At 46.5% G+C, this 57,671-nt stretch carries 55 protein-coding genes, 1 other RNA gene and 1 riboswitch (2 of these 57 only partly in view); of the genes, 45 read left to right on the forward strand and 11 right to left on the reverse strand.

Annotation, left to right across the window (positions count from 1 at the left end; all coding sequences use genetic code 11):
* From P22_RS06400 to P22_RS06440, 10 genes are all read left to right on the forward strand, one after another.
* Positions 1 to 11, forward strand: the end of a protein-coding gene (locus P22_RS06400; RefSeq protein ID WP_054259404.1) for a MerR family transcriptional regulator. 373 nt of this gene lie to the left of the window's left edge; only the last 11 of its 384 coding nucleotides appear in the window; its start codon lies off the left edge, out of view; the stop codon is at positions 9 to 11.
* 31 nt (positions 12 to 42) lie between these two features.
* A complete protein-coding gene (locus tag P22_RS06405; protein ID WP_054259405.1) occupies positions 43 to 1,182 on the forward strand; it encodes an aldo/keto reductase in 1,140 nt (379 codons plus the stop codon).
* A 357-nt stretch (positions 1,183 to 1,539) separates the two neighbouring features.
* Positions 1,540 to 4,305: a sensor histidine kinase gene (locus P22_RS06410; RefSeq protein ID WP_235814568.1), complete on the forward strand. Its 2,766-nt coding sequence runs from the start codon at positions 1,540 to 1,542 to the stop codon at positions 4,303 to 4,305.
* A complete protein-coding gene (locus P22_RS06415) occupies positions 4,268 to 4,957 on the forward strand; it encodes a response regulator (RefSeq protein ID WP_054259407.1) in 690 nt (229 codons plus the stop codon). The genes P22_RS06410 and P22_RS06415 overlap by 38 nt, the downstream gene beginning before the upstream one ends.
* Positions 4,958 to 5,171: 214 nt before the next feature.
* Complete coding sequence (kdpF, locus tag P22_RS21545) at positions 5,172 to 5,258, forward strand: K(+)-transporting ATPase subunit F (protein ID WP_069972771.1); 87 nt, start codon at positions 5,172 to 5,174, stop codon at positions 5,256 to 5,258.
* A gap of 1 nt (position 5,259) precedes the next feature.
* Positions 5,260 to 6,966 carry a potassium-transporting ATPase subunit KdpA gene (kdpA, locus tag P22_RS06420; RefSeq protein ID WP_054259408.1) on the forward strand — a complete coding sequence of 569 codons (1,707 nt, stop codon included), beginning with the start codon at positions 5,260 to 5,262 and terminating at the stop codon, positions 6,964 to 6,966.
* Positions 6,967 to 6,981: 15 nt separating this feature from the next.
* The gene (gene kdpB / locus P22_RS06425; protein ID WP_156318876.1) at positions 6,982 to 9,027 is read left to right on the forward strand and encodes a potassium-transporting ATPase subunit KdpB; all 2,046 of its coding nucleotides are present in this window, start codon (positions 6,982 to 6,984) and stop codon (positions 9,025 to 9,027) included.
* Between the two features lie 62 nt (positions 9,028 to 9,089).
* Entirely contained in the window at positions 9,090 to 9,404 is a 315-nt protein-coding gene (locus P22_RS06430) for a helix-turn-helix domain-containing protein (protein ID WP_054259410.1), read from the forward strand.
* Positions 9,405 to 9,409: 5 nt separating this feature from the next.
* Positions 9,410 to 9,985, forward strand: a complete 576-nt coding sequence (gene kdpC, locus P22_RS06435) for a potassium-transporting ATPase subunit KdpC (protein WP_054259411.1) — start codon at positions 9,410 to 9,412, stop codon at positions 9,983 to 9,985.
* A gap of 152 nt (positions 9,986 to 10,137) precedes the next feature.
* On the forward strand, positions 10,138 to 10,719 hold the full coding sequence (locus tag P22_RS06440; RefSeq protein WP_054259412.1) for an HD domain-containing protein: 582 nt from the start codon (positions 10,138 to 10,140) through the stop codon (positions 10,717 to 10,719).
* A 121-nt stretch (positions 10,720 to 10,840) separates the two neighbouring features.
* Here P22_RS06440 and P22_RS06445 read toward each other — a convergent pair whose 3' ends face one another.
* From P22_RS06445 to P22_RS21125, 3 genes are all read right to left on the reverse strand, one after another.
* Entirely contained in the window at positions 10,841 to 11,116 is a 276-nt protein-coding gene (locus tag P22_RS06445; protein WP_054259413.1) for a hypothetical protein, read from the reverse strand.
* Positions 11,117 to 11,198: 82 nt separating this feature from the next.
* A non-coding RNA gene (gene ssrS, locus P22_RS19905) (6S RNA) lies at positions 11,199 to 11,371 on the reverse strand.
* Between the two features lie 241 nt (positions 11,372 to 11,612).
* Positions 11,613 to 11,825, reverse strand: a complete 213-nt coding sequence (locus tag P22_RS21125; RefSeq protein ID WP_235814569.1) for a hypothetical protein — start codon at positions 11,823 to 11,825, stop codon at positions 11,613 to 11,615.
* 367 nt (positions 11,826 to 12,192) lie between these two features.
* Here P22_RS21125 and P22_RS06450 point away from each other — a divergent pair, with 367 nt between their 5' ends.
* Positions 12,193 to 13,869: a methyl-accepting chemotaxis protein gene (locus tag P22_RS06450; protein ID WP_054259414.1), complete on the forward strand. Its 1,677-nt coding sequence runs from the start codon at positions 12,193 to 12,195 to the stop codon at positions 13,867 to 13,869.
* A gap of 214 nt (positions 13,870 to 14,083) precedes the next feature.
* Here the strand turns inward: P22_RS06450 and P22_RS06455 are convergent, their stop codons facing one another.
* The 3 genes from P22_RS06455 to P22_RS06465 form a co-directional block, all read right to left on the reverse strand.
* On the reverse strand, positions 14,084 to 15,829 hold the full coding sequence (locus tag P22_RS06455) for a B12-binding domain-containing radical SAM protein (protein ID WP_054259415.1): 1,746 nt from the start codon (positions 15,827 to 15,829) through the stop codon (positions 14,084 to 14,086).
* Positions 15,829 to 16,956, reverse strand: coding sequence for a cyclic nucleotide-binding domain-containing protein (locus tag P22_RS06460; RefSeq protein WP_054259416.1), 1,128 nt, complete (start codon positions 16,954 to 16,956; stop codon positions 15,829 to 15,831). The genes P22_RS06455 and P22_RS06460 overlap by 1 nt, the downstream gene beginning before the upstream one ends.
* Positions 16,957 to 17,142: 186 nt before the next feature.
* Complete coding sequence (locus tag P22_RS06465) at positions 17,143 to 18,789, reverse strand: ATP-binding protein (protein WP_069972772.1); 1,647 nt, start codon at positions 18,787 to 18,789, stop codon at positions 17,143 to 17,145.
* Positions 18,790 to 19,103: 314 nt separating this feature from the next.
* Here P22_RS06465 and queC point away from each other — a divergent pair, with 314 nt between their 5' ends.
* The 5 genes from queC (at position 19,104) to P22_RS06495 (ending at position 21,933) form a co-directional block, all read left to right on the forward strand.
* A complete protein-coding gene (gene queC, locus P22_RS06470; RefSeq protein WP_054259417.1) occupies positions 19,104 to 19,763 on the forward strand; it encodes a 7-cyano-7-deazaguanine synthase QueC in 660 nt (219 codons plus the stop codon).
* Position 19,764: 1 nt separating this feature from the next.
* Positions 19,765 to 20,157: a 6-carboxytetrahydropterin synthase QueD gene (gene queD / locus P22_RS06475; RefSeq protein ID WP_054259418.1), complete on the forward strand. Its 393-nt coding sequence runs from the start codon at positions 19,765 to 19,767 to the stop codon at positions 20,155 to 20,157.
* Complete coding sequence (locus tag P22_RS06480) at positions 20,154 to 20,747, forward strand: 7-carboxy-7-deazaguanine synthase QueE (protein ID WP_054259419.1); 594 nt, start codon at positions 20,154 to 20,156, stop codon at positions 20,745 to 20,747. The genes queD and P22_RS06480 overlap by 4 nt, the downstream gene beginning before the upstream one ends.
* Positions 20,748 to 20,987: 240 nt before the next feature.
* On the forward strand, positions 20,988 to 21,143 hold the full coding sequence (locus tag P22_RS20420) for a hypothetical protein (protein ID WP_156318877.1): 156 nt from the start codon (positions 20,988 to 20,990) through the stop codon (positions 21,141 to 21,143).
* 322 nt (positions 21,144 to 21,465) lie between these two features.
* The gene (locus P22_RS06495; protein WP_054259422.1) at positions 21,466 to 21,933 is read left to right on the forward strand and encodes a hypothetical protein; all 468 of its coding nucleotides are present in this window, start codon (positions 21,466 to 21,468) and stop codon (positions 21,931 to 21,933) included.
* A 57-nt stretch (positions 21,934 to 21,990) separates the two neighbouring features.
* Here the strand turns inward: P22_RS06495 and zupT are convergent, their stop codons facing one another.
* Both zupT and P22_RS06505 read right to left on the reverse strand, forming a co-directional pair.
* Positions 21,991 to 22,794, reverse strand: a complete 804-nt coding sequence (gene zupT / locus P22_RS06500; RefSeq protein WP_054259423.1) for a zinc transporter ZupT — start codon at positions 22,792 to 22,794, stop codon at positions 21,991 to 21,993.
* Between the two features lie 294 nt (positions 22,795 to 23,088).
* The gene (locus P22_RS06505; RefSeq protein WP_054259424.1) at positions 23,089 to 23,682 is read right to left on the reverse strand and encodes a DedA family protein; all 594 of its coding nucleotides are present in this window, start codon (positions 23,680 to 23,682) and stop codon (positions 23,089 to 23,091) included.
* Between the two features lie 177 nt (positions 23,683 to 23,859).
* Here P22_RS06505 and P22_RS06510 point away from each other — a divergent pair, with 177 nt between their 5' ends.
* From P22_RS06510 to lpdA, 9 genes are all read left to right on the forward strand, one after another.
* The gene (locus tag P22_RS06510) at positions 23,860 to 25,638 is read left to right on the forward strand and encodes a methyltransferase domain-containing protein (RefSeq protein WP_054259425.1); all 1,779 of its coding nucleotides are present in this window, start codon (positions 23,860 to 23,862) and stop codon (positions 25,636 to 25,638) included.
* Between the two features lie 191 nt (positions 25,639 to 25,829).
* Positions 25,830 to 25,919, forward strand: a riboswitch (glycine riboswitch).
* A gap of 334 nt (positions 25,920 to 26,253) precedes the next feature.
* On the forward strand, positions 26,254 to 27,354 hold the full coding sequence (gcvT, locus tag P22_RS06515) for a glycine cleavage system aminomethyltransferase GcvT (RefSeq protein WP_054259426.1): 1,101 nt from the start codon (positions 26,254 to 26,256) through the stop codon (positions 27,352 to 27,354).
* 2 nt (positions 27,355 to 27,356) lie between these two features.
* Entirely contained in the window at positions 27,357 to 27,746 is a 390-nt protein-coding gene (gcvH, locus tag P22_RS06520; protein ID WP_054259427.1) for a glycine cleavage system protein GcvH, read from the forward strand.
* Positions 27,747 to 27,748: 2 nt separating this feature from the next.
* Positions 27,749 to 29,095, forward strand: a complete 1,347-nt coding sequence (gene gcvPA / locus P22_RS06525) for an aminomethyl-transferring glycine dehydrogenase subunit GcvPA (protein ID WP_054259428.1) — start codon at positions 27,749 to 27,751, stop codon at positions 29,093 to 29,095.
* Complete coding sequence (gene gcvPB, locus P22_RS06530) at positions 29,092 to 30,537, forward strand: aminomethyl-transferring glycine dehydrogenase subunit GcvPB (protein WP_054259429.1); 1,446 nt, start codon at positions 29,092 to 29,094, stop codon at positions 30,535 to 30,537. Before gcvPA ends, gcvPB begins: the two co-directional genes overlap by 4 nt.
* Positions 30,525 to 31,385 (forward strand): radical SAM protein, encoded by an 861-nt coding sequence (locus tag P22_RS06535; RefSeq protein ID WP_054259430.1) that lies wholly within the window; start codon positions 30,525 to 30,527, stop codon positions 31,383 to 31,385. Before gcvPB ends, P22_RS06535 begins: the two co-directional genes overlap by 13 nt.
* On the forward strand, positions 31,382 to 32,356 hold the full coding sequence (locus P22_RS06540) for a radical SAM protein (RefSeq protein ID WP_054259431.1): 975 nt from the start codon (positions 31,382 to 31,384) through the stop codon (positions 32,354 to 32,356). Before P22_RS06535 ends, P22_RS06540 begins: the two co-directional genes overlap by 4 nt.
* Positions 32,337 to 33,164 carry a lipoate--protein ligase family protein gene (locus P22_RS06545; RefSeq protein WP_054259432.1) on the forward strand — a complete coding sequence of 276 codons (828 nt, stop codon included), beginning with the start codon at positions 32,337 to 32,339 and terminating at the stop codon, positions 33,162 to 33,164. The genes P22_RS06540 and P22_RS06545 overlap by 20 nt, the downstream gene beginning before the upstream one ends.
* Before the next feature lie 15 nt (positions 33,165 to 33,179).
* Entirely contained in the window at positions 33,180 to 34,592 is a 1,413-nt protein-coding gene (gene lpdA, locus P22_RS06550) for a dihydrolipoyl dehydrogenase (protein ID WP_054259433.1), read from the forward strand.
* Between the two features lie 42 nt (positions 34,593 to 34,634).
* Here lpdA and P22_RS06555 read toward each other — a convergent pair whose 3' ends face one another.
* A complete protein-coding gene (locus P22_RS06555; protein WP_054259434.1) occupies positions 34,635 to 35,147 on the reverse strand; it encodes a GNAT family N-acetyltransferase in 513 nt (170 codons plus the stop codon).
* A gap of 229 nt (positions 35,148 to 35,376) precedes the next feature.
* On the opposite strand from P22_RS06555, the gene P22_RS06560 reads away from it, so the two are divergent.
* The 6 genes from P22_RS06560 (at position 35,377) to P22_RS06585 (ending at position 41,829) form a co-directional block, all read left to right on the forward strand.
* Positions 35,377 to 36,159 carry a MurR/RpiR family transcriptional regulator gene (locus tag P22_RS06560; RefSeq protein ID WP_054259435.1) on the forward strand — a complete coding sequence of 261 codons (783 nt, stop codon included), beginning with the start codon at positions 35,377 to 35,379 and terminating at the stop codon, positions 36,157 to 36,159.
* Positions 36,160 to 36,352: 193 nt separating this feature from the next.
* The gene (locus tag P22_RS06565; protein WP_054259436.1) at positions 36,353 to 37,678 is read left to right on the forward strand and encodes a 6-phospho-alpha-glucosidase; all 1,326 of its coding nucleotides are present in this window, start codon (positions 36,353 to 36,355) and stop codon (positions 37,676 to 37,678) included.
* Between the two features lie 221 nt (positions 37,679 to 37,899).
* Positions 37,900 to 39,984 carry an alpha-glucoside-specific PTS transporter subunit IIBC gene (locus P22_RS06570; protein ID WP_054259437.1) on the forward strand — a complete coding sequence of 695 codons (2,085 nt, stop codon included), beginning with the start codon at positions 37,900 to 37,902 and terminating at the stop codon, positions 39,982 to 39,984.
* Between the two features lie 45 nt (positions 39,985 to 40,029).
* Complete coding sequence (locus P22_RS06575) at positions 40,030 to 40,299, forward strand: hypothetical protein (RefSeq protein WP_054259438.1); 270 nt, start codon at positions 40,030 to 40,032, stop codon at positions 40,297 to 40,299.
* Between the two features lie 443 nt (positions 40,300 to 40,742).
* Positions 40,743 to 41,333, forward strand: a complete 591-nt coding sequence (locus P22_RS06580; RefSeq protein ID WP_054259439.1) for a TetR/AcrR family transcriptional regulator — start codon at positions 40,743 to 40,745, stop codon at positions 41,331 to 41,333.
* Between the two features lie 157 nt (positions 41,334 to 41,490).
* The gene (locus P22_RS06585; protein WP_054259440.1) at positions 41,491 to 41,829 is read left to right on the forward strand and encodes a hypothetical protein; all 339 of its coding nucleotides are present in this window, start codon (positions 41,491 to 41,493) and stop codon (positions 41,827 to 41,829) included.
* Here the strand turns inward: P22_RS06585 and P22_RS06590 are convergent.
* Positions 41,807 to 42,049 (reverse strand): hypothetical protein, encoded by a 243-nt coding sequence (locus tag P22_RS06590; protein ID WP_054259441.1) that lies wholly within the window; start codon positions 42,047 to 42,049, stop codon positions 41,807 to 41,809. The genes P22_RS06585 and P22_RS06590 overlap by 23 nt on opposite strands.
* Before the next feature lie 131 nt (positions 42,050 to 42,180).
* Between P22_RS06590 and P22_RS06595 the strand changes: the two genes are divergently transcribed.
* Positions 42,181 to 42,540 carry an MmcQ/YjbR family DNA-binding protein gene (locus tag P22_RS06595; RefSeq protein WP_255351786.1) on the forward strand — a complete coding sequence of 120 codons (360 nt, stop codon included), beginning with the start codon at positions 42,181 to 42,183 and terminating at the stop codon, positions 42,538 to 42,540.
* 165 nt (positions 42,541 to 42,705) lie between these two features.
* On the opposite strand, the gene P22_RS06600 is transcribed toward P22_RS06595, so the two are convergent.
* Positions 42,706 to 42,945 (reverse strand): hypothetical protein, encoded by a 240-nt coding sequence (locus P22_RS06600; RefSeq protein ID WP_054259443.1) that lies wholly within the window; start codon positions 42,943 to 42,945, stop codon positions 42,706 to 42,708.
* Positions 42,946 to 43,245: 300 nt separating this feature from the next.
* On the opposite strand from P22_RS06600, the gene guaD reads away from it, so the two are divergent.
* The 13 genes from guaD to P22_RS06665 form a co-directional block, all read left to right on the forward strand.
* Positions 43,246 to 44,511 carry a guanine deaminase gene (guaD, locus tag P22_RS06605; RefSeq protein WP_054259444.1) on the forward strand — a complete coding sequence of 422 codons (1,266 nt, stop codon included), beginning with the start codon at positions 43,246 to 43,248 and terminating at the stop codon, positions 44,509 to 44,511.
* A gap of 188 nt (positions 44,512 to 44,699) precedes the next feature.
* On the forward strand, positions 44,700 to 45,533 hold the full coding sequence (dapB, locus tag P22_RS06610; protein WP_054259445.1) for a 4-hydroxy-tetrahydrodipicolinate reductase: 834 nt from the start codon (positions 44,700 to 44,702) through the stop codon (positions 45,531 to 45,533).
* A 306-nt stretch (positions 45,534 to 45,839) separates the two neighbouring features.
* On the forward strand, positions 45,840 to 47,015 hold the full coding sequence (locus tag P22_RS06615; protein ID WP_054259446.1) for a Gfo/Idh/MocA family protein: 1,176 nt from the start codon (positions 45,840 to 45,842) through the stop codon (positions 47,013 to 47,015).
* A gap of 88 nt (positions 47,016 to 47,103) precedes the next feature.
* A complete protein-coding gene (locus P22_RS06620; protein WP_069972773.1) occupies positions 47,104 to 48,048 on the forward strand; it encodes a helix-turn-helix domain-containing protein in 945 nt (314 codons plus the stop codon).
* A 126-nt stretch (positions 48,049 to 48,174) separates the two neighbouring features.
* Positions 48,175 to 49,116 carry a sugar phosphate isomerase/epimerase family protein gene (locus tag P22_RS06625; protein ID WP_054259447.1) on the forward strand — a complete coding sequence of 314 codons (942 nt, stop codon included), beginning with the start codon at positions 48,175 to 48,177 and terminating at the stop codon, positions 49,114 to 49,116.
* 131 nt (positions 49,117 to 49,247) lie between these two features.
* Positions 49,248 to 50,681, forward strand: coding sequence for a sugar porter family MFS transporter (locus P22_RS06630; protein WP_054259448.1), 1,434 nt, complete (start codon positions 49,248 to 49,250; stop codon positions 50,679 to 50,681).
* A 128-nt stretch (positions 50,682 to 50,809) separates the two neighbouring features.
* Positions 50,810 to 51,112, forward strand: coding sequence for a PTS sugar transporter subunit IIA (locus P22_RS06635; protein WP_054259449.1), 303 nt, complete (start codon positions 50,810 to 50,812; stop codon positions 51,110 to 51,112).
* 253 nt (positions 51,113 to 51,365) lie between these two features.
* The gene (locus P22_RS06640; RefSeq protein ID WP_054259450.1) at positions 51,366 to 52,163 is read left to right on the forward strand and encodes a TrmB family transcriptional regulator; all 798 of its coding nucleotides are present in this window, start codon (positions 51,366 to 51,368) and stop codon (positions 52,161 to 52,163) included.
* A gap of 11 nt (positions 52,164 to 52,174) precedes the next feature.
* Positions 52,175 to 52,999: a pyrroline-5-carboxylate reductase family protein gene (locus P22_RS06645; RefSeq protein ID WP_054259451.1), complete on the forward strand. Its 825-nt coding sequence runs from the start codon at positions 52,175 to 52,177 to the stop codon at positions 52,997 to 52,999.
* Positions 53,000 to 53,073: 74 nt separating this feature from the next.
* Positions 53,074 to 53,391: a pyrimidine/purine nucleoside phosphorylase gene (locus P22_RS06650; RefSeq protein ID WP_054259452.1), complete on the forward strand. Its 318-nt coding sequence runs from the start codon at positions 53,074 to 53,076 to the stop codon at positions 53,389 to 53,391.
* Positions 53,392 to 53,767: 376 nt separating this feature from the next.
* Positions 53,768 to 55,696 (forward strand): PrkA family serine protein kinase, encoded by a 1,929-nt coding sequence (locus P22_RS06655; RefSeq protein WP_054259453.1) that lies wholly within the window; start codon positions 53,768 to 53,770, stop codon positions 55,694 to 55,696.
* Positions 55,697 to 55,735: 39 nt separating this feature from the next.
* Positions 55,736 to 56,911, forward strand: a complete 1,176-nt coding sequence (gene yhbH / locus P22_RS06660; protein ID WP_054259454.1) for a sporulation protein YhbH — start codon at positions 55,736 to 55,738, stop codon at positions 56,909 to 56,911.
* Positions 56,911 to 57,671 carry the 5' portion of a SpoVR family protein gene (locus P22_RS06665; RefSeq protein ID WP_054259455.1) on the forward strand. It continues 526 nt past the right edge of the window, so the window shows 761 of its 1,287 coding nt (coding positions 1-761); the start codon lies at positions 56,911 to 56,913; the stop codon falls past the right edge of the window. The genes yhbH and P22_RS06665 overlap by 1 nt, the downstream gene beginning before the upstream one ends.

Here is a 57,671-nt window from a genome sequence, read left to right on the forward strand (position 1 = left end):
GGCCGGATTAGTGGATAAAATGCAAAAAGGGGGCATTAAGGTATGGAAAAGAAAAAACTAGGCTTTGGATTTATGCGCTTACCGCTAAAAAATCAAAATGATCCGGAAAGTATTGATATGGATACGCTAAATCAAATGGTGGATGCTTTTTTGGACAGAGGATTTACTTATTTTGATACCGCTTATATGTATCATGCGGGCAAGAGTGAGATTGCTATCAGAGAGGCTTTGGTAAAGCGCCATAAAAGAGATAGTTTTACTTTAGCAACAAAATTACCAACCATGTTTTTAAAGGCAAGGGAAGATCAGGAAAGAATTTTTAACGAACAGCTAGATAAATGTGGTGTGGATTACTTCGATTACTATCTGATTCATAACCTTGGTGTAGCCCATTATGAGATAGCCCAAAGATTAGATAGTTTTGCCTTTGTTCAAGAAAAGAAAAAAGCAGGAAAGGTTAGACAGATTGGATTTTCTTATCACGACAATGCCGATTTACTGAATGAAATCCTGACAGTACATCCGGAAGTGGATTTTGTGCAGTTACAGATCAACTATCTGGATTGGGACAATGAAAGCATTCAGTCAAGAAGATGCTACGAAGTAGCAAGAAAACATAATAAGCCGATTATTGTTATGGAGCCTGTCAAAGGTGGTACACTTGCGAACGTGCCTGAAAAGGCAGGGCAATTATTTAAAGAATACCATCCTGATATGTCCGTATCATCATGGGCTATCCGTTATGCTGCCAGCCTTGATGGAATTATGATGGTATTAAGCGGGATGTCCGACATGGAGCAGTTACTGGATAATATGGGATATATGCAGGAGTTTAAGCCGTTTACACAGGAAGAGTATGGTATTGTAAAAAAAGCTGTAACGATTATTAATGAAGCCATTGCGATCCCCTGTACAGCCTGCCAGTATTGTGTGGAGGAGTGTCCGAAAAACATAGCCATTCCCAAGTATTTTGCATTGTACAATACGGAAAAGCAATCGATAAAAACAGCCTTTTCGATACAAAAGGTATATTATAATAACTATACAAAAACACATGGGAAAGCGTCCGATTGTATCGAATGTAAACAGTGTGAAAGACATTGTCCGCAGCATATTGAGATTACAAAGGGGTTAAAGGATGTAGCGGATACTTTTGAAGCAGAACCTTCTTTCCGCAGATAGTTACGGGGGGCAGCGAATGCGGGAACTGTATGAAAAACTGTCCCTTCGATGTGGCTGTTAGTAATAAAATGAAACAGGCTGTTATCCTTTTTGGCAATTAAACAACTATGCAGACTAAAAGGAAACTATCCCCAAAATTGTACAAGCCTCCAGGAGGGTGTAAGATAGAAGCACCGAGCTTGGAGGTTTTATTTATGACCATCTAGCATCTTTATATTTTTTTTACACATCCGCAAAGTTTATTGATAGCGTTTTTATAGTTGATGGGAGTACAATGAAAATATATGTTTATTACATACGGTTAAGGAAAATATAAGGGAGTAAAAGGTAAAGGGTATCCGCTTTACGGGGGTGTACATGATGGTACAAGAAGCCGACAAACGGCCGGATCCGGAAGAACTGCTGCAAAAAATTCATAAAGAAAATCGGGGGAAACTGACTGTTTTTCTAGGCGCGGCCGCCGGAGTCGGGAAAACATATACCATGCTGGAAGCGGCTCATGACCGTCTGGCCGAAGGTGTCCGCGTGGTCATTGGCTGGGTGGAGACTCACGGCCGGGCGGAAACGGAAAAAATGGTGGCCGGTCTACCCCGGATAGCCCCGAAAATGCTGGAATACCGGGGCCGGCAACTACCCGAAATGGATATTGACGCCATTATGAATAAAAAGCCGGAACTGGTGCTGGTGGATGAACTGGCTCATACCAATATCAACGGTTCCCGCCATGTACGGCGCTTTCAGGATGTGGAGGAACTCTTAAACGCCGGTATTCATGTGTATACTACGCTCAATATTCAACATATTGAAAGCCTGAATGATGTAGTTGTGCAAATAACTGGGGTGTTTGTGCGGGAAACCGTACCGGATTTATTTATAGAGCAGGCCGACAATATCCAATTGATCGATATACCGCCGGAAGAGCTAATTAAACGGTTAAAAGACGGAAAGGTATATGTTCCCGGGCAGGCTGAACAGGCCTTGAAAAAATTTTTCCGCCCGGGTAATATCAATGCCTTGCGGGAACTGGCCTTGCGGTTTACTGCCAGCCGGGTTGATCAGGATATGGCGGAATATATGCGGGAACACCGGATCGACGGACCGTGGCCGGCTGCCGGACGGGTCATGGTCTGTGTCAGTGCCAGTCCGTTTTCAGCACAGCTCATCCGGGCGGCTCACCGGCTGGCAAGCGGACTGCGTGCTGATTTCTTGGCCGTTTATGTGGATACGCCGGTGCGCCGGTTTCCGATGGGGGAAAGGGAAAAGGACAGAGTTTGGCGGAATTTGCGGCTTGCGGAAGAACTCGGGGGTAAAATTGTAACCGTTATCGGAAGCGATATTGTTCAGGAAATGCTGACGGTTGCCCGTGGTGAAAATGTAACAGCCATTGTTATCGGCAAACCGCGCCATAGCCGCTGGCGGGAATTTTGGCATGGCTCGCTGGTGGATAAATTAATCCGGCACAGTGAGGGCATCAATGTATATGTGATTCAAAGCAATGCAGAGGCGGAAGTGCGCTCGCCTATCAGTACGGCTCTGCCTGCCTCGGCTGCGGTGCCCTGGATGTTTATTGCCGGAGGATGCCTGATGACGGCGGCGGTAACGGCGGCGAGCTGGCTGGGACGGCGGCAATTAGAGTTAGTTGATATCGCTTTGTTGTATTTGCTGCCGGTGCTGTTCAGTGCCCTTTGGTGGGGGCGGTGGCCGTCCTATATAACCGCTATGGTGTGCATTCTGGCTTTTGATTTTTTATTCATAGCGCCGGTAATGACTTTTGCAGTAAGTGACATCCGGTATCTCTGGAGTTTTATTATTTTTCTTATCATTTCCTTTGTGATTGGCGGACAGACGGAAATGTTGCGCAGAGAGGTCAGGCTGACACGTCAGCGGGAAACCAGTGTGCGCACTTTGTATAATTTTAGCCGCCAGATTGCCGCTGTTATTGATGTAAAGCAGATTGCCTGGAAGTTTGTCAGCCACACCGGTATGGCCTTTGACCGTAATGTCGTTATGCTGCTGCCGGCTGAGAATGGGAAACTGGCCGTAGCGGGTACATATACTGCCGGCCTGCCGGACGGACAGGCTGGTCGAGCCCAGCTGCCGGCGGCAGAATATGCGGTGGCCAGTTGGGCATTTGTCAATGGACAGGTAGCAGGGCGGTCAACGGAGACGCTTCCCGGTGCCGATTATCTATTTGTGCCGTTGCTTGCCGACGGACGTACGGTGGGTGTGTTTGGCATTGAACTGGGACAGCAAAAAATAACCCAGGAAGAACGTCAGCTTATCTATGCCTGGGTTGGGTTGGCAGCCGTTGCCGTGGAACGGGTAAAGCTATCCGAAGTTGCCCGGCAGGCGGCCCTGCTGAAAGAATCAGACCAGTTGCGGACTGCCTTATTCAACTCCGTTTCCCATGAACTCAGGACCCCTCTGGCGGCCATTGTTGCAGCAGTGTCCACCCTGCTCGATGCAGGCGTGAAATATAGTGCTGAGCTGCAGCGTGAGCTGCTGGAGACGGTCCAGGACAGCGCCAGCCGCATGGAACGGGTGGTGGCCAATCTGTTGGACACCGCCCGCCTGGAAAGCGGGATGCTTCATTTAAAGACCGACTGGTGCGACATTGAGGACATTGTTGGCGTTTCTATCCGCCGGATGGGGGATACGGTAAAGAAACATTTTCTGAAAACCCGCTTATCACCCAAACTAGGGCTTTTACGGGCCGACTGCGTATTATTAGAGCATGTATTAGTCAATCTGCTGGATAATGCAGTTAAATATTCGCCGCCCGGCAGTGAAATCATCATTGCTGCGGAGCCATACGGCAGGGAAATCATCGTGTCGGTGCAGGATAACGGGCCCGGCATACCGGTGCAGGATATAAAGAAGATTTTTGAAAAATTTTACCGGGTTCAGCACCAGACGGTAAAAATTGCCGGAACGGGATTGGGCCTGTCCATATGTAAAAGTATTATTGAGGCCCATGGTGGACGGATCTGGGCCCAAAACGCTCCTGCCGGAGGAGCGATTATTTCGTTTGCGGTTCCGGTACCGGATGAGAATAGCCGGACTTTAGTAAAGGCAGGTGAAAGCAATGACGGAACAGGGACTGCGTATTCTGATCATAGATGACGAGCCGCAAATCCAAAAATTACTAAAAGTGTCGTTACAGGCTTATGGCTATCACTTATACGGAGCAGTCAGCGGACAGGAGGGAATTCAGCAGGCTGCTGCCTGTAAACCCGATCTGGCTATTGTGGATTTGGGACTACCGGATATGGACGGAAAAACGGTTGTTCGTCAAATTCGTGAGTGGTCGACTATGCCGGTGATTATTTTAACGGCCCGTGATCAGGAACAGGAGAAAATTGAGGCGCTGGACGCCGGGGCAGATGACTATGTTACAAAACCTTTCAGCATGGGAGAGTTAATGGCCAGGATGCGGGTCTGCCTGCGCCGGACGGTAGTTAATGAAACGGAGCCTGTGCTGCATTGCGGTGGTTTAACGATTGATTTGTTACAACGGAAGGTAGCTGTGGATGACCGGGAGATTAAGCTCACGCCGACCGAGTATGAATTGATCAAGTATATGATGCAGCATGCCGGACGGGTATTGACGCACAAGCAACTGTTAAAAGCGGTCTGGGGCAGTTCCTACAATGAAGACAGCCACTATATCCGTATCTATGTCAGTCAATTACGGCGAAAGATAGAGGAAGATCCGGCACAACCCCGCTATATTATCACGGAATCAGGAATTGGGTACCGGCTAATGGGCCGCTGAATAAAGCGGTTTTCGTAGCTTAACATGTATGGAAGGCGAATAATAAAACAGCCATGTCAATTTTAACCCGGACATGACCGTTTTGTTTTTTTGAGGATAAGTATATCCGGTTTTTACGGATTTTTTACAGGTTACCGCAGGTTTTTGGCAGCATCTTTACTCCGGTCAGGGGTACAATAAATTTGTAATCCAAGAAGGCAAGGGGGAGAAAAATATGGCTGACTTTTGGTTGGCTGGCGTGATTACAGGTTTGTTGCTGGTATATTTACTTTATGTTTTATTGAAACCGGAGGAATTTTAGAATGATGACCGATTTGATGATGTATGCATTGTACCTGGTGATATTGCTTCTCCTGGCCTGGCCGTTAGGCAGATATATGGCGAACGTATTTACCATGGAAAAGACAATATTCGATCCTGTATTCCAACCGCTGGAACGATTCATTTACCGGTTGACGGGGGTGAATCCCGAACAGGAGATGAATTGGCGGCAGTATGCTGCAGCTCTCGTTTGGTTCAATGTGGCGGGGGCAGCCGCAGTCTTTTTGCTTGAAATGAGTCAGGGACTACTGGCTTGGAATCCGGCCGGCATGCCTGGAGTGTATCCCTGGCATCTGGCTTTCAATACGGCAATCAGTTTTATGACCAACACCAACTGGCAAGCCTACGGCGGAGAAGCCACCATGAGCTATTTCACACAGATGACGGCTCTTACCGTTCAAAATTTCGCTTCAGCTGCCGTGGGGATGGCTGTGGCGGTGGCGCTGATCCGGGGGCTTACCCGCAAGAAAGCCGCAGCAATCGGCAACTTTTGGGTTGATCTGGTGCGTGGCACGTTTAGAATTTTGCTACCTTTGTCTATAGTATTTACCTTGATTCTGGTTCAGCAAGGTTCCATACAAAATTTGTCGCCCTATTTGACGGTACACACGCTGGAAGGTGCTGAACAAACTTTGGCCATGGGACCGACGGCTTCCCAGGAAGCCATCAAGATACTGGGAACCAACGGCGGGGGCTTCTTTAACGCCAACTCGGCTCACCCCTTTGAGAATCCCACACCGTTAACCAACTTTCTGCAAGTGATAAGCATCTTTCTCATTCCTGCAGGACTGGTGTTTGCCTTCGGGCATATGGCCCGCGAGCGGCGGCAGGGATATGCCATACTGGCAACCATGATGCTGTTGTTCTGCCTCATGTTGGCAGGAACGTATCTAAGTGAGATGAATGGTAACCCGATCCTGGCAGGGTTGGGGATAGACCAGCCTACCTCCATGGAAGGCAAAGAAGTCCGCTTTGGCATTGCCGGTTCGGCCCTGTTTGCCACAGTAACGACAGCAGCTTCCTGCGGTGCGGTCAACGCTATGCATGACAGCTTTACGCCGTTAGGCGGCTTCTTTCCGTTATTGCAGATGAAACTGGGCGAAGTGATTTTCGGCGGTGTTGGCGCCGGCTTTTACGGCATCCTGTTATTTGTTGTACTGACCGTGTTTATTGTTGGTTTGATGGTGGGCCGGACGCCGGAATATCTGGGAAAGAAAATAGAAGCGCAAGAGACGAAGATGGCTACCCTTGGAATCTTAATTCCTGCGGTTACCATTCTGATCGGCAGCGCAATTGCCGTAGTTACCGGACCGGGAACCTCCGCTATTCTCAATCCCGGACCGCATGGTCTGAGCGAGATTGTATATGCGTTTGCCTCGGCTGCCGGCAACAACGGCAGTGCCTTTGCCGGTCTGAGTGCCAACAGTCCCTTCTATAATTTGCTGCTGGCAGCGGCTATGCTGTTTGGCCGGTTTGGTGTGATCATTCCGGCGCTGGCTATTGCCGGCAGTATGGCGGAAAAGAAAGTTTCCCCTCCCGGCCCGGGCACATTTCCTACCACCGGCTGGCTGTTTGTTTTGCTGTTGGCCGGTGTTATTATCATTGTCGGTGCGTTGACTTTTCTGCCGGTATTAACTTTGGGACCTGTTGTCGAGCATCTGCTGATGCTGCAGGGAACTATGTTTTAAAAGGAGCGAATGGGCATGAATACTCGAAGCAGTTTTAATAAAGACATATGGAAAGCGGCCGTGCGCGATTCCTTCCGGAAACTGAATCCACGAACCCAGTGGCGTAATCCGGTCATGTTTATCGTATACATCGGGGCCATATTGACAACCGTGTTTACGATACGTGATCTTGTGCTGGGCGGGGCGCAGCCGACATTTTTTACTTTGCAGATCACCCTATGGTTATGGTTTACCGTACTGTTTGCTAACTTCGCGGAAGCGGTGGCCGAAGGACGGGGAAAGGCTCAGGCGAATGCACTGCGCAGCACACGCAGTCAAACCAAGGCCAAAAAGGTCTCCGGTACGGAGACGGCACTAGTGGATGCCACTGCCTTGCGCAAGGGGGATATCGTTCTGGTTGAAGCCGGGGATTTGATTCCCGGCGACGGCGAAATCACCGAAGGCATGGCATCGGTGGATGAGAGTGCCGTCACCGGCGAGTCGGCGCCGGTCATCCGGGAAGCTGGCGGGGATAAGTCCTCGGTCACCGGCGGTACACGGGTATTGTCCGACTGGATTAAAATTCGCATTACCGCCAATCCCGGGGAGACCTTTCTGGATAAGATGATATCGCTGGTGGAAGGGGCTAAACGTCAAAAGACGCCAAACGAAATTGCCTTGACCATTCTATTGGTTGGCCTGACCATCATCTTTTTAGTTGCGGTGGCTACGCTGGCACCCTATGCTGTGTATTCCGGGATTGAGTTACCGGTGGCCGTTTTGATTGCCCTATTGGTTTGTCTGATTCCAACGACCATTGGCGGACTGTTAAGCGCCATCGGTATCGCCGGCATGGACCGGCTGCTAAAAAAGAATGTGCTGGCCATGTCCGGCCGGGCAGTGGAAGCTGCCGGTGACGTAGATGCGCTGCTGCTGGATAAAACCGGTACCATTACCCTGGGGAACCGGATGGCGACCGAATTCATTCCGGCTCCCGGCGTCAGCCCGGAACAACTGGCCGATGCGGCACAACTTTCTTCCCTGGCGGATGAGACGCCAGAAGGCCGCAGCATTGTCGTTTTAGCCAAAGAAAAATATAACTTACGCGAACGGAATTTAGCTTCGCTGGAAGCCGAATTTGTCCCGTTTACGGCACAGACTCGTATGAGTGGGATCAATATTAAAGGAAGGAGTGTCAGGGGGCAGGAAATCCGTAAGGGTGCCGTGGATGCTATTAAAAAGTACACGCAAAGCCGGGGAGGGGTATTCCCGGATTCGGTGGATAAGGTTTGTCAGACGATCGCTAAAAGCGGGGGCACACCGCTCGTGGTGGCGGAAGGGGAGCGGGTGCTTGGCACCATCCAGCTGAAAGATATCGTAAAGGGCGGCATTAAGGAACGGTTCCGGGATCTCAGACAGATGGGGATTAAAACGGTTATGATTACCGGTGACAATCCGTTAACGGCGGCGGCCATTGCTGCTGAAGCTGGAGTAGACGATTTTCTGGCTGAGGCCACACCGGAAGACAAGCTGCGTTTAATTCGCGATTATCAGGAAAAAGGGATGCTGGTCGCCATGACCGGTGATGGAACCAATGATGCGCCGGCACTGGCACAGGCGGATGTGGGCGTGGCCATGAACAGCGGCACCCAGGCTGCCAAAGAGGCGGGCAATATGGTCGATCTGGACAGCAATCCGACCAAGCTGATCGAAGTGGTGGAAATCGGCAAACAGCTCTTAATTACCCGCGGTTCGCTGACTACCTTTAGTGTAGCCAACGATGTAGCCAAATACTTTGCCATCATCCCGGCCATGTTTGCCGGGGCCTTCCCGGTGTTGAACGTATTTAACATTATGGGTCTGGCCACACCGGAAAGCGCTATTTTGAGTGCCGTCATCTTTAACGCTCTGATTATTATTGCGCTGGTGCCGTTGGCCTTACAGGGAGTACAGTACCGGCCGGTAGGAGCCGCCGTACTGCTCAGGCGTAACATCCTGATTTATGGAGTGGGGGGAATTGTTGCCCCATTTGTCGGGATTAAATTGATTGATCTTGTGATTGTGGCTCTAGGGCTGGTGTAAGATTTTGCTTCGGAAAAAAGCAGTATGGGGAAAACCATGCCGGGAGAAGTGGGGAGATAACTATGATTGGCGATACCATTCGGATGTTGCGGGACGCGCGGGGGATGACGCCTGAACAATTGGCTGAAGCCGTCGGGATTTCCCTGCAGGCTGTTGAGAACTATGAAGGCAATATATGGCGTCCTGGGGCGAAAATTATAGAGAAAATGGCAAAATATTTGTGCGTTACCACCCAGGAAATTATGAATGGCTACAGTCTTCTCTATGATGATGAGCGTTGTGAAATACTAGTGGTACGTAATATGGGTGGAAATCGAATCAGAATGATTGGCCGGATAACAGACAACGGTTTCAAAATGAAACAGAAGGGATGTTGAACAATATGCTCCGACAAATTGCCAGTGCGGCGGCGATGATTGCCACACTGACCGTTATAACCGGTTTTATCTATCCGCTGACGATGACCGGCTTAACGCAAATGGTATTTCCCGGTCAGGCGAATGGGTCGATTATCATCCGGGACGGAGTGCCGGTAGGTTCTAAATTAATTGGCCAGAGCTTTACCAGCCCCGGTTATTTTCACGGCCGGCCTTCGGCAGCCGGCCAGGATGGCTATGATGCCGCCGGTTCATCAGGATCGAATCTGGGGCCGACTAACCGGAAATTGATGGATACTGTGTCCGGCAATATAAAAAAAGTGCGTGAAGAAAATGGCTTGCCTGAAGCTGCTGCTGTGCCGTCAGATTTGGCCCTATCGTCGGGGAGCGGCTTAGATCCACATATTTCGCCTGCAGCCGCCTATGTCCAGGTGGAACGGGTTGCCAGGGAGCGTGGATTAGCCGTTAATGAAATCCGGCACTTGGTGGGCCGCCACGTGGAAGGCCGGCAATGGGGAATTTTCGGTGAACCACGCGTCAATGTGCTGAAACTGAATCTGGCTCTGGATGCGTTGCCATAATACCGCCCTAAAACAATGTTAATACTTATTTTGCAGGAAAGCTGCTGTTTATTGACACATCCGCTGAAAACTACTAAAATAAAAAACTAAATAAAACAATATAAGCAGGACGGTATCATGCATTGCGAACTGCTTAGAAAGAAGGCAAAGGAATGGAGAATAAACAATATGACAGAGAGGCGGCTCTGGCTCTTCTGAGGAAGTATGTCAAAAGTGAAAGTTTGCTGAAGCATGCGTTAACAGTTGAGGCTGTCATGCGCCATTTTGCCGCATTATATCATGAAGAGCAGGATAAGTGGGGTCTTATTGGTTTGTTACATGATATTGATTTCGAGATGTATCCAGAGCAGCATTGTTTTAAAACCCGTTCTATTTTGGCGGCGGAAAATTGGCCGGAAGAATATATCCGGGCAATCGAAAGCCATGGGTACAAACTGGTTAACGATGTAGAACCAATAACCAATTTAGAAAAGGTTTTGTATACGGTTGATGAACTTACCGGGCTGATTGCTGCGACTGCTCTGCTTCGGCCAAGTAAAAGCATATTGGATTTGTCGGTCAAATCGGTAAAGAAGAAATGGAAACAAAGCAGCTTTGCCGCCGGTGTTAACCGCAGTGTCATTGAGGATGGAGCCGCTATGCTGGGAATGAGTCTGGATGACGTGATTGCAGAAACTATCCGGGGCATGCAAAAAGTGGCTGATGAAATTGGTCTGCGTGGTATAGTGGCATAGGCCGCTAAACTATGTTGCTCGCAGAAGTTTAGAGGGGAGTTTCGCAGTTTTGAACGAATAAAACCACCTATGACGACAAGATAATCGTTGTAGGTGGTTTTATAGCAAGATGTAATGGTGTTCATTCTGTTTCATTGCTTTCCTGCAGTGCACTGATTTTGATATCGATCATCGGACCGGGTTCCCGGCTCATAGCCTGTAAAATGCCCTGCCAGTCTTCGGCATTGAGGAAAACCTGACCTTCTTTTAACACATAGGCCGGTAAACGATAACTGGTTCGGTGCGTGAAGCTGGTTATCAGCAAAATTCCATTGCCGGCGGTTATAGAAACACCGGAGTCGCGGGGAATATTTTCTGTCAATGTTAGAAACTCATCTCTGTGTATTGCCGTGTGCATACCGATCTCCTTGGTTCATATTCATTTTTATTATGTAATTTGGCAGGGAAAAACGACTTACCGCAGGCAAGCCGTTCAAAAATATAAGCCCGAAATGCCGGCACTTACTATGTCCGAACCCGCTCCTCGCAGGTGGGTTTCATAAGGTGCGTTTTTGCCATCCGCTCAAAGGCGGCCCGACAGCTGCGTACCATCAGAATCCCTAATATACATGTAGGTCGGACATAGTGAAATTTACGTGCATTTCAGGCTGGTCACTTACAGTGTAGATATAATATCATAAGATAAATCACGATGCAAAGCCGGTTAACCAGAAAGAAACACATCTAAAATACAGCAAAACATACTATACTGGTATATGCTTTCAAATGCGTATTATGTTAACGTAAAGAGCCCGTAATAATCTACGCTACAGCCCATGCTGATCATTACATACCTATACGCAATCTTTCGACTACCCACAGGCATTACACAACCAACACAGACCTTTGCTCGACTACCAAGGATACCTACCGAACCGGTCGCAATCTCCCGACAACGGCCGACCCTTATTTTCAGAACCCTTGGCAGTCTTAGCTCGACCGCCATACATCCCTTTTAACCATACGACAACAGTTGGGCTGCCGCACAGCTTGACAAGACATATGACGATCTGCCCGCCGACTACTACCGAGCCTTTCGACCCGATAATAATCTTTGGCCGACTCATACCGAACCTTACGATCCGATACAAGTCTTGGCTCGACTATTACGAACCCTTTACATGAAATAGTATGGTCGTGGATACAAGATTAGATACCTGGAAATTTATAGAAACATAAGATGTGCGTGTGTGTAATAAACAACAATGAACCATACAGATTTCCTGCTCCCGGGGCAGTTATCCGGAAAAATAAATTAGCACAAGATGGACAATTAATAAAGAGCGTATGGCGACGATAAAAACTATGGAAAGCAAGTGATCATGGTGATAGAATAATATAAGCTGGCAAATAGCGTTGGCGGACAGTGATAGCCGTTGGTGTCAATCTTGATGAGCACATATTTGCAGCATGATATAAATAAGGAGTTTTATAATGACAATCAAAACAAAACTGCTGGCAGGATACCTTGTAATTTCGCTGCTTATTGTCGCTGTGGCCGGTGTGGCTGTGTATGGCTTTACCAAAACTCAGTCGGAATATGATACAATCCTGTCACAAAATACTCCGGTTATGGTGGCTTTACGGGAAATTCAGTATTATTTTACCGGACAGGCCAATGACGAGCGGGGTTTTTTGCTGACCGGCGGCGATGAATTTAAAGGCGAAATTACCCAAAAAGCCGATCAAATTACGAAACGTTTACAATTTATACAACCCTTAGTTGCTACCGATGAGGAAAAACAGCTATTGCAGGACATAACCCTTTCACACCAGCGGTTTACCCAAATCAACTACCAGGTTATTTCCCTTTACAAAGAGGGAAAATTTGATGAGGCGAAAGCCTTGTCTTTTGGCGAAGGGCGGACAACAAGGAAGGCGCTGGAAACGAGCTTTAACAGTCTGGTAAAAATCAGCCAGGAAAAATCAAAAAATACGGCAGCCCATGTACAGACTTTGGTTATGCGTATGGAAACTGTTATTGTTGGTGCGGGGACAGTTGCGGTTCTACTGGGAATCGGCATAGGATTGTTTATGGCTGTTTACATTACGAAGCCCATCAAAAGAATCACTGCCCATATTGTCAGTGGTGATTTAAACTTTCAGGAGGTTATGGGTAATTCTCAGGACGAGATTGGTCAGCTTGTTGGCGGGTTCGCCCAAATGGTAAATGATCTAAAACAAATGGTACTGACTATTAAAGCGAATGCGGAGCAAATTGCTGCCGCCTCTGAAGAATTGACCGGCAGCGCAGAACAGACGGCTCATGTTTCAGGGCAAATTGCGGCTTCTGTCACCAATGTCGCATATGGTACGGAACAACAGCTCTCCGCTGTTAACGAAAGTACGGCAATAACAGGACAAGTTAGCTGTACCATTGAGGAAATGAAACAAAATTCACAAGTGGTTAGCGAAATGTCGGGACGGATGCTGACTGCCGCCAAGCGGGGAGACCGGGAAATTATCTCGGCAGTGGAGCAAATGAAAAGTATTGAAGAAAAAGTGATGGATACCGTCGCCGTTGTTGGTAAGCTCAGTGAGCGGGCGCAGGATATCGGCAGTTTTGTCGCTACTATTGCCGCTATTGCCGGTCAGACTAATCTTCTTGCTTTAAATGCGGCGATTGAGGCGGCGAGAGCCGGCGAGCATGGCAGGGGATTTGCCGTAGTAGCTGATGAAGTGCGTAAACTGGCCGAAGAAAGCCGGGAAGCAACGCAGGAAATTACTGTGCTGATTAACGAGATTAGGGGAGAAACAGAGCAAGCTGTGGCTGTTATGGGGCAGGGCCGTCTTGAGACACAAAAGGGATCGGAGTCTATCCGAGTTGCCGGACAGACATTCCATAATATGCTGGAGCTGATTAACCAAGTAACGGTCCAGATTCAGAAAGTGGACACCTCCATTGGACAGGTAGCCGTCAACAGTCAAAATATTACCGGAAGTATTAACAACATTGGCAGGATTAGTCAGGAAACTGCAGCGGAAGCACAGACGGTATCGGCAGCGACCCAGGAACAGTCGGCGGCGATGGAGGAAATCGTATCGGCCAGTCATTCCCTGGCTGATATGGCCCAGAATTTACAAATGGCGGTGGCAAAGTTTCAAATGTAAATTACAGTATGAAAAATGGCCTTAGGTAGTTGGGAAACCCTAAAAGTAACACCGAGGATGGAGAGAATTTTAAACGCTCCAGGGTACCTTATCGCCAATTAAGCAACACGTGCTTAATGATTAAAGACAAAAACGCACTTTAAGCAAAGCGTAAAGTGCGTTTTTATCTTTAATCGCAGGCAGTTACCTTTACGGTACTGCCTGCTAAGGCGTCTCATTTGTTTATTTTGGCATTGGCTGCTGCCAACCGGCGGCTGGCGGCGTTAATGAGCGCAGTAATTTCTCGGGTATAATCCGTGCTGCCGCTAATAATGTCAAGCAAAGTATTGTGTTTAAACCGGACAAGATCCGTCATGGAGCGGAGGCCAATGGCTTCCGTCATCATCAGGTATTCGTCCGAAATATCGGTGGGAATACCAATGCTTGCCGCATATGCCCGTAGTTTGCCGGTTTCTTTTAATACCGCTTTGCTTTCCATCTTGTGAAGCGAAGATCCGAGATCCTCCCAGAATTCAACCGGTTTATAAATGGAATATTCGTATTCCATTAAGCGCTGGGCAAATGTGGCAGCCCCTTCGGCGAACTGAAAACCATATTTGTCTGCAGACTTGTACCAGTTTGTTTCAGGAAAGGGGGCGGGAGGATTTACAATAACCGTATCCGGCAAGGCTTCATCAATTAAGGCTATATTCGCCTGAAAAACTTCCTCCAAAGCCACTCCCGGCGGCAACGGGCAGGGATAAATCAGTGAAAGCCCGACACGGCAGGGCAAACCGGCTGCGTCTGAGGCCAGGCGGATAGCAGCAATTGTGTCAATGATTTCTTTTCTTTTTACCCCTTTGTTCATAATATCGCGGTTAACCTCATCATGGCCGGTTTCGCCACCCATAAACACGGCCCTGAGGCCGGCCTGAATCATGATGCGATAGGCTGCCAGTGTCTCCTCGGTAACTTTAGTGGCACGGACGAACATGGAATAACGGATGGTAAGACCATGAGCTAAAATGGCTTCGGCTATTTTCCGTCCGTGAGCTATCGGCGTTTCGGAACTGCTAAAACGAAAAAATGCGATTCCGTGCCGGAGCATGGTTTTAATCTCAGTGATAATATCGGCCACAGGGCGGGGGGTGAAGGGAACGGAGCAGCGGGTATGGGAGCAGAAGCTGCAGCTGTTCCAACTGCAGCCCACACCGTCGACAATGGTATGAAAAAGAATTTTACCGTCAAGGTCGCCGCTTTGGTAGTGAGGAATTGTCTGGGAGGCTAACTCTCGGACAACGCCTTCCCGGTCACCGCTAAACCCTCCTGTTTTCAGTAAACGTCCGCCCAGTTTCTCCCGGACTTGGGTAAGAAAGCTGCCTCTTGGCCAGGTTTGCCGGCGCAGCATAACCAGTTTTTCCAGAATTTCTTCACCAGGACCCATAATCGCAAGATCAAAATCGGAATGACAAAACACCAGGTCTCCATAAACTTTGACCTGCGGTCCACCGACGACAATGACCGTTTCAGGACAATGCCGCCTGATTTCTGCTGCCAGTTCACGGCCCCATGTATAAGCTTCCCCGTACCATAGTTTAAGGCCGGCTATGGGAATGCGTCTGACCTTCAGATCGGCAACAATATAATGAATCCGGCTGCGCATGTATTGGCGCCGGCAATAGAGGGCGTAAGCATGCACCGGCCAGGTGGCAAGCAGCAGAACGGCGGCGATGGGTTTGATCCGGAATGTCCTCATTAACAGCCGTGTCATGATTTTCAAAAGCTGGAGGCACCAATGGGGTACGCCATTTTCCAGGTTAGTCACCCTTTGATCATCGACAATTTCAGCCTGAATTCCCTTACCTTCCAGATAAGTACGGAGAATAACCAAGCTGTTTTCCAGAGCAGCATCCGAGACTACCCGCTGCCGCGAAGCATAGCAGTTCACCAGAAGTATGTCAGGCGTGGTTTTGGTCTGCATTATTGGCCCTCCTTATTCTGAGGAAGATGTAGTTTTGTACCGATCTCCGGCCGGGAACGCTGAAGCTTTTCAAAAGAAAACCGGGATACCGTCAATATTTCACAATCGGTAACCGCGCTGATGTCCGCTTGATGATATGCCTGCTCAAACAAGCCTACTGCACCGAGCACATCACCGGCCTTAGCCTGAAAAATACGGCCGGTTTGATCGGCAATACGCATTTTTCCGGCAAGCAGCAGGTTGAGCTCATTGCACACATCGCCCCGGCGGATGAAGTCATTCCCTTGTTTGCATTCGACTGGAACGGCAATATGCAGCAAGCTTTTGGCTTCGGCTTCGTTTAAGCCGTTTAGAACCGCCAGATCGGATAACGGATAACCTGCCCGCCGGCTAACGAAATTCCACCACTCCTGTTCACCGGTCAACAGGCTTACAGGATAGCGGGAAGCTTCCGGAAAGTTAGCCAGATACCATTCCCTGGCTGCCGTGGAATTGGTATATTTTTTGGCGATGCGCAAGTAAGGTGAGCGGATGGTCATAAAGTGTTCGATATCTTGCGGCATAAGTAAAATAGGAACAACAAACCCGTAGCCCGGGTCCTGAAAGCCACTGGTAAACCGCCGGTACCCTAGCTGTTCATACATGGGGAGCAGATAGGGATTGCAGCCGCCAAAACTAAACTGAATATTGTGTTCTCTATAATATTCATACCCCCTTACCATAAGCTTAAAAAATACCGGTGTTCCATGAAAAAGAGGATCGACCATCACCTTGGTTCCCAAGCAAATAATTTTCTTATTAGGATTGAATTCTTGAAAACGTGTTAATTGGAAAATACGTACCAGGTCATCCGGGAAGTCTTCAGCCTTGCCCAAAGTCACCCGCACAGTGCCGATTATCCGGCCGTTTTCCAGGGCGGCATAGCCTAAATTACTCCACGGATCGAGCGCATCGGTAATTCTTTGCCGGGAGTGATCAATACCCGGAATGCTGCGGCTCATTTCGCTTATATGGACCTGATAACGGAAGCGGTAAATAGCCTCTTTTTCTGCCTGCGAAAAAGCCTCGAAAATTTTGAACCTTTCCGAACCGGAAACAGTTTCAGTTCTGGATGGACGATTTAACATGTTGGGTCATCCTTTCTTTTTATAAATGGAAATCTACGACTTGTGCCTTCTTTCAAGTTAATGGACTCATAAAATCACCTCCTTATTTACTGTTTACCTCCTGCTCTGCCACGACATGTCCTTCTTAAAATGCTGACAGGGCGTAAAAAAAAAGAAGGCCTTTACGGCCTTCCCCTTTCTGGTAGACTAGCTGCGTTGAAATCTTATGTAAATTTTTGTCCCGGCCGGGCCTGTATCAATGTCCAGTTGAGCATTGTGCCTGTGAGCAATGCGATAACAGATGGCCATACCCAGGCCGGTACCGGTTGCTTTGGTAGTGAGGAACGGTTTACCCAGGTTGTCGAGAATCTGCTGGGGGATGCCTGGCCCCTGATCGGTGACGGTCAGTACAATTTCATCAGCAGCGGTATCTGTTCTAATATGGAGCCTGCCCCCTGACGACATAGCTTCGATGGCGTTGCGGGTCAGATTCAGCAGGAGTTGTTTGATTTCCTTGGCATCAAGATACAGGTCGGGAATTTTACCAAGTTCGAGGCTGGTCTCAATATTGGAGGAAACAGCATCCGCCTGAATCAAAGGATGTATGGATAATATAATTTCGTTAAGGCTGCATTGCTTCATGTTGATGCTTTTATCCTTACTTAGCGCAAGGTATTCGGTAATAATATGGTTGGTCCGGTCAAGTTCGTCCAGTATTAGATTAAACTGTTCATTGTAGTGTTGAAACTCCTGCTTGTTGCGGAACAACTGCAGATAGCCGCGTACCGTGGTAAGGGGATTGCGGACTTCATGCGCGAGGTTGGCGGCCATCTGCCCAACAATGTTCAAGCGGTCAAGACGTGCCACATCCTGTTCCAGCAGAACGCGCTTGGTAACATCGCGTATAATTCCCTCAACCGCAACCGGTTTGCCGTCGGAAGCGCTAACAATGGTTTGTTTCGGTTCTACCCATACCATGTCGCCGTTTTTATGTTCCATCCGGAGTATCGCAGATTCATTAAAGCCAGGCGGCGACTTAAGCAGCTTTTTGAATTTTGTCCGGTCATCGCGATGAATAATGCGCATGACCGCACGAAACGTTTTTAAATCAGCCGCCTCATAGCCGGTAAGCTGTTTCACAGCCGGGCTGATATATTCGAATCCGGCAGGAGCAAGCAATTGATAGCGGTAAATGACATCGGTGGCGTTCTCGGCCAGCAAACGATAATACTTTTCCTTAGTGGCAAGTTCGTTTCGCATTTTTTCAAAATAAATAAAAACCGTGCCAATTGCGACGATAGACCTCAGTAATCCATCAATCAAATAGCCCCAGGGTACAAACCAACTAACTGACAACAGAAACGGCATATCCAAGGTATGCAGGCCAAGCAGGATAAAGGCCCAGGTCGTCAGCCGCTTGCCTAAGCCGCGAATGTTGACTTCCCGGACAACAATGCCAGTACCAATATAGGTAAGTCCGATATATACAATACCGGGAACAATATATACTTCTGTAGGCATTTCCATTAGCATTGCTGAAGTACTAACTAGAAGGATTATTATACTTGAAATTATCCAAAGTCTGGGGACACGTTTGCCGACTAGTTTTAACGTTCCCATTGTCATAAGCAAATTGTAAGAATAACAAAGTAATAAAAATATGATAATCAAAGGTACAGATGATCGTTCAATAAAAGAGATTTCGAAAAAAACAATTCTGATTTCATGCAAAATCCATGCAATCATCCACATCGCCAGATAGGTATGCTTATATTGAAAGTAAAGATATGTATAAGTTAAAACCATTAAAAAGGTGGCAATAATGTTTGCCGTAACAGCGGTCTCCATCGACATGAAATCAACTCCTAGAGGTAGTCCGTGATTAAGTTTATATTGGTTATAAGAACTTTTATAATATTAATCCGGTAATTTGAGCTATAAAAAATTTGATATATCCTAATTTTCTAGATAAACATCCAAATCCCTCCTACATATTTCCATATATTCCAATACTAACCGACAATTCTTTCTGCTTTTCGATAAAATTAACATAAATTTTTGTCGGCCCCAGTGAACTGCGGGACAGGCTGACTGCTGAAATTAGGTTTTTTGTTGTGATATAATAAACGAAGCGACAAATAAAGAGTTAGGTACAGGGGGACAAAAGCATGTTGAAATCTCAGGGGGCAATGGTTGTGTTCAGTGGCGGACAAGACAGCACGACCTGCCTGTTTTGGGCCAGAGAACAATTTGGGCAGGTGGAAGCCATCACATTTAACTACAACCAACGTCATAAAGATGAAATTAAATTCGCTCAAAAAATATGTACGGATTTGTCTATTCCCCACAGTGTATTGGATATGAGCTTGCTGAATCAGCTGACAGCCAATGCGTTAACACGTGACGATATTGCCATTGCCTATGGCGAGAATGGAAATCCCCCCTCGACTTTTGTTGACGGGCGGAATTTACTGTTCCTGTCGTTTGCAGCCATTGCCGCAAAACAGAAGGGCTTCCGGCATATTGTAACCGGAGTATGCGAAACCGACTTCAGCGGTTATCCGGATTGCCGTGATGTTTTCGTAAAATCGCTGAATGTTACCTTGAATCTGGCAATGGATTACCAGTTTGTACTGCATACACCGCTGATGTGGATTGACAAAGCGGCCACCTGGGAAATGGCGGATAAAATGGGTAAACTGGAATATATAAGGGATAATACGCTCACCTGTTACAACGGTGTAATCGGCAGCGGCTGCGGTGATTGTCCGGCCTGCAAGCTCCGCAATGAAGGCTTGCGCAAGTATTTGGAGCGAAGGGGAAGATGACATGACTGGATTTACCATTAAAGCAACCAAGATTTTTACCTTTGATGCCGCCCATTTTCTGGTTGGGCACAAGGGAAAGTGTGCATCGACACACGGCCATACTTACCGGCTGGAGGTTACGGTATCACGGAAAAAGCAGGCAGCCATAGCCGGCGGTTCCAGCGATAGTATGGTGATTGATTTTACAGATTTGAAAAAGATCGTCCATGAAGAGATTATCGATCAGGTTGACCATAAAATGCTCAATGATGTGTATGATTTCCGGACCACCTCGGAGAACCTTGCCGTTCATTTTTTCCGCGTGCTCACCGGCCGTTTAGACCTCCTGGACATTCAGGTGGAACGGATAAAACTTTGGGAATCGGCTTCCTCCTATGTTGAGGTGGAAACATGAGCGGGTCATACCCTGTCATTGAGCTGTTTGAAAGCATACAGGGCGAAGGATATTTTCAAGGGCTCGGGGCCGGCTTCATTCGTCTGGCCGGCTGCAATCTGCGCTGTTCCTGGTGTGACACCAGACAGGCTTTGACGCTGGAAAAGGCAGCCCTGATGACCATTGATGAAATCCTGCGGGCCGGAAGGTTTACACAGCCCCGTGTTATTATTACAGGTGGCGAACCTACCCTGCACGATTTGGGGCCTCTGGTAAAAGCGCTTAAATCTGTGGGGAAATATGTATGCCTCGAAACCAATGGGACGAATCCTGTTCCGGCGGAGTGGGGCATCGACTGGATTACCGCTTCCCCAAAACCGGACAGCAACTATGTTCTTCGCTGCCGCGCCGATGAATTGAAATATGTGGTGGACAGCACGTTTGCGGCAGCCGTTGTCTCTGCCGGGGCTGTGCCGGCAGAGCGGATTTATCTTCAGATTGAAGGAGGCAAAGCAGAATCAGCCGCTAAAGCGTACCAAATTGTTATGGAAAATCCTCATTTACAGTTGCGGGTTGGTACGCAATTGCACAAGATGATTCATGTGGAATAGCCTTCCGGCAATTCATAGTAAAGCTATTGCCGTTTGAAGCCTAACTGGCCGCTGCTAGGGGCCTGGTTTTCGGAAATACTTGCACAGAATACGGAGAAAAGCTTACAGAACTTACCGCCAGACAAACCGACAGATTTGTATTATAATATTCCTATAAGAGAATTGCCCTCAGAGGCAATTTTATTTATATTCAGGAAGGTAGTGAACAGTGTGAAACCGCAACGGGAGAATATTCGGTCCATGGGGTTAATCGGCAGTTTGATCTCATATTTTTTCGTTGGCCGCAAGAAAAAAGAATCGCTCAATCAACCGGGAAAAAGTGAAATTGCCGCTGGAAAGCATCCCAAGGCAGAGCATGGAGCAGAAATTTCCCAAGTGACAATTTCAAGAATATAAACTTTGCATTATTTTGACACAGAGCCGTAGACGGAGTTTGTCCGTTTGCGGCATTTTAAATTTCGCTTTTAAAAAGCCGGCACGATTATCATTGCCCGGTAAAATATAACTACCGCCGATTTTATAACCTGAATATACGCCTGTATCGGTTTCAGGAAGTCGGAAAATGCGTTGAATTTTACTCTGGCTCATTCCTTTTTATAGCAGAGAATATGAAAATGATGGATGTTATAACCAGCACCAGTATTTGTCCTGTCATAAATTTGTCATTCTTTCTCTGTAAGATAAAATCGTAAGGATTTTATGAAGGAGAGGAAAGAAAATGAGGAAAGGGCTAGTTTTTGTATTGGTCGGTCTGTTTATGCTGGCATGGTCCGGCAGTGTTTTTGCGTGGTCACCGGAATTGGAAGGGCAGCCGGAGGATTTCCGGCTGGGGAGAAGTCAGGGGTATTTTATCTGGCATGATGATGACGGGCTTCATCTTAGAACAACGACTAAATATAGATCCCATATATTCAGCGGGATTTTACATACAGACGGACGGTTTACAGACGTAGACGGTGTACGGCTTGAAGATAATGACCGGTATAAGGTAAAACAGGGCGGCCATACCATAGATTTTCGCTTTGATACTTCTGGTGGTGCAGACGGCATTGATTTTAAGGTATCGGGCGGTAAAAAAGTGGAATTTGAATTATATATGGATGGACACAGAATTTCTCCGTATAAAATTTATGGCGGAGAAGATAATTGGCATCCGGAGTCCAACCGGTTTAAAATTAAGAAATAAAGCATAAATAGTTAATCCCCGGCGCTTACTGCCGGGGATTAACTATTTATGCTTGCATCAGTCGGCCAGCAATAAACTGACAGCCATGATCAGCATTCCGGATATCAGTCCGTATATGGACAGGTGATGTTCGCCAAATTGCTCGGCTGCCGGCAGTAATTCGTCAAAAGAGATAAAAACCATAATGCCGGCAATGATGGCAAAGGTAAGTCCAAGAACAAATTCATTCAAAAACGGCTGCAGAAACAAGTAGCCGATGATGGCACCTACCGGTTCAGCCACACCGGACAAAAAAGAGTAAAGGAAAGCCTTCTGTTGACTGCCGGTTGCATAAAAAATCGGCAATGAAACCGCAATTCCTTCCGGAATATTGTGAATTGCAATGGCAACAGCGATCATCATCCCCATTGCCGGGTCATTGATGGTGGCTAGAAAGGAGGCAATCCCTTCGGGGAAATTATGAATGGCAACGGCAAGTCCGGTAAAAACTCCCATCCGTAATAATTTTTGATCTTTGTGTTCCTGACTGCCTGCCTTTTCCACATGGCTGACTTCATGCGGGTTTACAGGGTGGGGAACCAAACGATCGATGAGGCTGATTAACAGCATGCCGCCGAAAAAGCCGCCCACAGCAAGCCAGCCTCCCAGCGAATGCCCTGCATAATGCACCAGGGAAGCTTTGGCTTCGGACATCAGTTCGATCATGGAAACATAAATCATAACCCCGGCGGAAAATCCCAGAGCGGCACAAAGCAACCGGGTATCTGTCCGTTTGGCAAAAAGTGCCATCAGACTGCCGATTCCGGTGCTTAAACCAGCGAAGGAAGTCAAAGCAAATGCCAACCAAAAGTTTTCCTGCATCGTTCATCTCCTTTTTATTAAAAAGTTTGGTAAGTTACTTATTATGTAGTATTTGTTGCAATTCCGTAGATATGGAAAATATCGGCTTTAGGTGTATGAGGAAATATTGCTATAAACAGTATTTAGACTGCAAAACAGAAAAATCCTGCTGCTTTTCGGGCAGGATTTTTTGCAATCACAATACAATTTCCGCAACCATCCTCCGATCGATACTCGTTGATCCGGGCGGAGCAGGAACAAAACGGGAGATGGGTAAACCCAATTATAGGCCGGTTGCCGGTATAACCGATGGTGTTATTTATGCCTGGTTAGCGGCAGGAACTCCCTGCATAAATAGACGAATAGGAACACGCTGCCGCCGACGGCAATCCACGTAAACCAGGGGCTGTCGATGATCCACTGCCAGCGGCTGCCGATAGCGGCCCCGGCCCCGAGGAAAATGGTAAGCCAGAGGATGGCGTGAACCATGTCGTAGACAAGAAATTTAACGATAGAAATACCGCTGATCCCGGCAACATAAGGGGTAATATTTCCTATCGTCGGCAGAAAGCGGCCACCGACAATATAAAGCGGAGCTGATTTTTGCAACAACTCCTGTGCTTTATCGATACGCTTGGGCGTTAGCTTGATATAGCGCAGCCACTTTTTTATAAAGGCTTCTCCAATATGGCGCCCGATCATAAAGGCGGAAAACGAACCGAAGAGATAGCCCAGCAGCGATATCAGCCAGGCCAGAACAATGTTAAACTCTCCCTGTTTGGCTAAAAAACCTGCAAACAGTACCAGTACGCTGCCGGGAAAAGGCAGCCCAACGGCTTCCAAAAATACTCCGGCGAATACCCCTGTCAACCCCAGACTGCTTAAAAAGTCAAGAATCCTGTCAAACACAATTAACCCTCCCAGCCTATTATGTCTGACAATGGCATTAAATATTTATCCGGTTATTGAGTCCAGAACGGTAGAATAAGTAATCATCATGCTTAAAGCGCTATTGGCAAGAAAGTTAGCAGCCGGTTCTCACAGTGCCTGCATCTGCGACATAAGCTATTAGCAGGAGGCGATGCAATGGAATCTGCATTAAGGCTCTTAATACTGGCTCTAGATGGAGCTGATCCACATTTTATAGAGCGAAACAGAGACGATCTTGCAAACATTAGTATGCTGATACAAGAAGGAACATGGGGCTGCGTAGCTGGGCCGCCTTTTTCTTATGACCGCTGGTTTTCTTATTATTCCGGTCTAACTCCTGAACAACACGGTATGGAAGCGCTGCGGGTGTCCACGACGGGGCGGGTCACACTCCGGGATGCCAATGTGCAAAACTTTCTATGGGACTACGCAGCTAATGCGGGACTGCGATTCGGCATGCTGGGGGGACTGGGGTGTGAACCTCCCAGGACAGATGCCGGATTCTGGGTTAACTTTTATTTTGACCAGTTTTATCCTGAACAAGCCGGATCGTTTTGTACTAATCTCTGGACACCGATTTTTCCTTATCCTGTATGTGATGAGATTGCCACGAAACCGTGGAAGGATGTCAACCCTGAGGCAATCATAGCCTCGTTGGAGCGGTATGATTGGAATCAGTTAATTGCATGGGCTGCACAGCGGCAGGCACGGCAACGCGATATGCTGGATGCGTTAATGGCCCGTTGGCCTGTAGATGTTCTTTGGTATTACGGGTTTGAACTGGATTGGAGTCAGCACATCGCTGCGCACCGGCCGGATGTATTGGTGCCATGTTACCAGATTATTGATCAGACATTAGGTCATCTGCTGGAGAAGTATAGGCCCGACAATGTTTTAGTTGTTTCGGATCACGGTTTGATACCAATCGGGACAGATATGCCCTATCCCAATTTAAAAGTATTGCCGGGGGTGGGGGCCTGCCTGCCCCTGGAAGACCGGCAAGCTGTCTGGACAGGTGAGCATTATGCCCTATCTTTTTATGTATTTTCCGGACCGGGGGTGGAAAAGAATAAGCGGGAGGATATAGATTTTATGCAGATATTTCCTCTCATTATGAAGGGGATGGGAGTTTTATCCGGCACAGTAACACCGGAAGCGTTACCAGCAGGTGTTCCGCAACCACCGCTGGACGATGCAGATATTTGGGAAATACGGGCACCACTTTATAGTCGGTTGCAATGGGTTGAGCGAGAAGATCTCTTAAATTTTATGATCAGTCATTGTCAGGCATGTGAAAAGGACCGCGTACTGGATTTAGGGACGGGAACGGGAATCGTAGCAGCAGCACTTGCCTCTAAGGCCGGTTGTGTTATCGGTATCGACAAAGAGCCGGCTATGCTGGAACAAGCAAAAACAGCCTGGCCCCAGGTGGAATTCCGGCAAATGGATATCCAAAAACTTGACCTGCCGGATCAATATGTCGATTTGGTCACTGCCCGTATGGTTCTTCATCATGTCAATGATATTGCACGGGCTTTGTCGGAAGCCAGAAGAGTATTGACGGCTGGGGGACGAATTGTTTTATGTGAGGGAATACCTCCTTCCGAATCGGTACTTGAGCGCTATAAGCAAATATTTGCTTTAAAGGAGCCGGGGCGTCATATATTTACGGAAGCCTTACTATTGCAGTTATTGGATGAAGCAGGCTTTACCGACTTGAAAGCATATTCATGCCTGATTCCTCAGATCAGCTTGAAAAACTGGCTTTCCGGTTCCGGCTTATCGCAGGAAGTATGTGACCGTATTGAAGAACTGCACCGGTCGGCAGATCGCAATTTTTGGGAAACCTATAATATGAAAGAATCCGGTGACGACCTGCTTATGGATTGGAAGTTTGCCGTCGTTACCGCATCCCGCGGACTACATCAAGTATAGACACCAAAACTTTTAGACGAGTAGAGGCTCTATTATCTATATGTTCTGTGAACTGATTTAGCAGGATTTTTCCATTTTATGGCCAATTATGAACGATAGTTAAGTATCAACAGCGGCAAAAGAACTCCTTCGCCGGCTGCCGGCAGGTAAGCTGGTGCAAGCTTGACGGAGAAGCATAAACTAAATCCGGGATGATGGTTGCGGGAGAGAACGCCGTACAGGCGACACCGAAGGAGCAAATTCTTGTTGAAACTCTCAGGTAAAAAAACCGTAACCGGACCAAACTCTGGAGAGCATACTTTCGATAGAGCTGATCGGAAGCTATTGAAGGTGTCACCGATGGGGAGCTCAGTTTGAGCGAATCTCTCAGGTTCAAGGACAGAGAACAAGAGTAAAGAGCGATTGACTTTACTTTTGTTTTCTGTCCTTTTTTGTCTTTACGCGGTTGGAAGACATTTAAGGGATAAGACCGGCGGGAACGGAAAAAAGTCGTCGACGAGGCAGGACAGGGAGGGGGATGCACCGGATTTGGTTTTGTGAGTAATAAAGTTTGGTTTTAGAGAGTAAAGGTAGAATTGGTGACAAGAACATGATGTTGGGAATGGAGTGTTGTTTATGACTGCAAAACAGACGCCGCTCTATGACACCCATTTACGCTATGGCGGCAGAATGGTGGAATTCGGCGGCTGGCAACTGCCGGTTCAATATTCGGGCATTAAAGAGGAACATCAGTCCGTACGGACAGCAGCCGGTTTGTTTGATGTGTCTCACATGGGCGAGGTGACCGTGGGAGGAAGAGAAGCCCTCGCTTTTTTGCAAAAGCTTGTGACCAATGATGTCGCCAAACTCGGCAGCAATCAGGTGTTGTATACGCCGATGTGCTATCCCTGCGGCGGTACGGTAGATGATCTTCTTGTCTATAAACAGGAAGAAGGCAGTTATCTGCTGGTGATCAATGCTGCAAACATTGAAAAAGACTGGAACTGGATGCTGGAGGTTGCCGAAGGCTTTGCCGTAGAACTTGGAAATGTTTCGGACCAGACGGCTCAACTGGCCTTGCAGGGTCCCCTGGCGGCCGGCGTATTAGCTAAACTCACCGGCGCACCGCTGGATAGATTAAGCTATTACCGCTTTTTCCCTGAAGTGGATGTGGCGGGAAAACAGGTGCTGGTATCAAGAACCGGCTATACCGGAGAGGACGGGTTTGAACTCTACTGTAAACCTGATGAAGCCGTACACTTGTGGGAGGCCCTTATGGCGGCAGGCAGCCCGCTCGGCCTTCTCCCCTGCGGTCTGGGCTGCCGGGATACTTTGCGGTTTGAAGTATGTTTCCCCTTGTACGGGCATGAACTTTCCCGGGATATTTCGCCCGTTGAGGCCGGGATCGGGATGTTTGTCAAACTGGATAAAGGTGATTTTATCGGCTGCAACCCGTTACGTGAGCAAAAAGAGCGTGGACCTAAGCGGAAAATCGTAGGCTTTGAAATGCTGGACCGGGGGGTTGCCAGGGGAGGCTATTCCGTTTGGGTTGACGGCAGTCAGGCCGGGGTTGTCACGACAGGCTCTTATTCGCCTTCCCTGAACAAGAATCTAGGCCTGGCCCTGGTCGATGCCGGTTATGCGGAGACAGGAAAAACGTTAGCGATTGAGATCCGCGGCAAGCAGCTTGCCGCCCGAATCATTGCTAAACCATTTTACAAAAGAGGGGGCAAATAAGGATGGATATTCCCAAAGAATTGAAGTATTCCCAAGATCATGAATGGGTTAAGGTGGAAGATAACATCGTTACGATTGGTATTACCGATTTTGCGCAGTCCCAACTGGGTGATGTCGTTTTTGTGGAATTGCCGGAAGAGGGGATCGCGGTGCAGGCCGGTGACAGTATTTCGGTTGTTGAATCAGTAAAAGCCGTTTCCGATATTTATGCACCTCTTTCCGGCAGGGTTGTTCAGGTCAATGCATCTTTAGCCGATAGGCCGGAGCAGATTAACCAGGACGCTTACGGCGCAGGCTGGATTGTAAAAGTGGAAATGAGTGATTCCGGCGAACTTGAGAACCTTTTGGACGGCAGTGATTATCAGCGATTGATCGAAGAGGGAGAAGACTAGATATGACGCATAGTTACCTTCCTCATACCTCACGGGACCGGCAGGATATGTTAACTGCCATTGGTGTCGACAGTGTTGAAGCATTATTCCGGGATGTGCCGGCCGATTTGCGTATGGACGGTATGCTGAAGCTGCCGCCGGCACTTGCCGAATCAGAGCTTGTTCGGCATATGCGGCACCTGTCCGGGGAAAATACCAGTCTTCAGGATGTAACTTGCTTTTTGGGAGCCGGTGCCTATGATCACTATATTCCCAGTCTTGTCGATCATATCCTTCGCCGGTCGGAATTTTATACCGCCTATACACAGTACCAGCCCGAAATATCGCAGGGATATCTGCAGATATTATGGGAATTTCAGTCCATGATTTGCGAGCTCACCGGCATGGCGGTGGCCAATGCTTCCATGTATGACGGGGGAACGGCCGTAGCCGAGGCCGTGCTGACGGCTTGCGCAGGCACGGGCAGACGCAGAGTAATCATATCCCGGGCTGTTCATCCGCATTACCGGGAGGTTGTCGAAACCTATAGCCGCGATAAAAGGATAGAACTGGTTTCCGTTCCTTATGGCGATGGGGTAACCGATTTTGCCCGGCTCGCAGCCGCAGTCGATGATGCCGCAGCGGCTGTAGTGATTCAGTTTCCTAACTTTTTCGGTTGTGTTGAGGATTTGAAGAGCATTTCCGACATGACTCACGCCAAAGGTGCCTGTGTAATTGCCGTAGTGGACCCTATCAGCTTGGGCATTCTGGAATCTCCGGGACTTCTGGGGGCGGACATTGTTGTCGGTGAAGGGCAGAGTCTGGGGCTTCCCTTGTCTTTTGGCGGACCGTACCTTGGCTTTTTTGCCGCAACGGAAAAATTCATGCGGAGAATGCCGGGACGCATTGTCGGACAGACGGGAGATAACAGAGGCAACCGCGGATTCGTCCTGACCCTGCAGGCCAGAGAACAACACATCCGCCGCAACAAAGCAACCTCCAATATTTGTTCCAATGAAGCTCTTTGCGCGTTAGCGGCTGCGGTTTATCTCGCTACGCTTGGCAAAGAGGGTTTTAAAGAGGTTGCCGGGCAATGCCTGCAAAAAGCCCATTATGCCTACCGGGCCTTGCAGGCTTTGCCGGGATGCCGGCCGGTATTTACCAGCCCGTTTTTTAAAGAGTTTGTTGTGCGCTTAACGAAACCGGTTGCTCTGGTAAACGCCGGGTTATTGCGAAAGGGGATTGCCGGTGGTCTGGATTTAGGCAAGTATGATGCAAAACTGGAAAATTGCATGCTCCTGTGTGTAACCGAAAAACGGACCAAAGCGGAAATTGACCACCTGGTTAGTGAAATGGGGGCGATACTATGAACCGGAAACTGTTGTTTGAAATGAGCAGGCCCGGACGTTCTGCTCTGGATGTAAACGTTCTGGATGTTCCCGCAGAAAATGTGGAAACCCTGATCCCGGCTCATCTGCTTCGCCGGCGCGAAGCCGGGCTGCCGGAAGTGAGCCAGCCTGATCTGGTTCGTCATTATACCCTGCTGTCAAACCGTAATTTTGGTGTGGATTCGGGCTTTTACCCGCTTGGCTCATGTACGATGAAGTATAATCCCAAAGTCAACGAGGATGTTTGCCGCTATTCCGGTTTTGCCGACATTCATCCGCTGCAGGACGAAAGCACAATACAGGGGGCTTTGGCACTCTACTACCATATGGAGCGGTATTTGGCGGAAATTGCCGGCATGGATGCCTTTACCATGCAGCCGGCAGCCGGTGCCCACGGTGAACTGACCGGATTGAAATTGATCAAAGCCTATCATACGGCCAGAGGGCAGGCACGAACCAAGGTCATTATACCGGATTCGGCACATGGCACCAATCCGGCTTCAGCCACTGTTTGCGGTTTGGAGACAGTGGAAATCAAATCCGATGACGACGGGTCCATTAATTTGGCTGCTCTAAAAGCGGCGGCGGGTCCGGATACGGCGGCTCTGATGCTCACCAATCCAAGTACGTTAGGGCTATTTGAGAAACAGATTAAAGAGATTGCCCAAATTGTTCATGAAGCCGGAGGACTCTTGTATTATGACGGAGCTAATATGAACGCTCTTATGGGGATAGCCCGCCCCGGTGATATGGGATTCGACGTGGTTCATCTCAATCTGCACAAAACTTTTGCCACACCTCATGGTGGCGGTGGACCGGGAGCGGGACCGGTAGGAGTGAAAAAAGAACTGGTTCCCTTTTTACCTGTTCCGGTTGTGACTTATGACGGCAATAAGTATGCTCTTGACCAGGAGCGGCCGCTTTCGATTGGTCGGGTGCATTCCTTCAACGGTAATTTTGGTGTTATTGTCCGGGCTTATGCCTATATCCGGACAATGGGGGCGGAAGGCTTAAGAAAGGCCAGCGAGGATGCAGTTTTAAATGCCAACTATTGTCTGAGCCAGCTAAAGCATGACTATTTTGCACCCTTTGACCGGTATTGCATGCATGAATGCATTGTCGCTTCCAAATATCAAAAACAATTTGGGATCAAGACAATTGACATTGCCAAACGCCTGCTGGACTATGGTTATCATCCGCCAACCATATATTTTCCACTGATTGTTGATGAAGCTATTATGATTGAGCCAACAGAAACGGAAAGTAAAGAAACGCTTGACGGCTTTATCCAGGCTATGAAGCAAATCGCAAAGGAAGCAGGGACAGATGCGTCGCAAATCACACAGGCACCGCACTGCACGGTGGTCGGAAGGCTTGATGAGACCGGGGCGGCGAGAAAGCCGGTAGTGAAATGGAAAGCCTAGCTATGCTGGCCAGGGAAGGCTGGCAGCTATGCAGACAGCATTTCGGACCGGAAATATATTTTTCTTATCCGACCCAAACGCAGGCGGTCAGCGTTACCGGCAGCCATTGTGAATTAAACTGCGCCCATTGCAGCGGCTATTACCTGAAGGGAATGAAGCCTCTTCAGGCGCTGAAGGAGGGAGCAGTCAAGGCCGGCAGTCTGCTGATCAGCGGCGGGTGTACGAAGGAAGGCAGGGTTCCTGTTGCCGATTATATCGATCAAATACAAAAACTTAAACATAATCGCAGGTATAATATCCATGTCGGTCTGGTCGATGACGCGGATATTGAGAAAATAGCTGCCGTTGCCGATAAAGTTTCTTTTGATTTTATCGGGGACTCCTCAACCATCCGGGAAGTACTTGGCCTTGACCGGACGGTTGAGGAGTATGCCGCCTGCTATAAAAGACTGAAAGAAAGCTGCCAGGTTGTTCCGCATATTTGCATTGGCCTGCACGGCGGCGAAATCAGGGGTGAATATCAGGCGATTAAACTTCTGCAGGAACTGGGAGCCACTGCGGTTACTTTTATTGTTTTTACTCCGACAAAAGGGACCCCTCTGGCGAACTGCAAGCCCCCCTCGCTGCAGGAAGTGATAGCCGTTCTGGTTGCGGCGCGCAAGGCGTTTACTGCTATTCCGCTGCAGCTTGGCTGCATGCGTCCAGGCGGGAGATATCGTCAGGAACTGGACCTGTGGGCTGTGCGGTCAGGAATTAACGGTATTGTTAATCCGGTGCCGGCCGCCGTGCGGATGGCCGGGCAACTGGGACTTAACAGTAAACGCCGGGAGGAGTGTTGTGTGTTATGACTCTTTGGAAACTATCGGCGGGTACCGCCAGTGTGATTGGGATTAAACGGATTAAAAGTGCAGCCCTCCCGCGAACGGCGTATATTATGCTGGGAGAAACCTGCCGCAATCATTGCAGTTTTTGTTCGCAAGCCGCCGGCAGTCAGGGAAAACGCGATTTTCTCTCCCGTATCAGCTGGCATGAGTGTAGTGCGAGGGAGGCAGTGCCGCCTCTTGCACAGGCCTACGCCGAAGGGGGAATTAAACGAATTTGCCTGCAAGTGGTAGATGGTGAAAATACCCGGGAAACGACGCTGGAAGCATTAAAGCAGCTTCAAGCAGGAGGAATTGGTGCCATCTGTGTTTCCCGGAATCTGCAAACTGCGGGGCAGGTCCATGAACTGCTGGCTTCCGGTGCGGAAAAAATCTGCATTGCCATGGATGCAGCCGCGCCGGACATTTACCGGCGGGTAAAAGTGGATAGCTGGGAGAGTAAGTGGAAGCTGTTGATGGAATGCGCCCGCTTATTTCCGGGGAGAATCAGTACGCATCTGATCATTGGCCTTGGTGAAACCGAGGAGCAAGCCGTCGAGTTTATCGCGGATTGCACGCAAAGAGGTATTACGGTAGGTTTATTTGCCTTCACGCCGCTGGCGGGAACGCCTTTGGCCGCTGCCCAGCCTCCTGCGATCGGGCAATACCGCCGGGTACAGATTGCCCATTTCCTATTGCGTAAAGGCTATGAACGGGAGGTTATACGCTGTGCCGGCGGCCGGATAGTCGATATTGCCGTACCCGGTATCTGCTCGCTGCTGCTAGATGGCAGCGCTTTTGAAACAACGGGTTGTCCTGATTGCAACCGGCCTTATTACAACGAACGGCCGGGTGGAACCATGTATAATTATCCCCGTCCCCTGACGGCAGCGGAGACAGAGCAGGCCATCGGGGAAAGCGGTCTTGGCGGTGAGCAGCGTGGACTGGCGTATTATTGATACAGGCCGGCAGAACGGAGCCATGAATATGGCCATTGATGAAGCGATCATGACGGCCCACGGCGAAGGAAAGGTTCCGCCTACACTGCGATTTTACGGCTGGAGTCCTGCAACACTTACCCTCGGTTATTTTCAGAAGGCTGAAAGTGAAGTGGATGTAAAAGAGTGCGCCCACCGGGGGATTGATGTAGTCCGCAGGTTGACCGGGGGGCGGGCAGTACTGCATGATGCCGAATTAACCTATAGTATTGTGGTCAGAGAAGCTGAGCCTTCGATACCGAAAACCATTACGGCCTCATACCGGCATTTTAGCCAGGGATTGCTGGCAGGACTGGCGCATCTTGGCATTACAGCCCGGATGAGCATGCCTGCTGCAGCTTATGGGCAGGTCGGAAGGAAGCGGCCTTCTTCGGCAGCCTGTTTTGATTCCCCCTCACATTATGAGATTACTTGTGAGGGACGTAAGCTGGTAGGCAGTGCGCAGGTACGGAAACATGGCGTTATTTTGCAACATGGGTCGATTTTGCTGGATTGTTCACCGGAAAACTTAGTTTCCGTGCTCAAACTGCCGTCGCCGGAAAAGCGCCTCCTAATGGCGGATATGTTATCCCGGCGTATCATTTCCATCAGGCAGATCAAGGGCAGAGCGGTAAGCCGGGAAGAACTCCGTGATGCGATTGGCTCAGAATTTGGCAAAGTTCTGGGGATAGAAATGACATTGGGAGATTTAACCGGGGAAGAGAGAAGAACCGCCGAAGGCCTGGTAAAAACCAAATATGGCCGGGATGAATGGAATTTATTGCGCTAGTAAGGGGGACGGAATATGGATTATGACGTTGCGGTTATCGGCAGTGGGCCGGGTGGCTATGTGGCTGCCATCCGGGCCGCTCAGCTTGGAGCAAAGGTTGTACTTATTGAAAAGGACAAATTGGGTGGAGTGTGTTTACATAAGGGGTGCATCCCTACGAAAACCTTGCTGAAGAGTGCCCAAAAGTGGCAAGAATTACAGCGTTGCAGTGACTTTGGCCTAAGAGCGGAGCATATCGGATTTGACTATACTTTGATTCAAAAGCGAATAATGCAGGTCACGGAGCAAATACAAAAAGGCATTGCCCAACTGGTAAAAAGCAATCGCATTATGTTAAAAGAAGGAAGAGCGGCTTTGAACGGATCCCAACAAATTTCTGTTGCGCTGGGAGAGCGGGTGGAAGAGATCACGGCAGAACATATTTTACTGGCGACAGGATCGTCGGCTATGACTTTGCCTGTGGAGGGAAGTACTTTACCGGGAGTTATCACGAGCGAGCAATTACTGCAGCTGCCCGAAGTCCCCCGCAGTCTGGCTGTTATAGGAGCCGGTGCGGTAGGAATTGAATTTGCCGCCATATGGCAAGCTTTCGGCTGCAAGGTTACGGTAGTCGAAAGAATGCCGTCGATATTGCCCAATATGGATGATGAAATTGTCAAACGGATGGCCCTTCTCCTGCGTAAACAGGGAATAACGATGTTGACCAATACCGCTGTTGCGAAGATTAAACAGACTGGAGACGGTCTGTTGGTCATGGCTGCCAAAGACGGTACGGTTCAGGAAATCCCGGCTGAAAAAGTGCTGGTATCGGTCGGACGGAAGCCGGTTGTTGAAGGATTCGGGCTGGATACGGCCGGAGTTGCTTATGATCACAGGGGAATTAAGGTTGACGAACATATGGAAACGTCCGTGAAAGGGATATATGCGATTGGTGATGCAACCGGTACCTATATGTGGGCGCATGCGGCCTCGGCTATGGCGATGGCGGCCGCTGACCATGCTTGCGGAAAACAAGTTTCCGTCAATAATACGGCCATTCCCGGTTGCATTTACACCACGCCTGAAATAGCCACCGTCGGCCTGACCGAACAGGCGGCATTAAGCCAGGGAAAAAAAATTAAAATAAGCAAATTTAATTTTGCCGCCAATGGCAAAGCCGTGTCCATGGGCGAGACTGATGGGCTTGTTAAAATGATTGCCGATAAACAGACAGACAAAATTTTGGGGATGCATATTATCGGTGCCCATGCCAGTGACCTGATCATGGAGGGAGCTTTGGCCATCCGGAACGGGCTGACGGCCCGGCATATCGGGCATACCATTCATCCCCATCCCAGTCTGTCGGAAACACTAATGGAATGTGCCCATGGTATCTATGGCCCTGTTATCCACCAGGCTCCTGCTCCGGCAGCGAGACAGCGCAGCTAAGCAATTGCTGCAAAGAAAGAATAAACCAGCCAAGGGGCTGGTTTATTCTTCATCAGGCGCTTCCGGACCCTGGAGTTGATACTGGTAGAATACCAAATCCAGCCACCGGCCAAATTTATATCCGGCTTTTTGAATTGTACCTGACTTGTGAAAGCCTAACTTTTCGTGAAACAACATACTGCCTTCATTGCTGGCATCAATTCCGGCGACTAAAGTGGCATACCCTTTGGCGTTAGCAAACCGGATCAGTTCCTGCATGAGGGCGGTTGCGATATGTTTTCCCCGATGGTCTTTATGGACGTAGACGGAATGTTCGATGGTATACTTATAAGCCGGGTAGGGTCTAAAAGAGCCGAAGGTTGCAAACCCGGCTACAAATCCATTTTCCTCGTATACCCAAACCGGATGGCCGGCACTTAGTTTTTGTTCATACCATAATGTTCTGTCCTCTAAGGAATAAGGTTTATAGTGATAGACTGCCGTAGTATTGACTATGGCATCATTATAAATCTCCAGGATGGCGCTTAAGTCACCGTATTCTGCGTAACGAATCATGAGATACCTCCGGAATGTAAAGTCCATGGTCAAAGGTGTTGATTTTTTAGTTCGACAAAAACGTTATGCATCCTGCCGGAGGTTTAGGAAGATTAACGGCATGCAGATGACACTTTAGTCTTCGTGTATGGAAAAATAGATAATCTATGCAGTAGAAGTTTAAAGATTTAGTTTTCATTTCTGTTTAAGTAGAGTATACTTTTTCCATACAAAAGGGGGAGATGAAAAGGTGAGACTGGAGGAATTGATCAACCGGCACCAGCAGGAACTGAATCAGACCGATTATATTATCTGGAAATATATCTATAATCATAAAAATGAATGCCGTAAAATGTCGGTGCATCAGTTGGCAGCAGCCTGTAACGTTTCCAGTACTACTGTTGTACGGTTTGCCCAGAAATTGTCATTGGACGGCTTTAGCGATTTAAAAGCGCTGCTGAAAATGGAAAAGGAGTATGCGGTGTGTCCGGAAGAGAATGCCGTGAAAAAGATTATTGACCAGTATCAGCGTGTCAGCCGGGAGATGGAGAAGAAGAGTTTCAAGCGAGTGAATGAACTTCTCTATAATGCAAAGCGCACCATTGCTTATGGCTCCGGTTATGTTCAAAGTAATGTTGTTAAAGAGCTAAAAAGACTGTTTCTGTTTGACAAAGTACTGATTTACGAAATACAGGGCAAGGATGAATTGACCTCCATCGTGAAGACGCTGACGCCGGAAGATCTTGTTATTATTGTATCTTTAAGCGGTGAAACCCCTTTGGCGGTTGAAGTGGCACAACAGCTTAAGCTGCGGGGCGTGCCGCTGATTTCATTTACCCGCCTGCAGGAGAATACCCTGGCCGCTCTGAGTACTGAAAATATTTACATTGAAACGTCGGAGTTTCCTCTTTACACCGACCAAAGCTTCCCGACGTACAAATCTATGATGATTTATTTTCTGGTTATTGAAATCTGGTTTATCAAGTATCAAGCATATGAAAAAGAGCAAATACAATTGAAAAAAGAGCTGTAAATGAAGGGGCAGCCTCAATTTTTATTGAGCCAGCCCCTTTGGTTTTATAGATGAAACAAATTACAAAAAATGGAACAAAATCCATGATGGTGATAGAAATCCAGAATGCGGAAAATCCGTTGATAGCCGCTATGAAATATTCTATGATGAGTAAGAAATCCCGGGATGGATTATGTTGAAAGGATATCAGCTCATGAAAAAATCATCTGTTGTTATAGCCGGCGGCGGTAGTACGTTTACCCCCGGTATTGTTTTAATGCTTCTCGATCATTTGGAACGTTTTCCGATTCGGCAGATTAAATTTTATGATAATGATGCCAAACGTCAGGAAATCATTGCCAAATCCTGCGAAATCCTGCTGCGGGAAAGGGCGCCGGAAATTGCATTTAGCTATACCACTGATCCGGAACAGGCCTTTACCGACGTTGACTTTGTCATGGCGCATATCCGTGTCGGCAAATATGCCATGCGGGAGCAAGATGAAAAAATACCAATGCGTTATAACGTACTCGGACAAGAGACCTGCGGTCCCGGCGGGATCGCTTATGGTATGCGTTCTATCGGCGCCATCATTGAAATGATTGACTTTATGGAGAAATATTCCCCCAATGCCTGGATGCTAAATTATTCCAACCCGGCCGCTATTGTTGCCGAAGCAACGAGAAGGCTGCGCCCAAAGTCAAAAATCATTAACATTTGCGACATGCCGGTCGGCATAGAGGAGCGTATGGCTGCTATTCTTGGACTGAAAAGCCGTAAAGAAATGCAAGTCATGTATTATGGTCTGAATCATTTCGGCTGGTGGAGTGATATCCGCGATAGTGCCGGACGTGATTTAATGCCGAGGATAAAAGAACATGTGGCAAAATACGGCTATGTCGTTAATCCAAAAGCGCATCAGGAAACCGAACCCAGCTGGAATGACACCTACGCAAAAGCAAAGGATGTTTATGCTGTAGATCCGGATACGCTGCCCAATACCTATTTGAAATATTACTTATTTCCGGATTATGTCGTCAAGCATACTGACCCGAATCATACCAGGGCTAATGAAGTGATGGAACATCGCGAAAAAAATGTCTTTGCTATTGCCCGTGAAATCATTGAAAAAGGAACGGCAAAGGAGTGTAAGTTTGAGGCGGACGCTCATGCAACGTATATTGTCGATTTGGCGGATGCGATTGCTACCAATACGAAAGCCCGGATGTTGTTGATTGTTGAAAATGGTGGGGCCATTGAGAATTTTGATCCGACGGCCATGGTCGAAATCCCCTGTATTGTCGGTTCGAACGGTTATGAAAAGGTTTGCATCGGCAGGATTCCACAGTTTCAAAAGGGCCTGATGGAACAGCAGGTATCGGTTGAAAAACTGGTTGTAGAAGCCTGGATCAGCGGCAGTTATCAGAAACTATGGCAAGCTTTGACCTTATCTAAAACGGTGCCAAGTGCTTCTGTGGCCAAACAAATTCTTGATGACTTAATTGTTGCCAACAGGGCTTACTGGCCGGAATTAAAATAAGGATGCTGAATTTTTGGATATTGGACTGTAATAGCGGAGATTTAGGAATGGCGGATCTTCCAAGGCGACAGTTCAATATCCAAATTTCTGGCGTGCAGTTTTTAGAAAGTTGATTATATTCCGATAAATGCTGTTGTAAAAGCAGAAAAACTCAGAGAAAATGTAGGCTTAATTTTAATAATTTCTTCCGGTTATTTTTAATTTTTGGAGGAGGGGTTACTATGCCAATAAGTAAAGACGTGGTTATGCAGAAAGTCCAACGTTTTGGCGGTGCAATGTTTACACCGGTTTTACTGTTTTCTTTTTTCGGTATTATGGTAGCTTTGTCAATCTTGTGTAAAAATCCGGATATTGTAGGTGGAATTGCCAACAAGGGAACACTGTGGTATGACTTTTGGTTTATTATTGAGCAAGGTGCATGGACGGTTTTCAGTCAGATGCCGCTTTTATTTGTCATCGCTTTGCCGATTGGCCTGGCACAAAAGAACCAGGCCCGCGCTTCCATGGAGTCTTTTGTCATTTATATAGTCTTCAATTATTATGTCTCGGCCATGTTAACACTGTGGGGACCGATGTTTGGCGTGGATTTTACCAGGGAAGCCGTCAGCGGCTCGGGTCTGGCTATGATTGCCAATATCAAAACGCTCGATTTTGGGATGCTCGGGGCCATTTTTATCGCAGCAGTAACGGTATACTTACATAATAGATTTTTTGATGTCAATCTGCCCGATTTCCTGGGTGTATTCAAAGGCTCGTCGTTAGTGGTTATTGTCGGCTTCTTTGCCATGCTGCCGATTGCCTATCTCTTCTGTCTTGTCTGGCCGCATGTTCAGATGGGGATTTACTCCATGCAGGAGTTTTTTAAGATGAGCGGGGTGTTTGGAGTATGGCTGTACACTTTCCTGGAACGGATTTTGATACCAACGGGGCTGCACCACTTTATCTGGACGCCCTTTATTTTAGGTCCGGCAGTTGTAGACGGTGGGATCAAGCAGTATTTCTTTCAACATTTAAACGAATTTGCCACAGCGGCGCATTCTTTAAAAGAAATGTTTCCGCAAGGCGGTTTTGCATTGCACGGTTCTTCTAAAATGTTCGGCTCCATCGGTATTGCGCTGGCGATCTACGGAACAGCGAAACCGGCTAAGAAAAAAGCCATTGCCGGTCTCTTAATCCCGGCCATGCTGACGGCGGTGCTTTGCGGTATTACGGAACCGCTGGAATTTACTTTTTTATTTGTTGCACCGCTGTTGTTTGCCGTCCATGCTTTTTTGGCTGCAACGCTGGCTGCTGTGTCCTATTCCTTCGGCGTTGTCGGCGATTTCGGTAGCGGCCTCATTGAAAATGCCGTACTAAATTGGATACCTTTATTTAAGTATCATATGTCCACCTATATTATCCAGTTTATCATTGGTTTTATTTTCACCGCCATCTATTTTGCCACTTTTCGTTATTTGATTTTACATTTTGATTTCAAGACACCGGGGCGTACTGATGAGGAAGAAGACCGCTTATATACAAAAGCGGATTATCAGGCAAAACAAGTCATGGCGGCTGGTCTTGATATGGATGAGCGGGATAGAAAAGCAGCGGCATTTTTAGCAGCATTAGGCGGCAGGGAAAATATCGAGGAAGTCACCAACTGTGCAACCCGGCTGCGGGTTACAGTTAAAAATGGCAATTTAGTGCAGGATACCAAGACATTTGTCAACGGCGGAGCGCATGGATTGGTACAGAAAGGCAATGCCATCCAGGTTATTGTCGGCCTTTCCGTCCCACAGGTGAGAGAACGGTTTGAAGCGTTGCTGACTGCCGATTCGAAAGAGGCGAAGCAGTCCCGGGGAACCAAGAAAAGTGCAACGTTAAAAGCATTTGTCTCCGGTAAAGTGATTCCCATTTCCGCAGTCGGGGATGAGATGTTTTCACAAAAATTGATGGGAGACGGGGTGGCCATGTGGCCGGAAAATGATGTTGTAACCGCACCGGCTGAAGGTGAAATTACTATGGTTATGGATAAATCCGGGCATGCGGTCGGCCTGAAGCTGGAAAGCGGTCTGGAAATTTTGATTCACATTGGCCTTGATACCGTTAACCTGGAAGGTGAGGGATTTCAGGTTTTAATAAAACCGGGACAAAGAGTTCGAGCCGGCACTGAACTGGTTCGTTTCGATGCTAAGCGGCTAAAGGAAAAAGGATATTCGCCGATTGTCATTATGGCGGTTACTAATTTTGACCAGTATCCGTTGCTGCGCTTCTATTCAGGCATGCAGGCAAAGGCTAAGGAAACAGTGATTGCAACCTTTTAAGATGACTATGACTACAGCCAGCAATTCAGACTGGACTATAAGGGTATGGATTTGAAGAGCCCCGGGTCCTTCGGAGCCTATCTGCGGGTGCTGAAGCTGCAAAAATATGGCGATCCCTCGCATGATGACGAATGGAGTTCCCTGCCGTCGGATATGAAAGGCTGGATTCTGGGGGTTGACTACGCAATCGGAAAAGATATACAGTGGACAACCCTGTATGGCCACCAGAAGCTCAATATTTCCGGTACAGATACCTCTATGGACAAAGACAGCACCCGTAAATTAATCCGTACCCGGCTCGATTTCCATTTTTAAAGAAAATCGTAAGAAATATTGGAACTCTCGTGTATTGCGACTACACGGGAGTTCCTTTTTATAGACATTTATCTATACTTCATCCCCTATTGGTTCTACAATACCTGTAAAGATGATTTATTCCAGATATGTACTTTTTTAGGAAGGATATTAATTGACGAAGTAATAAATCTATAATTTTAGAAAAACGTTTCGTTGTTTGCCCAGGATACTATAAAATAAGAGGAGAGAACATGAAGAACGGCAACTTGCTGAAAAACAAGCCGCCGTTTCCCAGTGCTATATATGCTTCTGACAGATTAGAATGTGGTGACGACACGCGAATAAATAATATCTTGAAAATGGAAAATAGCCGGAATTTTTTTACTTGCATATTAGGTAATTTATGCCTATAATAATATATAGACCGGTCGGTACAAAAAGCTATAAAGGATATTAATATCATGAAAAGTAAACCTGACTCCACAAGGGAAAAAGTCCTTGCTGCAGCAACGAGACTTTTCCAAACTCAAGGTTATAATGCCACAGGATTAAAAGAAATCCTGGAAGAGAGTGGCTCGCCCAAGGGATGTTTGTATTATTATTTTCCTAATGGAAAAGAAGAATTGGCTTTGGAGGCTATAAAATTAGCCACTGAATTTATTAAGAGAAAAATCAAACAGGCTTTTGATGAGCATTCAGATCCTGTTGCAGGAATACAGTATATTATTGGGACGATGATAAAAGATTTAAGCCAGGAGGGTAATCTTCGAGGCCTTTCAATAAGTTTAATTGCATTGGAGACTTATTTATCAAACGAAAAATTAAGCAATGCATGTAAAGAGGCGTTTATTGCTTTAGAAGAAATTTTTTCTGAAAAGCTGATGAAAAGTGGATATTCCAGGGAAATGGCCCAGGAATTAGGTATGATGGTTCAAGTTATGCTCGAAGGGGCTCTGATACTGTCGGTTGCCAAAAAAGATACTAAGTCATTGGAGTTAGTCAATACGCAAATTGGTGCTTTGTTGGAGCAAGATAATAAGTTTATAAAATAGCTTATTATAGCTGAAGTAAGTTATTTTATAAACTTATTATATAGACCGGTCTATATAATTATGTTATTAACAGGTATTTTTTACTTATCCACTTTCGTGCTGGTCACGGAGGTTTTATATAAAGTTTAAAACAAAACTCAAGGGGAGTTGAAGTACAATGAAAAAGAATGCTAAGATTTTTGTAATGGCGCTCATGATAATGGGGGTAACTTCCGGTATTGCTTTTGCCAATTCGACAGAACCAAGGACGACTGCTGAGCAGCCGTTTATCCTTGATAGAACTCACAACCAGATCACATTAGACCGGGAATATCCGGAATTAGGGCTCCGGTCCCATTCCTGGATTACCGGCACCGGCAGTCAAACGGTTGCCCATACACAACTCATTGACGTAGCCAGCGGAAAGGTAGTAAAGGAACTAAGCCGGGATTGCAACTATGCGGATCTTCCTTATTCCCATTCCTATACCGATCCTATCGAATATGGTAGTAACTAAACTGTGTCCGTAAATAAAATCCGCCGTTTCCATAATCATCGGAATAACGGCGGATTTTTTGTTTCTCTTTATGACGTTTATAGTCATTTTTACGATCGGCCCAGATAGGGGCCAGTTTTACTTCCGGCGTCATTGCCCGGTTCGGTTTACCTGCGACTTTCAGAGTATTGGGGTTAATCGTTCCACATTTAATTTTCTTCTTAAAATTAGATTTAGACATACGAGCACCTCCCATGCTACTATTATTATAGTCTCTTTAACGTATCGAATAAAGGATATTCTCTATCTAAACGGAATTTGTGATTAGTTATTAGTGAAAGAGAACATCGTATAGAAGGAAGGAGATTTGATTTGCCTTCGAAAGACCTATTTTTATATTGCCGGACAAAACTTGGAGCGATTGAAGAGTACCCTTTTGGCCCCGATGTCATTGTCATCAAGATAGCAACCAAGATGTTTGCACTTCTATCATGTAGGAATGGTCAGAAATATCTTTCGTTGAAATGTGATCCTGACTATGCTGAGTTGTTAAGGAAACAATATCCAAGTATAATTCCCGGGTATCATTTAAATAAGCGCCACTGGAATACAGTACTACTCGATGGCAGTATCCCGGAAAATGAGATAAGAGGACTAATTGATCATTCTTATGACCTGGTGTATAAATCACTTCCCCGGAAAAAGAGAATAGTATATCAAGAGGGCAGATAAATGCCATGTAATAATTATACTACATTGAAAACGGTCGACTATTAGAGTATACAAATATCAATTTTTAATAATATCATGGCAAACTTAATAATGGATCAATCAGGTTTAGATCAGGGGTTATGCGGAAATATAGTAAAAGATGTGAAGCTGTGATGAGATAATGTGTTAACCAAGTAATTTATAGATACCTTCCAGTGGTTTGGTATACGTTTTTCCAGATGGGCCAATGATAAATTGGCAATCCGGGCAGTGGCAGGCATGTCCGCCACTGCAATATTTCGTAAGCAATTCGCTGGTCTGTTCCTTATCCTGATCAGTGAGCATATAGGCTGAAATTTGTTGCGCTACTTCCTTATTTATAAACGTACATTGGATAATTCTATTGATTGTAATGGTTTCCCGCACTTTTCAATTCCTCCCGCAACCGTTATATTTTTAAAATATAACGAATAATTGTGGAAAGAGATAGGCAAATTATGTTAAAAAAATATTAAGTTTTTAATATGATTTCCCTGCTGGAAGGCAACAGACTTGTTCGAGCAAGACGCAAGTTGTTTGGTGCATTGCTATATGAAGGATCCCAAACAGGGATATACCCAAGTCCTGTATGGAGGTAAGTCTTGCAGGACTTGGGTATTTATATCAAGAAATAAACAGATTGGTCAGTAATAAAAATTGTGGTAATCCATCGAAAAAAGGTGACCTATGCAAAAAGGTGAGGTAGTAATTTTAAGGGGAAATATAGTATTTACTCCGGAGGAAAAAAGCTTTTCCGTCTATGAGAATAGCTATTTGGTGGCTTGTCATGGTAGGGTTGAAGGAATTTTTACGAAATTACCGGAGCAATACCAAAACATATCGGTACACGATTGTGGAAATGGCCTTATTATACCGGGATTTGTCGATCTGCATACCCATGCCTCCCAGTATGGCCAGAGAGGATTGGGACTGGATTATACATTGCTGGACTGGTTAAGGGAGTACACTTTTAAAGAGGAAAATAAATTCAGTGATCCGGTTTATGCTACGCATACATACCAAGCCTTTACCGAGGAAGTCATAGCCCAGGGCACAACAAGAGTGGTCGCTTTCGCCACGATTCACCAGCAAAGTACCCGCATTCTATGTGAAATCTTGGCGCGCAGGGGAGTGGGAGCCTATGTCGGCAAGGTGAATATGGATGACAACTGCCCTTCTTTTATGAAAGAAAATACTCAAAAATCACTGCAGGAAACGGAAGCATTTATATACGAATGGATGGACCATCCGTTGGTAAAGCCCATCATCACTCCACGGTTCGCGCCGACCTGTAGCAGAACGCTGCTGGAAGGGCTTGGAAAATTTGCGGCACAGTATAAGCTGCCTGTACAGTCGCATCTGTCGGAAAATGTAAGTGAAATCAAATGGGTACAGGAATTATTTCCTGAATGCAAGGAATATCATCAAGTGTATCAACAATATAAATTATTCGGGCAGACACCGACCGTTATGGCGCATTGCGTTCATATGTCGGAAGAGGCCATACAAAGTATGAGAGAAAACCAGGTTATAGCGGTGCATTGTCCGGATTCCAATATGAATTTAACAAGTGGGATTATGCCGCTCCGTAAACTCCTCAATAACGGCGTCAAGGTGGGGCTGGGAACCGATATTGGTGCAGGCCACAGTTTATCCATGCCGCAAACCATAGTGAAAACCATTCAACTGTCAAAAATAAGGTCTTTGTTTGAGAAAAAAGAAGAACCGTTGACTTTGTCTGAAGTTTTTTACCTGGCTACAAAAGGCGGCGGGAACTTTTTTGGCAGGGTGGGCAGTTTTGAAAGAGGATACTGGTTGGATGCCCTAGTCATTTCTCAGGAAGCAGCGGTAACGCCGTTATCGCCGCTGGAGAAACTTCAGCAATTCATTTATACGGGAACTCCGGCTTGCATAACTGCACGGTACATTAATGGCAAAAAGATCAATTTCTAGAGAGGCCGGTCCCGGGAATAATGTATCTACACTTTAAGATATTATGTAACCCGTTTATCGCTTGACCTGAACTATAGTTATAGTACAAATAGGAAAATAAAGGATTGCGGTATTCCCTCTCTTAAGCTTGACTAACTTACAATTCTTATGTTAACATGAAGTTGTATGTAAACTTAGGAGGTGCTTTTATGAGAATTGCACTAGTGGGGCTGGGGACAACCGGGAAGGTTGTGGCAGAGTATCTTTATCAGCAGCAAGCACTCACGCTCGTATTTTGCAGAGAGAACAGCCCGGACGCCGGACGGGACTTGGGAGAAGTTTTACATAGGCCATATATGGGGATTACGATAGAAAGCACAGAAAATCTGGAAGATAAATTAAAGACTTATAAACCGGATGTGTTGATTGATTTTTCATCGCCCAAGTTTCTTAGAGAAAATCTGGTCACCCTTGCAAAATATAATGTACACGTGGTGACTGCGGTAACCGACTATAGCCAGATGGATAAAAAACGAATGAAGGTTATGACCCGCAAGGGGAGGATCGGAGTGGTGCTCGCTCCCAATATTACCCTTGGCGTCAATGTCGTGCTGAAGCTGGCGGCCCAAATCGCATCAGTTCTTCATAGCGGGTATGATTATCAGGTGATAGAGGAGAACCACCGCAATAAAAAGGATAGCCCGTCAGGAACAGCGGAAAAACTGGCTGTAGCGATTAAACATGTACTCGAGAAAGTCAGGGATACCAATCATGATATCCCGATTCATTCCATACGCGCTGGTGATATGATTGGGCGCCACAAAGTTCTGGTTTGTGGTGAATATGATCAGATCGAAATTACCCATACCGCATTCTCCCGGACAGCCTACGCTGAAGGGGCTTTCAAGGCCGCCCAATTCATTTTTGGCAGAAAAGGGTTATATGGAATGAAAGACGTGTATGGTCTTGGGGGAAAAGGATATCTTCAGGAACCGCTTAAGATGGAGCCGGAGGAAAAAGAACCTGTCGGTGTTTACGCTTAAACTAAAAAAACAACCAAACCTTTCTAAAGCTAAAAGAAGGGTTTGGTTGTTTTTTTCTATTTCTTCTTTAGCAAAGATATAAATGCTTTAGTCCGTTACAAAAATTAATGATAAAAATCGTTAATGAATTCATAAAAAAATAGACTAATAATAAGATTTTGAAGTTTCTAAATAATTTGATCGGAAAACTGCTTACACGACAACTTCTGGATAAGATAGATAAAGTAATATCCTTGAGGTAATTTTAGACAAAACTGCTACAATTATAACTGTCAGAAAGCAAGCTAGCAAAAAGAGGTGTTCTGTATGTTAAATGGTGAAAAAAAAATTCAAAAGCCTTTGCGGTGGGCGATGGTAGGAGGTGGGCGTACAAGTCAGGTAGGGTATAAACACAGAACGGGTGCATTAAGAGATAATACGGCATTCACCCTGGTGGCAGGGGCCTTTGACGTTGATGCACAAAGAGGAAGAGATTTTGGGATAAACTTAGGTGTTGCTGCCGATCGTTGCTATCCGGACTATAAAACCATGTTTGCCGAAGAAGCAAAACGTAAGGATGGCATCGAGGTAGTTTCTATTGCTACTCCTAACGGCACCCATTATGAAATTTGTAAAGCGGCTCTCTATGCAGGGCTTCATGTAATCTGTGAAAAGCCTTTATTTTTTACAAGCGACGAAGCAAGAGAGATTAAAGCACTTGCCGAAGAGAAGGGAAAGATTATAGGTGTTACCTATGGATTTTCCGGCAGCCAGATTCTATTACAAGCCCGTAAAATGATTGAAAATGGTGAGCTGGGTGATATTCGTCTAGTAAAATTGCATTATACGCATGGTTTTCATGCTGATGCGGCAGAAAAAGAAAATAGTGCGGTCCAATGGCGTGTTGACCCTAAAATTTCAGGTCCCAGTTATGTATTAGGCGATCTTTCTACTCATACTTACTATATTTCACAATTACTGCTGCCTGCTATGAAAATCGAAAAGTTAATATGCGATCGCCAGAGTTTTATTAAAAACCGTGCACCTCTGGAAGATAATGCTCATGTTATTATGCATTATGACAATGGTGCGGTGGGAACCATGTGGGTATCGGCAATTGATGCAGGTTGTCATAGGTCTCAGGGGGTTCGTATTGTAGGAACAAAAGCAAGCATCGAATGGCGGGATTCCTGCCCCAATCAACTGCTCTTTGAAGAACAGGGCAAACCGAATCAAGTACTGTTCCGCGGGATGCCTTACCTTTATGAGGAGGCTTTAGCAGAGGAACGTTTGGGTGCATTGCATGAAGAAGGGCTTTCGGATGCGTGGGCCAATATTTACCTCAGGTTTGCCATGGCGATAGATGCGCAAAACAGAGGTGATAAAGAATTTCTGAAAAATTTTATATACCCGGACATAAATGCCGGGCTGGAGGGCGTACGCTGGATAGAAAATTGTGTAAGGTCTGCCAATGAGGGGGCCGTTTGGGTTGATTTTAAATAAGCAGGTGTGCACTATAGCTTTGGGGAATAAAACAGGTACATGTTTCGCTTTTTAATCTATAGCTATTAGAATTAGGAGTGGATGAATTGTGCAATGTTTTGTTAGAAAAAATTCCACGCGTATCTTTGAAGCTGATAAATTACCCCAATTGCTTTATGCGTGCAAGGCAGAGGATGATTTGACGAGGCTTCCTTGTGTGATGCAGATGCATGAAGACCGCCTAGAAATTTTATTTATCAGGCATGGCAGAGGAATTCATACCATTGGCGGACGGCAATATCAAACCCGGGAAGGCGATATTCTAATTTTCAATAGCGGCGTTATTCACGATGAACGTGCTAATCCTCAGACGGGAATGAGTGTATATAACTGTGCGGTCACAAATTTAAAACTAAGGGGTATGCGAGAGAACTGCCTGATTCTTGACGGCGCGAATCCGGTTCTGCACAGTGGCGCAATGCGCAAGGATATTGAAAACCTGTTTAGCTTGATATACTCACAGCTTTACGCCCGTCATGAAGGCGCAGAGGAAATCGGTAATCACCTGCTGTGCGCCCTTATTACGCTTATTTTAAAACAAGTTAATGGGGCTGGAACCTTAGCGGCAGAGGATGAAGATATGCTGGGGATAACCATAAAGAAATATATCGATGAGCATTGTTTCGAGGAACTGACTTTAGAAAGTATTAGCAAGGCCCTGCATATTAGCCCTTCCTATTTATGCAATGTTTTTAAAAAAAACACAGGATATGCCCCTATCCAATATATTATGTGCCGCAGAATTGGAAAAGCTCAAGCCTTGCTTCTCGGCACAAATTATAATGCTACTACCATTGCAGCTATGGTAGGATATGACAACTCTAATTATTTTAATACACTTTTCACCAAAATTGTCGGTATGACTCCAATCAAATATCGAAAATGCTGGGTGGATAGGGGATACACAGAAGGGGCCCGTAGAGGGACATCAAGCACTAGCGATAAGCGAAATCTGTTCAATAGCTACAGGTATGATGACTTTGGGAGGGTTTAAGTAGTGACAGCCCTGGTATAAATAAGCGTCTATTTATATTGAGAGAGTAGAAATATGCACCTGTTAATAGTTCGAATATTTAGTTAATTTAGAGGGCGGGAATTTACATGAAAATGGGGGATTAACATGAAACTATCTTATGTTACAGACAGTCTTGGACATCTGTCTTTTGAAAATATGTTAGATAAAGTCGCAGCAATGGATATTCATGCCGTTGAAATGACAACCGGCGGCTGGTCGCCGGCACCACACCTTAGACTTGATGAATTATTAGAAAGCTCTTCTAAAAGAGAAGCGTTCATCATGGCCTTGCAAAAAAGAGATATTGAGCTTTGTGCCCTGAACTGCTCCGGTAATCCCTTGGATCCTGGCAAACTCGGTGAGGAGCATCGAGCAGTTACGGAAAAAACCATGGAACTGGCAAAATTGTTAAATGTTAAGAAAATTGTTATGATGAGTGGTTTGCCAGGGGGCTGTGCGGGTGATAAAACGCCAAACTGGATTACCTATACCGTAAGCTGGCCGGAAGAACTACAGCAAGTAGTGGATTATCAGTGGAACGAAGTTGCAATCCCATACTGGAAAAGGCTCGTAAATAAGGCGGAAGCCTGTGGTGTAGAAAAAATAGCCCTGGAAAATTTCAGTTCCCAGCTAGTATACAATCCGGAAACCTTATTTAAGCTGCGGAATGCGGTGGGTCCGATGGTGGGGCTGAATTTAGATCCCAGCCATTTATTGTGGATGGGAGCAAATCCTATTGCTGCGGCCAGAGCGTTAGGCGATGCAATTCACCATGTACATGGGAAGGATGTCAGAATGGAACAAGGGCTGGTAGAGATTAATGGCGTGATGGAAACGAAGGTCGTTACCGATGTAGCCGCCCGGGCATGGAATTATGTTGCGGTTGGATGTGGACATGATCTGCAGTGGTGGAAGGAATTCTTTTCTGTGGTCAAAATGATGGGCTATGACGGACATGTTTCGCTGGAAATGGAAGATTTAACAATGTCTATAGAAGCCGGAATAACAACTTCGGTAGAGGCGTTAAAACAGACGATTAGTGTGTGAATTAAAGAAAAAGCTAGAATGATAATTCCCTTGGCATATTCAGCCAAGGGAATATATCGGTTGAAATTTCCTGAATAAAAAGGAGATATAGCTTGGTTTTAAAAGAAAAGTAAGTCTAAGGAGGGAAGTTTATGAGTGAAAATGCAACCGGAATCCAGCCCTCATCGCCGTCTTTTTTACGAACCATTATGATTATATCGACTTTCGGCGGACTCTTGTTCGGGTATGATACCGGTGTTATTAACGGTGCGTTGCCATATATGTCGGCACCGGATCAACTGAATCTGACGCCTCTTACGGAAGGACTGGTAGTCAGTTCTTTGCTCCTTGGTGCCGCGCTGGGATCGATAGTGGGCGGAGTTCTATCTGACAAACATGGCCGTCGTAAGAATATTATTCATTTAGCCTTGTTGTTCTTTCTGGCTGCTGTTGGCTGTTCCCTGGCACCCAATGTCGAGATCATGGTTATCTGCCGGTTTTTACTTGGCTTGGCGGTGGGTGGTGCTTCGGTCACTGTGCCAACCTATTTAGCAGAAATGTCACTGATGGAAAATCGGGGCCGCATGGTTACACAAAATGAACTGATGATTGTAACAGGACAATTTCTTGCTTTTATTGTTAACGCGATTTTTGGAGTTATGTTAGGCAATGCAGGATATGTGTGGCGGTATATGTTAATTGTTGCCGCTCTTCCAGCTGTTGTGTTATATTTCGGAATGCTGAGAATGCCTGAAAGTCCCCGCTGGCTGATTTCGCAGGGAAAGATTGCGGAAGCTCTGCAGGTTTTAAAGCGGGCGCGCCAAACCGAGGAAAAAGCCATAGCTGAATTTAATGAAATTCAGGATACTGTTGAGGCTGAAGCCCAAATGGGCAAAGCCACCTGGAAGGATTTAAACTTACCTTGGGTGCGGCGGCTTCTCATTGTGGGAATTGGTGTTGCCGTTGCCAGTCAATGTACAGGTATCAATACCATCATGTACTATGGCACAGAGATTTTGAAAGATGCGGGATTTTCTACAACAGCAGCTTTGATTGGCAATACTGTCAATGGTTTAGCATCGGTTGTTGCTACCAGCATCGGCATTTGGCTGGTAGAAAAAGTGAGACGCCGTCAGATGCTCTTGACCGGATTGACCGGAACGACGCTGGCGTTATTCCTGATTGCCATGTCATCCATGCTGATGCAGGGATCTCCGGTACTGCCTTATATCGTAGTGGGATTGACGGTAATGTTTTTAGCCTTTATGCAGGGGGCAATTGGGCCGATACTTTGGCTGCTGTTGGCAGAAATTTTCCCGTTGCGCCTGCGCGGTCTCGGCATGGGAGTTTGTGTATTATTTGTCTGGATTACTAATTTTATAATTGGCTTCTTCTTCCCTGCCCTATTAAGCAGCTTTGGCTTATATATTACATTTTTTATCTTTGTTGGCATAGGTATTTGCTCCCTGATATTTGTCAAATTGTATGTCCCGGAAACAAAGGGACGTACCTTAGAGGAATTAGAGAATCAATTCCGTAATTACTATAAAAAGGGTGTTGTTGAAAATACCGGATTGGGTAAGTAGTGGTCTTATTTTGATCTGCAACTGATAATTGGATTAAAGTAAAGCGGCGAAAACCATGAGGCAGCAAGATGCACCCTGATAAACACTATAGTTTTGCGATCGAGTGCACTTAAAAAAGGCGGAAACTTATGGGAAATGTAGACCAAATTGTTTTTTCAATGGTTGCCGATGCAGGTGACGCGCAGGCATTGATGATGCAGGCGCTCGAATGGGCAAGAATGGGAAATTATAAACATGCCAATACGCTAATGGCAAGGGCTGAAGAAAAAATGCTCAAAGCGCATCGCGTCCAGACAGGGCTGTTTAAGAAAGAAGCCGAGGGAATGGAAGGGCAATGTACGGTTTTGCTGGCGCACGCGCTGGATCAGGTAATGAATGCGATGCTGACCCAAAAGTTAATTCAGGAAATAATCTATCTCTACAAAAGATAGAGCTACCTAATGTTAACCATATAGTTTTATCAGACCTGTAGGATTTTGGTGAATTATACCTGCTGGAATTGATCCGCGAACTGAGGGAACTGCTATCCTTCTTAATACGGACAGAAGAAAGGGACTGTGTTGAAACGTAAGGCTTCAGCACGGTCCCTTTTTATGGGTTGAAATTTTTTATACACCCTACCCTGGTAGTTATTGCGTTAATACCAATTGGGCATTAAGATAGGAATAACAAGGAGGTGATGGAATGAATGATATTATTTTGAAGTTAGAGCAACTAGGTTTTTCCTCCTATGAAGCAAAAGCGTATTATGCTCTAATCCGAAAACATCCTAGTAATGGTTATGAAATTAGCAAAATAGGAAAAATTCCATCAGCTAAAATTTATGAGACAATAAACCGGCTTAAAATGAAAGGCGCTATTATCGAAAGTACGGCGGAGGCAGGAAAGTACTATCCTGTTCCGGCAGATAAGCTTTTAGCCAAAGTAAAGCAGGAGTTTGCTTCGACGATACAAGATTTAGAAGGACAGTTGAGAAAGACGGAGCCATTGCCGGATATTGATGTAACCCTCAATTTTTCCGGATATGAAACCTTTGCTGAAAAAGCCGTAAATCTGATATGTAATACCGGTATATCGCTGCTAATGTCTGTTTGGCCTCAGGAGGAGCTTCTACTAAAGGATGCGGTAACCCAGGCAAAAAAGAGAGGCGTTACCATTGTGGCCGGGGTATTTGGACAATCATCCATAGAAAGTAGTTACCATGTTAATTTGGCAAGCTGTGGAACCTCGTCACAGGCAAGGTTAGGCAAACGGCTGAATATTGTCATTGGAGATTCCCGGGAAGTGGTGATTTGTGAGGCTGGCGGGCATGGTACGGCAGAAGGTGTATGGACAACAACGCCCAGTATTATCCTGGTTGCTAAGGAATATATTAAACATGATATCTGGGGAAACCTTTTGATCAATGTCATTGGTGAAGAAAAATTCAATCGCTTGTGCGAGAGTAATGAGATGCTGTCTTATCTGATTCAGAACCGTTAGGGGGCAGGGGAATGAATGCGTCTAAGCATTTGGATATTTTCAATCAAGTTAAGATAGGGATAGTTGGATGCGGACATCTGGGAAGAGCTGTTCTGACATCTTTGCTTAACCATGGGTTTCCTCAAAAAAGTATGTATATTTCCTATCAGGGTAAGCCGTCCACCTATGAGAAAATAAAACAATTGGGCCTCACCGAATGCATTGCAGACAATAAGAGAATTTTTCGTGAGGCAGATATTGTTTTTTTGACCATACGGCCGCAGGACATGAACCGTTTACAGGGAATAGATTTCCCAAGGGACACGCAGATTGTTTCCTGTATAGCCGGATTGACTACCGGAATCGCCAAAGATATATTGAATACTTCCATTTTCCGCATTATGCTAAGCGGACCGGATACAATCGTGTCGGCAAGGGGAATTGCCGCTATGTACCCTTATAATAATTTGGTAGGAGATATATTGAAAAGAATGGGCCTGCGTATATTTGAGGTTTCCCAGGAGAGTGATATGGATATATTTACGGCCGGAGTATGCTTACCTGCGGCATTGTTGCTGGAGAATAGCGAGGCGGCAATACAGGAGGCAATTAGGGAGGTAAGCACGGACTACGCCACGTTTTTTGAGATATATAGGTGGGCCCAAGAAATTGCCCCCTTTTTTCATACAGAGAGTGAAAAGGCAGAATACATTTCAAAAATGATAACAAAGGGCGGTGTTACGGAAACCATAGTAGCTAGTATACAGTCGGGTGAATCCTTTCTCACTGCTTTGAGGAGGGGGATCAGGCGCAGTAAAGATATTTCACAGGAAATTGGCAATTCTATTTTAATGTAATCCGGCATGCGGGGCGGAACGACGATGACTTTGCAGCGTAAGGTCGATAGTAATTTTAGAAAGAAGGTTTTCCTATGGACAAATTAGAGAATGTTTCCGTAATAAAAAAAGCCAATATATATTTTGATGGTAAAGTAACAAGCCGTACTGTTTTATTAGCTAATGGAGAAAGAAAAACGCTGGGCATGATACTGAAAGGGCAGTATACATTTGAAACCTCAGATAAGGAACATATGGAACTTTTGGCCGGCAGGCTGGACGTATTGCTCCCTAATCAAAAAGAATGGATTTCAGTTGAGGCAGGGCAAACTTTCGAAATTCCGGCACACTCAAAGTTTGACATTGTTGCCAGAGAGTTAACCGATTATTGCTGCTCCTATATAAAAGAATAAAGGTTTATCCTATGGAACAGGGGTGGGTTTTGCGTATGGCAAAATCCACCCCTGTTTTGCATAACGGAAGAAACTGATAGCATGAAACATTTTTCCATAGGCCGTTCCTGAAAATGACATTCACAATGACCGGATCCGAGGGTTTTTAGGAATGGACAGGACGTCACCCAAATAGCGGAATAGGATGTTTTGGCTATGCCTGGTAAAGGACAATCCTGAATTGTTAACATGAAGGATCTTACCATAAATAACCATGGACAGATATAGATAATTTTGCTAAAGTGAATTTATAAGGACAAGTGTATTTTAGGAGTGGATTCTATGAAACACTTGTACCTGAATTTTTAATAATATAGGAACTAAGGAGGGTCAGCGTATGAGTGGTTTTGATTTCGGCAGCATTATCCAAAAAGATCGTAGTGAAAGGATACATCAACAGTTTAGCGGCACTCTGCTTGATTATTTGTCGATTGTAAAAGAAAATCCCAAAGTAACTATGCTGGCTCACCAGCGCATGTATGAACTGCTGGTCAATCCCGGTGTAGAAGCGATTAAGACCGAGGAAGATCCCAGGTTAAAGCGGATACATGGCAATAGCATCCTAAAAAAGTATACATTTTTTTCTAATGATTTTTACGGTATTGATAAAAGTATTATGCAATTGATGCGTTATTTTCATTCTGCGGCTATGAAGGGGGAAGAAGCACGTCAGGTACTCTACCTGGTAGGTCCGGTCGGAGCAGGGAAATCTTCCCTGATGGAAGCGTTGAAAAAAGCGTTGGAAATGAGTCCGCCCATTTATGTTATACAAGATTGCCCGATGCGTGAAGAACCGCTGCATCTGATTCCTAAGCACTTACGGCCGCAGTTTGAAGAACTGTTGGGCATAAAGATTGAAGGGGATCTTTGCCCCATTTGCCGGCACCGGCTAAAACATGAATTTCATGGTGAATTTGAGAAATTCCCGGTTACCATGGCGGAATTTTCCATTCGTTCCCGTAAGGGGATCGGAGTGGTGCCGCCTGTTGATCCCAACAACCAGGACACCTCCGTATTGTCCGGTTCAGTGGATATATCCAAAATGGATTTGTATGCAGAAGACGATCCGCGGGTGATGTCTCTTAACGGGGCTTTTAATGTAGGCAACCGGGGCATTGTGGAATTTATCGAAGTCTTTAAAAATGATGTGGAATACTTGCACACCATGATTACCGCCACCCAGGAAAAATCAATTCCTTCTCCGGGCAAGGGATCCATGATCTATTTCGACGGAATTATTCTGGCTCACTCCAATGAATCGGAATGGAACCGTTTCAAATCGGATCACACCAATGAAGCCATTCTGGACCGGATTGTCAAAGTGGAAGTACCGTATTGTCTGGAACTGGATGAAGAAGTGAAAATCTACCGGAAGATTCTCAAAAACAGCTCCTTTGAAGCGCATATTGCCCCCCATACCATTGAAATGGCGTCGATGTTCGCCATCCTCAGCCGTTTGACTCCGTCGTCCAAAGTGGATGCCCTGACCAAGCTGAAAATTTACAACGGGGAAGAAATTGTGGAAAAAGGATCTACCAAAAAAGTCGATATCGGGGAGTTGCGTGATGAAGCACAGCGGGAAGGCATGAGCGGCATATCCACCCGGTTTATTATGAAGGCACTTGGCGCCACGCTGGCCGAAGCTGAAAATGACTGCATCAATCCCATTGCCGTGCTGGATACGCTGATTAAGGCGGTCAAGGATATGGCGGCAGCCGAAGATGAGAAAAAACGGTATCTGGGTTTTCTGCAGGACGTGCTGAAAAAAGAATACAATAAAATTCTGGAAAAGGAAGTGACCCGCGCGTTTATTCATGGTTATCAGGAACAGGCGGAAAGCTTATTCAACAACTATTTGGATCATGCGGAGGCTTTTGTTAATTCGGCTAAAATTAAAGACCGCAATACCGGTGAAGAGTTGGAAGCCGATGTGAAGTTCCTCCAATCGATTGAAGAACAGATTGGGATTAGCGGGACGGCTGCACTTGGTTTCCGGCAGGATGTAACGGCTTACATGTTTTCCCTGCTGCGCAGTGGTGCCAAGATGGATTATCGCAGTTACGAACCACTGAAAGAAGCCATTGAAAAAAAGCTTACCGTATCGGTTAAAGAACTGTCTCGCATAGTGACGAAGGCCAGGGTGCGTGACGACGAACAAGACAGCAAATACAATGCCATGGTGGAAGAAATGAAAAAGAACGGATATTGCGACCATTGCTGCAATGTAATTTTAAAATACGCTGCTAATAATTTGTGGAAGGATTAGTGGTTTTTTTCCCTGACGGCAGAGAAAGGAGGGAAGGGTATGGCTCTTTTTAAAGAAGGAAGCCTGGCATCGTCTGACCGTTCGCAATGGGACCGGAAGCGGCACAGACAATTAGTTGAAGACGCCATTAAGAAAAATATGGGCGGCATTATTGCCGAAGAAAGCATTATTGGCCAGGATGGGAGTAAAAAAATTAAAATTCCCGTCAAAGGAATAAAGGAATATCAGTTTATTTACGGAAAAAATACGCCGGGCACAGGGGCCGGCAACGGCAGCGAAGAAAGGGGACAAGTGATCGGCAAAGCCGGTGAGGGTGAAGGGCAGGGACCCGGGCAGGGTCCCCAGGCCGGAAGCGAAGCCGGTGAGGATATTTTTGAGACGGAAATCACGCTGGACGAACTGGTACAGTATCTATTTGAAGATTTGCAACTTCCCGATATGGAACGCAAAAAGTTTGCCATGATCGAATCGGAACGGAAATATAAACTGTCCGGCTATCAAAAAAAGGGCATACCGCCACGGCTGGCCAAGAAACGGACCGTCACCGAAAAGATTAAACGGGTCAAGTCGGCTCTCCGGGCCCGGGAGGAAGCTGGAAACTTGGCTGAACGGCAGGGCTTTATCGAAGATGATCTGCGCTATCGCCGCGTGAAAACGGAGATTCGCCGCAATTCTAACGCAGTGGTAATCTGCATTATGGATACATCAGGGTCGATGGATCAAACCCGCAAATATCTCGCCAGAAGCTTTTACTTTCTTTTGTACCAGTTTGTCCGTTATCGCCATGAACAGGTCGAAGTGGTATTTGTCGCTCACACTACGGAAGCCAGGGAAGTCAATGAACAGGAGTTCTTCCATAAAGGCGAGTCTGGGGGGACGTTTATTAGCAGCGGCTATGCCAAAGCACTGGAAATTATTGAACAGCGCTATAACCCGTCCATCTGGAATATTTATGCGTTTCATTGTTCCGACGGCGACAACTGGGCTGAGGATGATGCCAAGGCGATTGCTCTGGTCCGCAAACTGTGTGAATTGTGCAATTTGTTCGGTTATGGCGAAGTAGCAGGGCATTACGGCTATAGTACGATACGTCGTAAATTCCAGGAACATATCAAAGAGAAAAATTTCATTATCGCCGCCATTGATTCTAAAGAAGATGTCTGGCCGGCGTTTAAACGGATTTTGGACAAGGAAGGAGCCGGAGGTGACAGGTGATGACAGTCGAGTATTCCCTGCAGGATCTGATGGAATGGAACCGGCACATTGAAGAATTTGTCGGGGAAATAGGTCTGGATTGCTATGAGCAGCAATTTGAGATCTGCAGCTATGAAGATATGTTGTGCTACGAAGCCTATGTAGGCATGCCGTCCCACTATCCGCACTGGAGCTACGGCAAAGCCTATGAACGACAGAAGACCTTTTACCGGCATAACCTTGCCGGACTGCCTTATGAAATGGTGATCAATTCCGATCCCTGCATCGCCTATCTGATGCGTGACAACACCTTGCTGCTCCAAATATTAACGATGGCGCATGTATACGGACATAATGACTTTTTTAAGAACAACCGTTTATTCAGGAGGGATACCCGGGCCGGTTTGACGCTGGAAATCTTTAAAGCCCATGCCGACCGGGTCAGGGGCTACATTCAGGATCCCAGTATCGGATCTGAGCAAGTGGAACGCATTTTGGACGCTGCCCATGCCCTGCGTTTCCAGATTTCCCGTAATGGTTCAGGTAAAACTGCCGACAGGGAAACTTTGCGTAAGGAGGCGGTCGAACCCATTCCGGAACGCCTGCAGGACGATTTGCTGGGGTTTCTGGCCGAACGGGGACGGCTGGCCGACTGGGAACGGGACCTGGTAACCATTGTCAGGGATGAGTCGCTCTACTTTATTCCCCAGATGGATACCAAGATCATGAACGAGGGCTGGGCCAGCTATTGGCACTACCGGATTCTGCAGAAGCTGGAACT

Origin of the sequence: Propionispora sp. 2/2-37 (assembly GCF_001298735.1) — a bacterium.
Taxonomy (GTDB): Bacteria; Bacillota; Negativicutes; order Propionisporales; family Propionisporaceae; genus Propionispora.

What these genes read in the sequence shown, in the direction of transcription:
- P22_RS06405 (WP_054259405.1), top strand. Translation starts at nt 43, where the DNA reads ATGGAAAAGAAAAAACTAGGCTTTGGATTTATGCGCTTACCGCTAAAA.
- P22_RS06410 (WP_235814568.1), top strand. Translation starts at nt 1,540, where the DNA reads ATGATGGTACAAGAAGCCGACAAACGGCCGGATCCGGAAGAACTGCTG.
- P22_RS06415 (WP_054259407.1), top strand. Translation starts at nt 4,268, where the DNA reads ATGACGGAACAGGGACTGCGTATTCTGATCATAGATGACGAGCCGCAA.
- kdpF (WP_069972771.1), top strand. Translation starts at nt 5,172, where the DNA reads ATGGCTGACTTTTGGTTGGCTGGCGTGATTACAGGTTTGTTGCTGGTA.
- kdpA (WP_054259408.1), top strand. Translation starts at nt 5,260, where the DNA reads ATGATGACCGATTTGATGATGTATGCATTGTACCTGGTGATATTGCTT.
- kdpB (WP_156318876.1), top strand. Translation starts at nt 6,982, where the DNA reads ATGAATACTCGAAGCAGTTTTAATAAAGACATATGGAAAGCGGCCGTG.
- P22_RS06430 (WP_054259410.1), top strand. Translation starts at nt 9,090, where the DNA reads ATGATTGGCGATACCATTCGGATGTTGCGGGACGCGCGGGGGATGACG.
- kdpC (WP_054259411.1), top strand. Translation starts at nt 9,410, where the DNA reads ATGCTCCGACAAATTGCCAGTGCGGCGGCGATGATTGCCACACTGACC.
- P22_RS06440 (WP_054259412.1), top strand. Translation starts at nt 10,138, where the DNA reads ATGGAGAATAAACAATATGACAGAGAGGCGGCTCTGGCTCTTCTGAGG.
- P22_RS06445 (WP_054259413.1), bottom strand. Translation starts at nt 11,116, where the DNA reads ATGCACACGGCAATACACAGAGATGAGTTTCTAACATTGACAGAAAAT.
- P22_RS21125 (WP_235814569.1), bottom strand. Translation starts at nt 11,825, where the DNA reads ATGAGTCGGCCAAAGATTATTATCGGGTCGAAAGGCTCGGTAGTAGTC.
- P22_RS06450 (WP_054259414.1), top strand. Translation starts at nt 12,193, where the DNA reads ATGACAATCAAAACAAAACTGCTGGCAGGATACCTTGTAATTTCGCTG.
- P22_RS06455 (WP_054259415.1), bottom strand. Translation starts at nt 15,829, where the DNA reads ATGCAGACCAAAACCACGCCTGACATACTTCTGGTGAACTGCTATGCT.
- P22_RS06460 (WP_054259416.1), bottom strand. Translation starts at nt 16,956, where the DNA reads ATGTTAAATCGTCCATCCAGAACTGAAACTGTTTCCGGTTCGGAAAGG.
- P22_RS06465 (WP_069972772.1), bottom strand. Translation starts at nt 18,789, where the DNA reads ATGTCGATGGAGACCGCTGTTACGGCAAACATTATTGCCACCTTTTTA.
- queC (WP_054259417.1), top strand. Translation starts at nt 19,104, where the DNA reads ATGTTGAAATCTCAGGGGGCAATGGTTGTGTTCAGTGGCGGACAAGAC.
- queD (WP_054259418.1), top strand. Translation starts at nt 19,765, where the DNA reads ATGACTGGATTTACCATTAAAGCAACCAAGATTTTTACCTTTGATGCC.
- P22_RS06480 (WP_054259419.1), top strand. Translation starts at nt 20,154, where the DNA reads ATGAGCGGGTCATACCCTGTCATTGAGCTGTTTGAAAGCATACAGGGC.
- P22_RS20420 (WP_156318877.1), top strand. Translation starts at nt 20,988, where the DNA reads ATGGGGTTAATCGGCAGTTTGATCTCATATTTTTTCGTTGGCCGCAAG.
- P22_RS06495 (WP_054259422.1), top strand. Translation starts at nt 21,466, where the DNA reads ATGAGGAAAGGGCTAGTTTTTGTATTGGTCGGTCTGTTTATGCTGGCA.
- zupT (WP_054259423.1), bottom strand. Translation starts at nt 22,794, where the DNA reads ATGCAGGAAAACTTTTGGTTGGCATTTGCTTTGACTTCCTTCGCTGGT.
- P22_RS06510 (WP_054259425.1), top strand. Translation starts at nt 23,860, where the DNA reads ATGGAATCTGCATTAAGGCTCTTAATACTGGCTCTAGATGGAGCTGAT.
- gcvT (WP_054259426.1), top strand. Translation starts at nt 26,254, where the DNA reads ATGACTGCAAAACAGACGCCGCTCTATGACACCCATTTACGCTATGGC.
- gcvH (WP_054259427.1), top strand. Translation starts at nt 27,357, where the DNA reads ATGGATATTCCCAAAGAATTGAAGTATTCCCAAGATCATGAATGGGTT.
- gcvPA (WP_054259428.1), top strand. Translation starts at nt 27,749, where the DNA reads ATGACGCATAGTTACCTTCCTCATACCTCACGGGACCGGCAGGATATG.
- gcvPB (WP_054259429.1), top strand. Translation starts at nt 29,092, where the DNA reads ATGAACCGGAAACTGTTGTTTGAAATGAGCAGGCCCGGACGTTCTGCT.
- P22_RS06535 (WP_054259430.1), top strand. Translation starts at nt 30,525, where the DNA reads ATGGAAAGCCTAGCTATGCTGGCCAGGGAAGGCTGGCAGCTATGCAGA.
- P22_RS06540 (WP_054259431.1), top strand. Translation starts at nt 31,382, where the DNA reads ATGACTCTTTGGAAACTATCGGCGGGTACCGCCAGTGTGATTGGGATT.
- lpdA (WP_054259433.1), top strand. Translation starts at nt 33,180, where the DNA reads ATGGATTATGACGTTGCGGTTATCGGCAGTGGGCCGGGTGGCTATGTG.
- P22_RS06555 (WP_054259434.1), bottom strand. Translation starts at nt 35,147, where the DNA reads ATGATTCGTTACGCAGAATACGGTGACTTAAGCGCCATCCTGGAGATT.
- P22_RS06565 (WP_054259436.1), top strand. Translation starts at nt 36,353, where the DNA reads ATGAAAAAATCATCTGTTGTTATAGCCGGCGGCGGTAGTACGTTTACC.
- P22_RS06570 (WP_054259437.1), top strand. Translation starts at nt 37,900, where the DNA reads ATGCCAATAAGTAAAGACGTGGTTATGCAGAAAGTCCAACGTTTTGGC.
- P22_RS06575 (WP_054259438.1), top strand. Translation starts at nt 40,030, where the DNA reads ATGGATTTGAAGAGCCCCGGGTCCTTCGGAGCCTATCTGCGGGTGCTG.
- P22_RS06580 (WP_054259439.1), top strand. Translation starts at nt 40,743, where the DNA reads ATGAAAAGTAAACCTGACTCCACAAGGGAAAAAGTCCTTGCTGCAGCA.
- P22_RS06585 (WP_054259440.1), top strand. Translation starts at nt 41,491, where the DNA reads ATGAAAAAGAATGCTAAGATTTTTGTAATGGCGCTCATGATAATGGGG.
- P22_RS06590 (WP_054259441.1), bottom strand. Translation starts at nt 42,049, where the DNA reads ATGTCTAAATCTAATTTTAAGAAGAAAATTAAATGTGGAACGATTAAC.
- guaD (WP_054259444.1), top strand. Translation starts at nt 43,246, where the DNA reads ATGCAAAAAGGTGAGGTAGTAATTTTAAGGGGAAATATAGTATTTACT.
- dapB (WP_054259445.1), top strand. Translation starts at nt 44,700, where the DNA reads ATGAGAATTGCACTAGTGGGGCTGGGGACAACCGGGAAGGTTGTGGCA.
- P22_RS06615 (WP_054259446.1), top strand. Translation starts at nt 45,840, where the DNA reads ATGTTAAATGGTGAAAAAAAAATTCAAAAGCCTTTGCGGTGGGCGATG.
- P22_RS06625 (WP_054259447.1), top strand. Translation starts at nt 48,175, where the DNA reads ATGAAACTATCTTATGTTACAGACAGTCTTGGACATCTGTCTTTTGAA.
- P22_RS06630 (WP_054259448.1), top strand. Translation starts at nt 49,248, where the DNA reads ATGAGTGAAAATGCAACCGGAATCCAGCCCTCATCGCCGTCTTTTTTA.
- P22_RS06635 (WP_054259449.1), top strand. Translation starts at nt 50,810, where the DNA reads ATGGGAAATGTAGACCAAATTGTTTTTTCAATGGTTGCCGATGCAGGT.
- P22_RS06640 (WP_054259450.1), top strand. Translation starts at nt 51,366, where the DNA reads ATGAATGATATTATTTTGAAGTTAGAGCAACTAGGTTTTTCCTCCTAT.
- P22_RS06645 (WP_054259451.1), top strand. Translation starts at nt 52,175, where the DNA reads ATGAATGCGTCTAAGCATTTGGATATTTTCAATCAAGTTAAGATAGGG.
- P22_RS06650 (WP_054259452.1), top strand. Translation starts at nt 53,074, where the DNA reads ATGGACAAATTAGAGAATGTTTCCGTAATAAAAAAAGCCAATATATAT.
- P22_RS06655 (WP_054259453.1), top strand. Translation starts at nt 53,768, where the DNA reads ATGAGTGGTTTTGATTTCGGCAGCATTATCCAAAAAGATCGTAGTGAA.
- yhbH (WP_054259454.1), top strand. Translation starts at nt 55,736, where the DNA reads ATGGCTCTTTTTAAAGAAGGAAGCCTGGCATCGTCTGACCGTTCGCAA.